Source organism: Bordetella muralis, assembly GCF_965139205.1.
Classification (GTDB): Bacteria; Pseudomonadota; Gammaproteobacteria; order Burkholderiales; family Burkholderiaceae_B; genus Bordetella_A; species Bordetella_A muralis.
Genome location: NZ_CBCSIU010000027.1, coordinates 1 through 51994, shown reverse-complemented (window position 1 = coordinate 51994; position 51994 = coordinate 1). Strand labels below are relative to the sequence as shown.

Sequence of the window (51994 nt, the reverse complement as noted above, 5' to 3'; positions counted from 1 at the left end):
CGGCCAGACCAGGCGATCGGGCCAGCGCGCCCTTNACACGACGAGCCCCGGCGNCNAAAGAACCCCGATTCCCGCATGCAAGCAACCCCCTAAGCCACCGACCGCAGCCACCGCTCAAACGCCCGCAACGCCTCAGACCTCTCATCCCGCTGCGAATACCCGAAGTAATACCCCTGCCCCACCGTCAACACCTGCGGCACCGGCTGCACAAGCCTCCCCTCCTCCAACGCCGGATAAGCCAGAAAATGCGGCACCAGCCCCACGCCTAAGCCGGCCTCCGCAGCCGCCAGCATCATGGTGAAAAGCTCGTAACGCGGCCCACCCGCCGCTTGAGGCCCATAAGATTGACCATTAGCCGCATACCAGAGCCGCCAGGCATCCGGCCGGGAGCTCAAGTGCAGATGAGTCAACCCAGCCAGGCCGTCCTCTTCGCGACGTGGCAAATGCGGGGCGCAGACCGGGACGAGTTCCTTTTCCGGAAACAGCAGCACGCCTTGAGTCCCCGGCCAGAGACTCGTGGCGTGATACAGCGCCCCGTCGAATGGCTGGTCCTTGAACTGAAATGGCAGCGTGCGCACCGACAGGCTCACGCTAATGTCGGGATACTGCTGTTGAAAACCCGGCAAACGCGGAATCAGCCACGTCGTGGCCAACGTCGGCACCACCGCAATGTGAATGCTGCGCCCCATCCCGGTGCGGCTGACCAGGCCGAACGTGTCCTTTTCGATCTGATCCAGATGATGGCGGATGCGGCCCGCATATTCGGCGCCATGCTCGGTCAGCACAATACGCCGGCGCACGCGCGTGAATAGTTGCACGCCCAGGCGAGCCTCCAGGCTGGCTACCTGACGATAGACAGCGCTATGCGTCAGTGCGAGCTCCTCCGCCGCGCGGGAAAAGCTCCCCAGCCGGGCCGATGCCTCGAAAGCCTGCAAGGCGCTCAGATTAGGAATGCCATTACGCATAAAGAAACATCGCAAGGTTGAACACTACGTGCTGACAAGTCACTATATTGTGCAATTTTATCAATTGCATTGTGCAAGCGAGGAACATTATGCTCAATAGCTTGCTATCCGGCTGATTTTGCCTGCCCGCTTATTTAATTACCGGCTTACCTATGACTATCGCGACGACTCCTTCCCGTGCCCGCCTGGGCGGACATATTCTGGTCGATCAACTGGCCGCCCACGGCGTCAAACACGTATTCTGTGTCCCCGGCGAAAGCTATCTGGCCGTGCTGGACGGCCTGCATGACGCCCAGATCGACGTCACGGTCTGCCGCCAGGAGGGCGGTGCGGCCATGATGGCCGACGCGCACGGCAAACTCACCGGCGAGCCCGGCATCTGCATGGTCACCCGCGGCCCCGGCGCCACCAACGCCATGGCAGGCGTGCACATCGCCAAGCAAGACTCCACGCCGATGATCCTGTTTGTCGGCCAGATCGAGCGCGGCATGCGCGAGCGCGAGGCTTTTCAGGAAATGGATTACCGTGCCGTGTTTGGCACGCAGGCAAAATGGGTCACCGAGATCGATCAGGTCGAACGTATTCCTGAACTGATCTCCCGCGCCTTTCATATCGCCACCTCGGGCCGCCCGGGCCCGGTCGTGATTGCGCTGCCCGAGGACATGCTGACCGAAACCGCCACGGTGGACGATGCGCCGCATTACGAGGTGATCGAGAGCGCCCCGACGGCAGGCCAACTGAGCGATCTGGAACAACTGCTGTCTCAGGCACGCTCTCCCGTGGCCATCCTGGGCGGCACCCGCTGGAGCGCCGAGGCTGTCGAGCAGTTCACCGCCTTTGCCGAGCGCCTGGCGCTGCCCACGGCGGTATCGTTCCGCCGCCAGATGCTGTTCCCGGCGGATCACCCCTGCTTTATCGGTGACGTGGGCCTGGGAATCAACCCGGCGCTGCTCAAACGCGTGGCCGATGCCGATCTGATTTTGCTGGTCGGCGGCCGGATGTCGGAAAACCCCAGCCAGGCCTATACCCTGCTCAACATCCCGGTGCCGGCCCAGAAACTGGTACATGTGCATCCGGACAGCGCCGAACTCGGCCGCGTGTACCGTCCGACCCTGTCCATCAACACCTCGCCCGCCGCCTTTGCCCAGGCCCTGGCTAGCGTCAAAGGCCCTGCGCAACCCGCCTGGTCCGCCGACACAGAGACCGCCCGCCAGTCGTATCTGGCCTGGAGCGACCCCACCTCGGTGCACACACCGGGTCAGCTGCAGTTGGGCGAAGTCATGGCCTATCTGGAAAAAACGCTGCCTGCCGACGCCATCATGACCAACGGCGCCGGCAACTATGCCACGTGGCTGCATCGTTTCCACCGCTTTACGCGCTACGGTACGCAGTTGGCCCCGACGTCCGGATCCATGGGCTATGGCCTGCCGGCGGCCGTCGGCGCCAAACGCGTCCAACCCGAAAAGACCGTCGTGTGTTTTGCAGGCGATGGGTGCTTCATGATGCATGGCCAGGAATTCGCGACGGCCGTGCAATACGGCCTGCCCATCCTCGTCTTGCTGATCGATAACGGGATGTACGGCACGATCCGCATGCACCAGGAAAAACACTATCCCGGCCGCATTTCCGCCACCCAGTTGCAGAACCCCGACTTTGCCGCGTACGCGCAGGCCTTTGGCGGCTATGGCGAGCGTGTCGAAACGACAGAACAATTCGCGCCGGCGTTTGAACGCGCCCTGGCCAGCGGCAAGCCCGCCATCCTGCATTGCCTGATCGACCCGCAGACCATCACGCCGTCGACCACGCTGGACAAGATCCGCGATGCCGCGCTGAAGGCGCAGCAATAAACCCTGCGTCAACCCGTCAACCGGGTTGACNCGCCGGCACTTCAAGATCATTTAGACTTAAAGCATTAATATCGATCCGGACTCTCGCAACGCCCTATCGCTGCGCAAACCGAATCAACGTATTAACCCGATATACGCATTCCCCGTATTTCGCTCTATACCGGAGACCCGCATGTCCTCGAATCCTTCCTTTCACTGGCAAGACCCGCTGTTGCTCGACCAGCAACTGACTGATGAAGAGCGCATGGTGCGCGACGCTGCCGCGGCTTATGCGCAAGACAAGCTGGCGCCGCGCGTACTCGACGCATTTCGCAACGAACAGACTGATCCGAAGATCTTTGCCGAGATGGGCGAACTGGGCCTGCTGGGCGCGACGATCCCCGTTGAATACGGCGGCGCCGGCCTGAACTACGTCAGCTATGGCCTGATCGCCCGCGAAGTCGAGCGTGTGGATTCGGGCTACCGTTCGATGATGAGCGTGCAATCGTCGCTGGTGATGGTGCCGATCAATGAATTCGGCAGCGAAGCGCAAAAGAAAAAGTATTTGCCCAAGCTGGCCAGCGGTGAATGGATCGGCTGCTTTGGCCTGACGGAACCCAACCACGGTTCCGACCCCAATGGCATGGAAACCCGCGCCGTGCTGACTGGCGACCGCTACAAGCTGAGCGGCGGCAAGATGTGGATCACCAACTCGCCTATCGCTGATGTGTTCGTGGTGTGGGCCAAATGCGTGGGCGGCGAGTTCGATGGCAAGATCCGCGGCTTTATCCTGGAAAAAGGCATGAAAGGCCTGTCCGCTCCCGCTATTCACGGCAAGGTCGGCCTGCGTGCGTCGATCACCGGTGAAATCGTGATGGACGAAGTCGACGTCCCGGCCGACCAGATGATGCCTGGCGTGTCCGGCCTGCGTGGTCCCTTTACCTGCCTGAACTCGGCTCGCTTTGGCATTGCCTGGGGTGCGCTGGGTGCAGCCGAAGCCTGCTGGCACACTGCCCGCCAATACACGCTGGACCGCAAACAGTTTGGCCGCCCCCTGGCTGCCAATCAGTTGATCCAGAAAAAACTGGCCGACATGCAAACGGAGATCACGCTGGGTCTGCAAGGCTGCCTGCGCCTGGGCCGCATGAAAGACGAAGGCACCGCCGCTGTCGAAATCACCTCGATCATGAAGCGCAACTCGTGCGGCAAGGCGCTGGATATCGCGCGTCTGGCTCGCGATATGTTGGGCGGCAACGGGATCTCTGACGAGTTCGGTGTGGCGCGTCATTTGGTCAACCTCGAGGTGGTTAATACCTACGAAGGTACGCACGACGTGCATGCGTTGATTCTGGGTCGTGCTCAGACCGGGATTCAGGCGTTCAGTTGACCTTTTTCTCTGCGCTGTTTAGTTCCTTCTAGAATTCGCCTCAGCATCTTTGGATGTTGAGGCGTTTTCTTTGGAAGTGACATTGTTGGTTCTTTTGGCGCATGTGGCCATCGGGGAACAACGTCTTATTTTTTTCGGCGACGTCAGCATTAGGATGCTCGACCGATCATTACCGCTACGCTCCTGGCTCCGAATTAGCTGCAGGTTGTTTAAGCAGTGCAGCGTCTCAGCATCCCTCGATGCTTTGGGATTCGATTCTTCTCATATTCAAGATTTGGAGAAACGATGCGTGAACTTTTTTTACACGAGATCGCGAGTGTCAGCGGTGCTTCCGGTGTCCATTTGGCAGCCATCGCCGTGGGCGCTGCGGCGAATACCCTGGGCCGTATCACTGGCGAATTGATGACAGGTACACCGATGTCCTTGGCGAAATCCATAGACACATACGGGTGGGCCATGCCCCTCGCCTCAGCAGCCGCCACGACTACCTTCCGTCCAGACAAACCCGCACAGGCTCATCTGACGTACGCCGCCGCTGCTGGCTTCTTCGTCGGCCTGGGCAACCATCTCGACGACGACCTTGCCGCGCCCACAAGGCGGCGTGGTGCCTCACGCCGTAATGAGTGACCACGGCCCCGTCATGCATCAAGATGGAGGCGAGCGGCCCCCTTCCACGCGGCTCACAACAACAGTGCCTCGCACGACGGCGCACAAGCACCAACATGTGACCCAACACCCATCGCACTAGAGCCCGACGCCTATAACAAGTGCGAGTCCCGGCCGCGCGCCCGAGGGGTGTGCCGGGCCGTAGAGCGCGGATTCAGTCCGCGCAGCGGACCGAGGCCCCTGGTCATGGGCCGAGTCCGTGCGATAGGCCCGGCACACCCCTCGGGCGCGCGGCCGGGACGCCTAAATAGAGACGCTCAAGGCCAGCAGAAACAGAACCCGCCGGACGTCATCAAACCTCACCCAAGCCAACACCATCCAGCACCAGCGAGAAAACCACTCTGCGGCAACCGCTAACCAACCTGCCCCAAATCAAACAAGCTAGTCGCATCCAACTCCAGCACCGCCTCATCGTGCTGATTCAGAATCGTCCAGTTCCACGTAATAATCCCCAGATCATCCCGAGAAGTAGACCGCCTCACAGCTTGTACACGCGCATCCAACCTCAACGTATCTCCCGGCCGCACCGGCACTCGCCAACGGACCTCTCCCAGCCCGGGCGAACCAAACGATTCGGAATCATGCAATGCCGCCTCAACCGCCATACGCATCGCGAGCGCACACGTATGCCAGCCGCTGGCGATCAAACCACCCCAGCGCCCTTGAGCGGCTCTTTCCACATCGGTGTGAAACCATTGAGGATCGTACTGGCGGGCAAATGTCAGGATCTCGGCCTCGGTGACTGTCACCGGACCACCATGGATCACCATGCCTTCCTTGAATTCTGCGAATTTCATTTTTTTGGCGTCTTCAGCAAAAACCGGCGCACCTGAGTACGCCGGTAGTTTGGGTACAAGACAGGCAAAGTGCCTACGCCAAATGACGCGATGCAGAGCACCCTATGATGTGCCCCAAGCCCCTGCCAGCTAGTACGTCTCGAAATGCAGCCGCCCCTCGCGGCGCAACACATCATGCAGGATAGTCCAATCCTGGCCGGATTGCACGACCACATCACGCAAAGCGTCCAAAACGCCGGTTTCCATTCCTTTTAGTCCACAAACGTAAATACAGGTATTCGTATCCTGCAACAACGTCAACACATCGGCGGCCCGCTCGCGGATCAAGTCTTGGACGTAGCGCCGCGGTTGTTCCGCATCGCGCGACAGGGCCAGGTTGATGTCAATGAAATCGCGCGGGAGTTTCATTAATGGACCAAAATATGGCAGTTCGCGTTGCGTACGTGCGCCGAAGAACAACATCAGGCGGCCATTCGTGCCGCGTGCAATCCGGCGACGGTAACGCTCGGTCATGGCGCGCATAGGTGCCGATCCCGTGCCCGTGCAGATCATCATCAGATTGGCCTGCGCGTGATTGGGCATCAAAAAGGTATTCCCAAACGGCCCGATGACTTGCACCGTATCGTTCTTGGCCAGGTCGCACAGATAATTCGAACAGATGCCGCGCGCCGGCTGCCCTTGATGGTCCTCGGTAACGCGCTTTACGGTCAACGATAAATTGTTGTAGCCCGCGCGCTCGCCGTCGCGTGGACTCGCCAACGAATATTGACGCGCGTGATGCGGACGGCCCTGCGCATCAGTGCCGGGCGGCAATATCCCAATGGACTGACCTTCCAATACAGGAAACGGCACATTGCCGAAGTCCAGCACGATGTGATGAATATCGCTGTCGGTATCATCGTCGGTCACACGATAATTGCCGACGACCGTCGCGACAGCAGGCGTCTTGTGGCCATAGAGATTGACATAGGGATGCGCCGCAGACCACGGAGGAATCGTGGCGCCCGAGGGTGAAAAGGCGGCGGGCGCGCTGGCGGCATCGGTATCCTCGCCATCGCTGGATGCCTGGAACGCTGCCTCCTCGCCTTGGGATGCAGCATCCGTGGACACCGTGTCGGGCAACGCTTTTTCGCCAGGCAACTCATCCCAGCCGAATTGCTCCTCGACACTATAGGCCTCGGTTTTCAGCACCAGCCGCCAGTTATCGATCGATCCCGTTGGGCAAGGTGGCACACAAGCCATGCAGCCATTACAGATGGCGGGATCCACCACATAGTTGGTGCCGTCGTGAGTGATGGCGTCAATAGGGCAAGTTTCTTCGCAGGTGTTGCAGCGTATGCAGATCTCGGGATCGATCAAGTGCTGCTTCAACACCTCGGGCGGCAAAGGTGCATTCATCTTTTGCTCCGAGATATCCCGGCGTGAATGCCGGGCGCCGGGGTTCAGTTAAAACGGACGTACTCGAAGTTCACGGCCTGTCGATTCACGCCCATCACAGGCGGCGCAATCCAGTTGGCGAACTTGCCGGTCTCGACGACGCGCCCCATCAACGAGGCCACGAACGCACGGTCCTCTGGCGTGGGCAGCCATTTGTGTTGATTGGCCTGCCATTGGGCCTCGGACAGGACCTCGCCATCGGGCGCGACGCGGATGCCAGCCAGCGTACCGATCTGGCGGTTGAATGCCTTGTGCGGCACGGACAGACGGAACGGCAGTCCGCTTTTTTCGATGACCTTATTCCAGCGCCCTACACCCGCCATCGAGTCCTTGATGAAATCATCACGCAAGACCTCATTCAGAGCGTTCAACATCGGCACTTCGATTTCGCGCAGTTTTCCTCCGTCGACCGTCAACACACGATAGGTATCGTTCTTCAGTTGATGATCGTCGGTGCGCTTGCCTTCTTCGTAGCGCCCTTTCAGACCTGCGCTGTAAAAGATGGCTGCGTTCGAGGACTGATCCGCGCCGAACAAATCGATGGTGACGCTGTAGTGGAAATTGAGATAGCGCTGAATGGTAGGCAGATCGATCACACCGGCGGCGCGTATCGTGGCGGGATCATCGGTTTTCAACTCGCGCATGACTTCGCAGGTGCGCTGAATGATGCGCGAGACGCCCGACTCGCCGACAAACATGTGATGGGCTTCTTCGGTCAGCATGAATTTGGTCGTGCGGGCCAAGGGATCAAAGCCGGATTCCGCCAACGCGCACAACTGGAATTTCCCATCGCGGTCGGTGAAATAGGTGAACATATAAAAGGCCAGCCAATCAGGCGTCTTTTCGTTGAACGCACCGAGAATGCGCGGATTGTCCGCATCGCCGGAACTGCGTTGCAACAAGGCATCGGCTTCTTCGCGGCCATCGCGGCCGAAATAGCGATGCAGCAGATACACCATTGCCCACAGGTGGCGGCCCTCTTCGACGTTGATCTGAAATAGATTACGCAGGTCGTATTGCGACGGTGCGGTCATACCCAGATGGCGTTGCTGTTCGATCGATGCCGGCTCGGTATCGCCCTGGGTCACGATGATGCGGCGCAGGTTGGCGCGATGTTCACCCGGCACGTCTTGCCAGACATCGCGACCGAGGTTTTCACCGAAATGAATCTTGCGCTGACCGTCTTGCGGCGCGAGGAAAATCCCCCAGCGATAGTCAGGCATCTTTACATGATCGAAGTGCGCCCAGCCATCGGGCTCGACGCTGACTGCTGTGCGCAGGTACACGTCAAAACCATGCGAACCGTCCGGGCCCATGTCCTGCCACCATTGCAGGTAGTTGGGCTGCCAGTGTTCGAGTGCGCGTTGCAGCGCACGGTCGCCGGACAGGTTGACGTTGTTGGGGATTTTTTCACCGTAATTGATGCCTGACATGTCTGCTCTCCAGATCGGCGGCATCACTGCTGCCGAATAGTTCTATGTATGTTGCGGTTGAATCAGGATGGTCCGAGCCTGCATTCCTTGCTGCTATACGCGATTCCAATCGAACGACGCCTGCTCGCCTTTGCCGTAGAGTTTCAGCGCGCCCTTTTCGCCCGCGGCATTGGGGCGATTGAAAATCCAGTTCTGCCAGGCAGTGAGGCGACCGAATATGCGGGTCTCCATCGTTTCATGGCCGCCAAAGCGCAGGTTCGCCTCCAGCCCCGTCAATGCATCGGGAGACAAGGCGCGGCGTTCCTCGAGCGCCAGCCGGACCTCGTCATCCCAATCAATGCTATCGGGCGCAAACGTCACCAGCCCTAGTTCCAAGGCACGTGTGGCGGGCAGCAACTGCCCTCCTACTGCACGCACAGCCTCGAGCGGCAGGGTTTCCTCGTAAAAGCGTCGCTGCAAGCGGCTTTGGCCGTTGACCAGCGGATACGCGCCGAAATTTCGTTCGCCCACAACGATCTGGGCAGGCACATCGGCATCTTCGTCATCCAGCATATAGATGCGGTCGGCAGCCAAGGCCAATTCAAACAAGGTGCCGGCAAAGCACGAGCCCGGTTCAACCAACGCAAAAAGCGACCGCGACGTCACATCCAGGCGTGCCAGAGTACGTCGCAGCATGCCCGAGGTTTCGCGCACGAACCAGTGATCCGCATGCTGTTGCAAGGCGGCGTCGGCAGCGAGCACCGAGGCAATATCGCCCTCGGTTTTCAGCACCCATGTACCCAGGTCGGGTTCGTTGGTGCGCAGATTGAGAATCGCATCATCCAGTTCGCGAGCCATCTGCAGCGGCCACCAGGAGGCGCCCGCGGCCAGGATGGCATCGATTTCCTGCTCGACAGATGCCTGCGGGCCGCGGATGGTCCAGGTGGCCAGGCGTTTTTCACGGTCGTAGGCGACGTCCACGTATTGATAGGACATCCGGTTTGCCGTTTCGGTACGCGACAGCGGTGTCAAGGCGATGCCTTGCGCTTGCGCAGGACGGTCGCTCGCCGCGGCCAACTCAGCGGCACGTGCTTGTACCGCATCCTGGAATTGCGCAGGTTTGATGACCTGATCGACCAGGCGCCAGTCTTTTGCACGTTGACCGCGTACGCCTTCGACCAAGGTGCAAAAAATGTCGGCATGATCGTGCCGCACCTTGCGCTTATCCGTCACGCGGGTCAGCCCGCCTGTGCCGGGCAGCACACCGAGCAAAGGCACCTCGGGCAATGCCACGGCCGAGGAACGGTCATCCACCAGGAAAATCTCGTCGCACGCCAAGGCCAATTCATACCCGCCCCCGGCGCATGCGCCATTGAGCGCCGCGATGAATTTCAAGCCGCTATGGCGGCTGGAGTCTTCGATACCGTTGCGTGTCTCGTTGGTGAATTTGCAGAAATTCACTTTCCAGGCATGAGACGACAAGCCCAGCATGAAGATGTTGGCACCGGAACAGAAAATCCGGTCTTTCATGCTGGTGACCACGACGGTGCGCACCTCGGGGTGCTCGAAGCGAATGCGCTGCAAGGCGTCGTGTAATTCGATATCGACCCCGAGGTCATAGGAATTGAGCTTGAGTTTGTAGCCTGGCCGCAGCCCGCCGTCCTCGGCCACATCCATGGCCAGGGTGGCCACCGCCCCCTCGAAGCTGAGTTTCCAGTGACGGTATTGGGTGGGATCTGTCTGAAAATCCACGCGGGATTCGGGGCTGCTCATGGTTCTGTCTCCTGAGGGGCCTGATAGGAATAATACTGCATCAGATGCATTAAAATGCAGATTAGTGCACAAAAAAAATCGCGTCAAGCGAAAGATGCACAAAAATGCAGTTTTCATGCCCACTGGAGGGCCCATCCATAGACCAACTTGTGTGCGCAAACCACCCTCTCCCCCGAAACATCTGCCTTCTCGCCTCGGGGTTAACAGCCAGTAAAAGCGGCATGGTGAGGCGTGCTCACCAAAGTGAGCATCGCGCCTTAAAGCGGTAACCCGCAAGCCTTGCGCACCTGCGCGCGCAGGCCCCCAAAGCTTTCTTGCAGACTCAGGCCACTCGTCATCCAGGTCATGTCTGCCTTGGCATAAAAGGCCTCGCGCCCCGCCAGGATGCGTTTCAAATCCGCCATGGCCTCGCTGTTGCCCGACATAGGGCGGAAATCGCCCTGCGCCATGACGCGTGACATGTGCTCGTCCGGCGTCGCACGCAGCCAGACGGTGTAGCAATGCGTCAGCAATAGATTCAGGGTCGCCGGCTCGGACACCAGCCCCCCGGGCGTGGCGAGCACCATTTCCGGATAAAGCTGCACGGCTTCCTCCAGCGCCCGGCGCTCATAGCGGCGATACGCATTCGGGCCATAGAGGTTGTGAATCTCGAGAATGCCGCAACCGGCAACACGCTCGATTTCGCGATTGAGCTCCACAAACGGATAACCCAGGTCGTCGGCCAGCATCGGCCCCAGCGTGGACTTGCCCGCGCCGCGCAAGCCGATCAAAGCCACACGCTGAAAACGATTGGGGCGTTGCGCGCCCTCGCCCACACCGAACAGTTGCGCGAGCGCCTCGCGAGCCCGCTGCAAATCGGACTCGGTACGGCCACTGAGCAATTCGCGGATCAACAACCAATCCGGCGACTCGGTGGTGACGTCGCCCACCAATTCGGCCAAGGCGCAATTAAACGCCTTGGCGATTTGCAGCAGCACCAGGATCGACGCGTTGCCGACGCCGTGCTCCAGGTTCGCCAGATGGCGCTCGGATACGCCTGTGACTTGCGACAGGCTTTTGCGCGTCATGCCACGGATGGCGCGCAGGCGCCGCACTCTCTCGCCCAACGCGATCAAAAACGGTTCTCGGCGCAACTCCGAGGATTCCTTGTCTAGCGGGTGAACCATATTGATTGAGCTCCGAGGAAACCCTGATATCTGCAATTTTATGCACTATAGTGCTTGACTTGACTAGTGTGAAGCACTATTTTTCCATTAACCCGGCTCGCAACCGGCACGCATGCCCGCCAAAAAAAGCAATTCATTGCATACGCTGCGGCCGAAGCGCCACAGTGTAAAGGACGAGACAAAGCATGAGTACGCCAGCATCCTTCCACGATTTGATGCGCCGCATTACCTCCCCCATTGCAGGCCTGCCGCTGGACGGCGCCCTGCAGGCCCGCTTGAATCAGGAGATGGGCCCGGACAGCGAGCTGTATCAAGCCGTCTTTGCCGCCTGTAGGCAGGGCGTGGCCGACGGCTGGATGTGCAGCCGCGAGGGTGGCGGCATCCGCTATGGCCGCGTGATCAAGCCCGATGCCGGACTGGACGGGTTCTCGGTGGATGTGGTGGACATGAACCGCCTGGCGGGCCCGCACCACACCCATCCGCAAGGCGAGATCGATCTGATCATGCCGCTCGATAACAGCGCGAAATTCGACGGACATGGTGCCGGCTGGCTGGTCTATGGCCCGGGCAGCGCCCATCGACCCACGGTCAGCGATGGGCAGGCGCTCGTGCTGTACCTGTTGCCCAATGGCGAGATTGAATTCACGGCGGCTTGATCGCCCTGCGGCGCGCTGCGCTGATGCATGCCGTGCAGGCAAGGCCAGCTACGCGACAACGTCAGAACTGCCCATAAAAATACGGAGACGCCCCATGAACCCCTGCCCCACCGAGTTGAACTTTGCCAGCCACCTGGCCGCATTGAACGCCCCGCGCGCTGCCAAATTGGCCTATATCGACGACACGCGGCGTATCACCTATGGCGAATTGGCCGAGCGTGTCGCTCGATGTGCGGGCGCATTGCAAGAACTGGGATTGCGCCGCGAAGAGCGCGTGCTGCTGTTGATGCATGACAGCGTGGACTGGCCTGTCGCATTTCTGGGGGCATTGCATGCAGGCGTCGTGCCAGTCGCGGTCAACACGCTGCTGACGCCCGAGGATTACGCCTACATTGCGGGGCACTGCCGTGCGCGGGCGGCATTGGTGTCCGGCGAGCTGCTGGGTACCTTGCAAACCGCGTTAGGCAAAGGTCCGCACGAGATCGAACACATCATCGTATCCCGCCCCGCGGGCGCGTTGCCGGCGCGCAGCATCGAGTTCGAGCAATGGCTGGCTGATGCGCCGCTGGCGCCTGCCGTACGCACCCTGTCGGATGAGATTGCCTTCTGGCTGTACTCGTCGGGATCGACCGGCAAGCCAAAAGGCGTGGTTCATACCCATGGCAATCTCTGGCACACGGTAGAGCTCTATGCCAAACCGGTGTTGGGCATACGTGAAGACGATATCGTATTTTCAGCGGCTAAATTGTTTTTCGCCTATGGGTTGGGCAACGGGCTGAGCTTTCCGTTGGCAGTCGGCGCCACAGTGGTCGTCATGAGTGAACGCCCCACGCCCCAGGCAGTATTCAAGCGGCTGACCGAACATCGTCCCACGGTGTTTTACGGTGTGCCCACGCTCTACGCCAGTATGCTCGCCTGCCCCGACCTGCCGGCGCGCGAACAAGTCGCCATACGCGTCTGTACCTCTGCCGGCGAGGCCCTGCCGCGCGATATCGGCGAACGTTTCACTCGTCATTTTGGTTGCGAGATCCTGGACGGGATCGGCTCGACCGAAATGCTGCATATTTTCTTGTCCAATCAGCCGGGCAGTTTGCGCTATGGCACCACAGGCAAACCGGTACCGGGATACGAGGTGCAATTACGCGACGAGGACGGCCGGATCGTTGCAGCCAATACGATCGGTGATCTGTATATCAAAGGGCCCAGCACGGCATTGATGTACTGGAACAACCGCGATAAAACGCGCCAGTGCTTTCAGGGAGAATGGCTGAAAAGCGGCGACAAGTACCTGTGCGATGCGGACGGCTATTACACCTATGCGGGCCGCAGCGACGACATGATAAAGGTCAGCGGCCAGTATGTTTCGCCGGTAGAAGTCGAGAACGTGTTGATTCAACACGAAGCCGTGCTGGAGGCCGCAGTGATCGGCGTTCCCGATCATGACGGCCTGATCAAAACCAAAGCCTATGTGGTGCTGCGCCCGGGCTTTCAACCCAATGCCGATACCGGCGAGGCGCTGCAGCAGTATGTGAAGCAGCATCTGGCGCCGTTCAAATATCCGAGGCAAATCAACTTCACCGAGGACTTGCCGAAAACGGCGACAGGAAAAATACAGCGCTTCCGGTTGCGGCAATTGGAAAGCAGCGAGATTTCCCGGGGCATTTCATGAATACGGCCGCCACCATCAAGGCCCTCGACACACAAGATACGGAGACTGCCTGGGCGAATCTGAATGTGCAGGGACGCACGATGCGCCTGGAATATCGCTGGCTGTCATCCGATAGGCAGGATGCCCCGCTATTGATATTCCTGCACGAAGGGCTGGGCTCGGTCACCATGTGGAAGGACTGGCCGCAACGCGTGTGCGATGCAGCGGCCTGCCGTGGCCTGGTGTTTTCACGTTATGGCTACGGGCAGTCCACACCGCGTCCCGCAACAGAAAAATGGCCTGTGACTTTCATGCACGAACAGGCGGGCGAAATCTTGCCCGCGTTCTTGAAGGCATTGCATATCGATGCCGAACGCGATCGTCCCATCCTGTTTGGTCACAGCGATGGCGGTTCGATTGCATTGCTCTACGCCGCCATGCATCCCCGGTCGATTGCCGGCCTCGTTGTCGCCGCCCCTCATGTGTTCGTCGAAGACGTCACTATCACCCATATCGAACAAGCGCGACAGGCCTATTTACACACAGACCTGCCCGCCAAACTGGCGCGCTATCACGCCGATGCAGACTCGGCATTCTGGGGATGGAACGATATCTGGCTGAATCCCGCATTTCGCGCCTGGAATATCCAGGAGTATTTGCCGCGGATCGAATGCCCCGTATTAGCGATACAGGGCGCGGACGATGAGTACGGCACGATGGCGCAGATTCACAGCATTCGTGAGGCAGCCGCACAGACCCGGTTGTTGAAAATTCCTGACTGCCGTCATTCCCCGCACATAGACCAACCCGATGTAGTCATCAGGGCTGTCGCTGATTTCATCGGCGGCCTGAACAAGCACGGCTGAGCTCGCGAGCCTGCCAACAATAACCAGGAGACAAACCATGATGCATCGCGCCCTGAATCGTGCCCTGATTGCCAGTGCACTCGCGTTGACCGCCAGCCAGGTGCTGGCCGCGGACAAAATCAAAGTGGGATTCATGCTGCCCTATAGCGGCACCTATGCCGCGCTGGGCACCGCCATTGAAAATGGATTCAAGCTCTATGTCGCCGAACAGGGCGGCAAACTCGGTGGGCGAGAGTTGGAATATTTCAAGGTCGATGACGAGTCCAATCCAGCCAAGGCCTCTGAAAATGCCAATCGCCTGATCAAGCGAGACCAGGTCGATGTGGTGATCGGCACAGTGCATTCAGGTGTCGCCATGGCGCTGGCCAAAGCGGCCAAGAGCAGCGATACCACCCTGATCGTGACGAACGCCGGCGCTGACGCGATCACCGGCGCGATGTGCGGCCCTGGCATTTTCCGCACCTCGTTTTCGAACTGGCAGCCAGGGTATGCCATGGGCCCGGTGGCGGCTGCCAAGGGCTACAAGAAGGCGGTGACGATTACATGGAAATACGCCTCCGGCGAAGAACAAATGGCGGGATTTCGCGAGAGCTTTGAAAAAGCCGGCGGCACGATCGTCAAGAACCTGACGCTGCCTTTTCCCAATGTGGAATTCCAATCGCTCTTGACGGAAATCGCATCGATCAAGCCCGACATGGTGTTTGCCTTTTTTGCCGGCGGCGGCGCGGTAAAGTTCGTGCAGGACTACCACGCGTCCGGCCTGCAGAAGTCCATCCCGCTCTATGGGACGGGCTTTCTCACCGATGGCACGCTGCCCGCCCAGGGTGATGCCGCACAAGGCCTGCTCACCACGCTGCATTATGCCGATGGCCTGAACACGCCGCGCGACAACGCTTTCCGTGCGGCCTATGCCAAGGCCTATAACAACCTGCAACCCGATGTCTATGCAGTGCAAGGCTACGATGCCGCGCAACTGATGCAAAGCGGCCTGACCGCCGTACAGGGCAACATCACGGACAAGGCCAAGTTCCGCGATGCCATACGCAGCGCCACGATAGACAGCCCGCGCGGCAAATTCACGCTATCTGCAGCCGGCAATCCGGTGCAGGATTTCTATCTGCGCGAAGTCTCCGGCAAAGAAAACAAAGTCATTGATGTCGCAGTCAAGCAATTGGCCGATCCCGCTCAGGGCTGCAAGCTTTGACGACCGGACGCGAATGCCATCATGGATACCAGCACCTTTCTCATCCAGTGCCTCAATGCCCTGCAGCACGGTCTGCTGCTGTTTCTGGTCGCCAGCGGCCTGACCTTGATCTTCGGCATCATGGGTATCATCAATCTGGCGCATGGCAGTTTTTACATGATCGGCGCCTACATGGCGTTCGCGTTGAATCCGCTGGTCGAGCGCTGGCTGGGCGGTGGCTTTGTCACCACGCTCGTGCTGTGCATCGTATTGGCCACCGTGCTCGGTTACGTGTTGGAGGCGGCTTTTTTCAGCTATTTATATCGGCGCGACCACCTGCAGCAAGTCTTGATGACCTATGGGCTGATCCTGGTGTTCGAGGAAATCCGCAGCCTGCTGGTAGGCAATGATGTACATGGCGTGTCCGTACCCCCCTGGCTCGCCGGCAGCGTGCCGTTGGACGACATTCTCACGTATCCCGTCTATCGCTTGTTCATCTCGGCGATCGGCATCGGCGTGGCGATATTGCTTTACTGGGTTCTGACGCGCACTCGCCTGGGCATGATGGTGCGGGCAGGCGCGAGCAACCGGGAAATGATCGGCTCGTTGGGCATCGACATCAACCGTCTGTACCGCATCGTATTTGCAGCAGGCGTCGCACTGGCCGCCCTGGCGGGCACGATTGCCGCACCGGTGTCGTCGGTCTATCCCGGCATGGGTAATAGCGTGTTGATCATGTGCTTTGTCGTGGTGGTGATCGGTGGCATAGGCTCGATACGCGGGGCGTTTCTGGCGGCCATGCTGGTGGGAACGGTAGAGACTTTCGGCCAAGTGTTATTTCCGTCCGCCGCCGGAATCCTGGTGTACGTGCTGATGGCCGTCATTCTCCTGTGCAAGCCCGAAGGGCTGTTCAAGCAGGGTTGAGCATGGGGCAACTGATGAACACTGCACGCAAACTGATCCCTGTTGCCGTATTGCTCGTACTCGCGGTCTTTCCGCTGTCGGGCAATGAGTACTACATCGGACTGGCGATCAAGATCATGATCTACGCGATCTTTGCACTCAGCCTGCAGGTGCTGGTGGGCGGTGCGGGACTGATCAGTCTGGGACACGCGGCATTCTTTGGCATTGGCGCTTATGCCGCCGCATTGCTGTCGCCGGAATCAGAGGCCGGCGGACTGTTGTGGCTGCTGGCGGCAGCGCTGGGCAGCGCGGCGATCTATGCATTGATCACGGGGACTCTCGCGTTGCGCACGCGTGGGGTCTATTTCATCATGGTGACCTTGGCCTTTTCGCAAATGGCCTATTACGTGTTTCATGACACGGACATCGGAGGTGGCAGCGACGGGATTTATCTGTATTTCCGTCCGCAGATGTCATGGGCAGACTGGATGCCTTTTGATCTCGAAAACCCTGGTGTCTATTACCTGTTTGTCCTGATCTGCCTGGCATTGACGTGGGGCTTTCTGGCCATGCTCGGACGTTCGCCTTTCGGCGCTGCGCTCACCGGTATTCGCTTGAATGAACAACGCATGCGCGCCGCCGGTTATTCCACCTTTCCGTACAAGTTGACGGCTTATGTCATCGGCGCCACGTTGGCGGGACTGGCGGGGTTTCTCTACGCATTGAAGGACGGGTTCGTTACGCCTGAGCTCCTGACCTGGGAGCAATCCGGATTGGTGTTGCTGATGGTCATTCTGGGAGGGATGCATCGACTCGGCGGCGCGGTGCTGGGCACCGTGACGCTGATCCTCTTGCAGGAGCTCTTTCAATCGCAAGCCCTGTTTGGCGATTATGCAAAGCACTGGCATCTGCCCCTGGGACTGGCCATCATCGCGCTGGTGGCGCTGTTGCCCAATGGCTTGGCCGGGCTGCCTGCGCAATGGCGCGAACACCGTGCGGCGCGTCTCGCCGGCGCGTCAGGCGGCCCCCATTCCATTGGGTCTACGGGGCCCTCCCTGGCCAATACCAACGCAGGCTCCCGCGCTGAAGCCTCAACCTCTCGCTCGGCGAACTCCTCGTTTGCTGCCGGCTCACCAACAAGCACGTCGAACAACGCGGCTGCAGCGCAGTCCCTATCCATTTCTGGAGGCCCTCATGCCTGAGACCATGTTGGCCGCGCGCGGCATCACGCGGCGTTTTGGTGGATTGGTCGCCGTCAATGAGGTGTCGTTGGATTTGCATCGCGGCACCGTACACGCTGTGATCGGAACCAATGGCGCAGGCAAATCCACGCTCATCAATATTCTGTCCGGCGAGTTGCCTGCCAGCGCGGGCCAGGTCTTGATGAACGGCGAGGACATCACCGCCTGGGCACAGCCTCAGCGGGCACGCCAAGGGCTGGGACGCAGCTATCAACGCTCAACGATTTTCCCCACGCTCAGTGTGTTCGAGAACTGCAGGCTCGCGGCGCAGGCCGGCAATCCGCGGTTCTGGCACTGGTGGCGGCGAGCCGATGGCTGCACCCGCAGCCGGGAGCTCGCCCGCCATGCACTGGAGCGCACAGGTCTGGCCGGCCGCAGCAGCACCCCTGCTGGCCTGCTGCCGCACGGCCACAAGCGTCAATTGGAAATCGCCATGTGTCTGGCTGGCGAACCGCAAGTGCTGTTGCTGGACGAGCCACTGGCAGGCATGGGCCCCGAAGAAACCGAACGCATCCTCGCCTTGCTGCAAAGCCTGAAGACCGAGCACGCGATTTTGCTGGTGGAACACGACATGGATGCGGTATTCGGTAACGCCGACCGCATTACGGTGATGGTCAATGGCTGCGTCATCGCCTGCGGCAGCCCCACAGAGATTCGGGCCAATCCGCTAGTGCAGGACGCCTATCTGGGAGACGGCTCATGCACGCACTGATCGACGCCAGCGGCCTGCATAGTTACTACGGCGCAAGCCACGTACTGCGTGGTATTGATCTGCACATCAGTGCGGGCGAATCGGTCGGTCTGGTGGGCCGTAATGGCATGGGCAAGACTACCCTCATTCGCACCCTGATGGGACACGTACGCAGCCGGCAGGGACAATTCGCGGTGGCCGGCCGCGACTGCACCCGCGCACAACCGCACGCGATTGCGCGACTAGGTCTGGCTTATGTGCCGGAGGGCCGCGGTGTGTTCGCGAATCTCAGCGTGCGCGAAAATCTGCTCGTCGCGGCGCGACCCGGCACGCGGGGGCAAACGGACTGGACCTATGACCGCGTACTTGCCACATTCCCGCGCCTGGCCGAGCGCCTGCATCATGGCGGACAGCAATTGTCCGGCGGCGAACAACAGATGCTGGCCATCGGCCGCGCCTTGACGACCAACCCCGATCTGTTGATCCTGGACGAAGCGACAGAGGGACTCGCGCCGTTGATCGTGGCCGAAATCTGGAGGATCGTTGCCGCGATTCGCGCCACTGGCATGTCGACCTTGATCGTCGATCGTAACTACCGGGCCGTACTGGCGCACACCGATCGATGCCTGGTCATGGAAAAAGGCCGTATCGTGTACCAGGGCGCCAGCCCAGCCCTGGCATCAGAGCCCGAACAGTTGGCGCGCTACCTGGGCGTGTGAGCCACTCAGGGGAAACCCCGGTCGTGCGCGCGCCGCTTTCCAGGCACTCTGTGCGGGGTCCACGACCCATAACACTTAGACCAACCTCACTGGCGGAGACAAGCTTATGGCATTTCATTTTTCCCGCAGCGGCGGTAAACGGCCGGTGCGCCGCGCCCTCCTGACGACGCTGCTGTCGGTGATCGTCGCCGGCACTGCCTGGCATAGCCACCCTGTCCAGGCGGCAGATGCCTGGCCCGACAAGCAGATCAAAATCATCGTGCCGTATACCCCGGGCGGCGCTACCGATACCGTCACGCGCATTGTGATGGAAAAGCTCTCGTCGCGACTGGGCCAAGCCATCATCATCGAGAACCGGCCGGGCGCCAACAGTACGTTGGGATCTGCCCTCGCCGCCAAAGCCGAGCCAGATGGCTATACCTTTTTGAGCATTCTGCCGGCTTACGTCATCAACACCCATCTGTACCAGCTCACGTTTTCCCCCAAGCAGCTCGAACCCGTCGTCCACATGGCCGACCTGCCGCTATTCCTGTTTGTCAGCAAGGATTTGCCGGTCAACACACTGGCCGAATTGATCGAATACGGACGCGCCCATCCCGATGCGTTGACCTATGCGTCCAGTGGAACAGGGTCCAGCGCCCATCTGACAGGAGCGGATTTTGCCCTGCAATCCAAGATCAAAATGACGCATGTCGCCTACAAGGGCAGTGCGCCGATCTTGACCGATCTGCTGGCCGGCCGGGTATCCATGGTGTTCGATCCGATCCTGGTCCCCATGCAGTACGTGAAGCAGGACAAGCTCAAGGTGCTGGCATTCACTGGAAAAAAACGCTGGCCCACCGAGCCCGATGTGCCCACCATGGAAGAGGCAGGCATCCCTGGCTTCGTGACAGGGTCATGGGCGGGATTATTGGCTCCGACCGGCACGCCCCAGCCCATTATTGCCCGCATGGCCAAGGAGATCAGCGAGATTGTCCACGAGCCTGATGTCACACAGAAATTCCTGGATGCCGGCTTTTTACCGACTGGCAGCACGCCAAAGGCTTTTGCGGAACTGATGCGAACCGACTCGGAGCGCTACGCGAAAATCATTAAAGAAGCCCACATCACCGTCAACTGAGTTGGGTATTGAGCAAGGTGACGACTGCTGTGCAGCGTTGCCGGCAAGCGCAGCAGCAGCAGTTGCTGCAGTTGCCGTTGCTATCGGCGAAAGGATGACGGCGACGGTCGGATATCAGGGTGGCGAGGGGCTGCAAGCATCAGCGAACGATCACCCCCACGCCCTGCCTGCAACATCACATTTCAGATAGATCTGTCGTATCAAGCGAAAATGCCGCTGCTGCACGGCCAATGCGATCATTGACGGCGCGCCATGAGTCATCCTGTGGCGGTGTCTGGACCAAAATGCGAACATAACGGCCGCTATCGAGCTCGCGCAACATGGAGTACAGAGATTGCGCGTAACTGGCCGGATCATTAGCCACGGTACGCCAGACGATGCGGTCGTCCAACGCCTCAGGGGCCGCGTCAAACGCGACGACGGCCACCTGGCCGGCAGGCAGGCTCTGGCCACTCGCCGCCTCGGCCAGACGTTGCGGCGTGACCAGTTCCAGCGGAGTATGCGGGGCGTAATGTGCCTTTAACGTGCCGGACGCGCGTGGCGCAGCGGCATCGGGCATGCCGACTGGTTCACCGAGAACAGCCTCGATCTGCGCGGGCGTAATATGCCCGGGACGCAGCAAAACCGGACCTACGCCCTGTTCCAATCGGGAAAGATCCAGAATCGTGGACTCGATCCCCACCTCGGATGGTCCGCCGTCCAGCACCATCATGCCCTGCGCCATTTCGGATGGAAATTCGCTACGGACATGATCCGCATGCGTGGGCGACACCTGGCCGAATTTATTGGCCGATGGCGCCGCCACACCGCCTTGTCCATTGGGCTTGCCTGCGGCAAAGGCGCTCAGCAAGGCCTGTGCGACCGGATGCGAGGGACAACGCAGCCCGATGCTGTCTTGCCCGCCGCTGACGACCTCGCCGCGATCCCGGACTCGCGGCAGGATCAGCGTCAATGGGCCGGGCCAGAATGCCTCGATCAATCGCTGGGCCTGCGGCGGAATCTCGCGAGCCCAATAATGCAGATCCGCGCCAGGCGCGACATGCACGATAACGGGATGATTGGAGGGACGTCCTTTCGCGGCATAAATGCGCGCGACGGCCTGCGCGTTTTCAGCATCGGCGCCCAGGCCGTAAACCGTTTCTGTGGGAAACGCGACCAGTTCGCCTGCCAACAGCCGATCCGCGGCACGGGAAATCGATATGGCGTCGACAGGACTGCCGGTGCCCGCATCGCGCCTGCCACTTGCACCGGCAGACGTTTCGGACGAAACAGACGATGGCGTTGACATGATGTTATTCGGGCGCAGCCATGCCCAGCGCCGCGGCAACGCGCGCCGCATCGGCACGCGCTTGATCCAAGGTGGCGGCGACTACCGTCACGTGACCCATTTTGCGGCCCCGGCGGGCTTCGTGTTTGCCGTACAGGTGCAGCTTGGCGGACGGCACTGCCAGCGCAGCCGACCAATCGGGCTCACGAGGCGTCGTCGCGCCAGGCTCGAACCAGATATCGCCCAGGATGTTCAACATGACAGCGGGCGCCAGCAATGCAGTGCTGCCCAGGGGCAAACCCGCCATGACACGCGCTTGCTGCTCGAATTGGCTGCTGACACAGGCGTCGATGGTGTAGTGGCCGCTGTTATGCGGGCGCGGCGCGATTTCGTTGACGACCAGACTGCCGTCGGTCAATACGAAAAACTCGACGCACAATACGCCGTGGTAACCCAACCCCTGCGCAATGGCGCGTGCAGCCTCGGTGGCCTTGGCTTGCCGTTGAGCGTGTGCAGGATCGCTATCCGTAGCCGCCACCGTCGATACAGCCAAAATCCCATCGCGATGTAGATTACGTGCGACCGGGAACACGACGTCCGAGCCATCAAAACCGCGCGCCAGGACGACGGAAATTTCGTAGTCCAGCGGCATCAATGCTTCAAGTACGCACGGCACACCGTCGAACTCGGCAAAGGCGGCTTGCGCCTCGGCACGCGTGGTTACCCGTGCCTGGCCTTTACCGTCATAACCCAAGCGGGCGACTTTCAGGATGCCCGGAAACAGTGTATCGGGAGCATCGATCAAATCCTGTTGTGCGTGAATCGCAGCGTGCGGCGCGACAGGAATGCCCTGCGACGCGATGAAGGTTTTTTCCGCGATGCGATCCTGGACAACGGCCACGGCATCACCGGCGGGGCTGACGCGGCATTGCGCTGCAGCCAGTGCACGCAGGCTGTCTGCCGGCACGTTTTCGAACTCGGTCGTCACCGCACGGCAGCTACGGGCGAGCTCAGCCAAACCCGCCGCATCGTCATAGGCCGCCTGGATATGACGATCCGCCACGACGGCAGCAGGACCATCAGCGTCCGGGTCCAGCACGACGACGCGATAACCCAGGCTTTGCGCGGCGTGGCAGAACATCCGGCCCAATTGGCCGCCGCCCAGCATACCCAGCCAACCGCCGGGGGCAATCGTGAAAGAATCAGTAGAGGAAGTCATACGCATGAGCGGCCCGCCACGCGGGCTCGTGGCAAGGTCAGGGCTGCGGGGGAACGATCATGTTGCGTGCCGCTTCGGTCTGGCGGGCACGGAATGCCGTCAGTTGGCGGTGCAAGGCGTCGTCGGTCGTGGCCAAGGTGGCGATCACGTGCAAGGCGGCGTTCGCGGCACCGGCCTCGCCAATGGCGAAGGTCGCGACCGGTACGCCCTTGGGCATTTGCACGATGGACAAGAGGGAGTCCTCACCGCGCAAGTAGCGCGATGGGACAGGGACACCGAATACGGGAACCTCGGTCAGCGCGGCCATCATGCCCGGCAGATGGGCCGCGCCCCCTGCCCCGGCAATAATGCCGCGTAGGCCGCGGGACCGCGCCGCAGCGCCGTATTCCGCCATGTCCTGCGGCATGCGATGCGCGGAGATGACGCGCGCCTCGTAGGGCACGCCAAAGGCCTCCAGCATGTCTACGGCGTTTTTCATGATGTCCCAGTCACTGGAAGAACCCATGATCACGCCCACCACAGGGGTAGCCGGCGCAGAGGCGGAAGAAGTCGTCGTCATAGCTAAATCGCAAGGCAAGAAGGCGCCGCGCCGGGGCGCGACGGGCGGAAAACCTGGTATTTTACCCGGCCTTGCCCGCAGACTGCCCAGGACAGCCTGGAGCCCTAGGTGGCAACGTCAAATCGACGCCAACACGCATGCCGTCAGCATCGGTTTGAACTGACAACGCTGGAGTCGCCAGTTTCCGCTTCTCACTTGCTTCGCAAGATCGAACAGCGCTTGGTCTGACATTTGTCCGAATACTGACACAAGCTCAACTCCGATAATCAGTCGAAGTAGGATTCAGCCTCCCAAACGCCGAGAAATCGATATGCAGGCAAAAGGAAAAGGAGCGCAAACATGGCCAAAAAACTTGATGACGTCATAGCGTCCCTGCCTACCCAGCGCCGCGCCAAGATTGAGCAACGCGCGCAGGAGCTTGCCTCACCCAAAGACCTACGCCAGGCCGTTGAGAACGGGCCCTGCTTTTGCGATACCGCTGGCCATGCGGCGCCGTGACGCCGCATGAAACCGGGATTACGCCATCAAGCGATCCAGCGCCTCGCGGTATTTCGCGGCGGTTTTTTCCAGGACTTCTTGGGGCAGGCGCGGGGCCGGCGGGGTTTTGTCCCAGGTTTGGGTTTCCAGCCAGTCGCGCACAAATTGCTTGTCGAACGACGGGGGGCTGATGCCTTCGCGATAGCCGTCGGCGGGCCAGAAACGCGACGAATCAGGCGTCAGGACCTCGTCCATCAGGTACAGCTGGCCGTCATCGTCCAGGCCGAATTCGAATTTGGTGTCGGCAATGATGATGCCCTTGGTCGCCGCAAAAGCAGATGCCTCGGCGTACAGACGCAGCGTCACGTCACGAATACGCTCGGCCATTTCCTGGCCGACTTCGTTCACCACGTGGGCAAAATCGACGTTTTCGTCGTGCGTACCGAACTCGGCCTTGGCCGCCGGCGTGAAAATCGGCTCGGGCAGCTTGCTGGCCTGATTCAGGCCGGCCGGCAGCTTGATGCCGCATACGGCGCCAGTGGCCTGGTAGTCTTTCCAGCCCGATCCGATCAAATAGCCACGCGCTACCGCCTCGACCAGGATGGGTTTCAGACGCTTGACCACGACGGCGCGGCCACGCACCTGGTCCAGCTCGTCGGGCGCGACCACGTCCTCGGGTTTCACGCCCGTGGAATGGTTCGGCAGAATGTGCGCGAGCTTGCTCAGCCAAAATTCCGTCAGCTCGGTCAGGACCTGGCCTTTGCCGGGGATGGGGTCGTCGAGAATGACATCGAACGCGGAAATGCGGTCAGACGCGACGATCAACAATTTGTCGTCACCCACGGCGTACATGTCGCGGACCTTGCCGCGACCCAGTAGCGGCAGAGATTTGATGCTGGATTGGTGCAGAGCGGAAGTCACGGATCGGCCTATCGCAAAAGAAGCATAGATTACTGCAAATGCAGACGCCGCCCCGGNGGGCGGCNTCTACAACGGACAATAAGAAGCAGGCCTTATTGTACGACTTGCGTCAGCTTGCCCGAGGCGTACTGCTGGGCGATGTCGGTCAAGGGGATGGCCTTGATCTTGCTGGCGTTACCGGCGGTACCGAATTCGGTGTAGCGCTGGACGCAGATCGCCTTGGCAGCGGCACGGGCCGGCTTCAGGTATTCGCGCGGGTCGAATTTGCTGGGGTTTTCAGCAAAGAAACGACGGATCGCACCGGTCATGGCCAGACGGATGTCGGTGTCGATGTTGATCTTGCGCACGCCGTACTTGATGGCTTCCTGGATTTCCTCGACGGGCACGCCGTAGGTTTCCTTCATGTCGCCACCGAATTCGCGGATTTCGGCCAACAGGTCTTGCGGCACGCTGGAGCTGCCGTGCATCACCAGGTGGGTGTTCGGCAGGCGAGCGTGGATTTCCTTGATGCGGGAGATCGACAGGATGTCGCCGGTGGGCTTGCGGGTGAACTTGTATGCGCCGTGGCTGGTGCCGATGGCGATGGCCAGGGCGTCGAGCTGGGTCTTGCGCACGAAATCGGCGGCTTGCTCGGGATCGGTCAGCAACTGATCGCGGGTCATGGTGCCCTCGGCGCCGTGACCGTCTTCCTTGTCGCCCATCATGGTTTCGAGCGAGCCCAGGCAGCCCAGCTCGCCTTCGACGGTCACGCCCAGCTTGTGCGCGGCGTCGACGACGGTTTTGGTGACGTTGACGTTGTAGTCGTAGTCAGCGATGGTCTTGCCGTCTTCTTTCAAGGAGCCGTCCATCATGACGCTGGAGAATCCCAGGTCGATCGCGCCTTGGCAGATCTTGGGGGATTGGCCGTGATCCTGGTGCATGACCACAGGGATTTGGGGGTACGACTCGACCGCAGCCTGGATCAGGTATTTCAGGAAGCCCTCGCCCGCGTATTTCCGCGCGCCAGCCGAGGCCTGCATGATCACCGGGCTGTCGGTTTCGGCAGCGGCTTCCATGATGGCCTGGACTTGTTCCAGGTTATTGACGTTAAAAGCGGGAATGCCGTAACCGTGCTCAGCAGCGTGGTCGAGCAGCTGGCGCATGGAGACTAGGGCCATGAGGTGGTCCTCCTGAGTGATGAATGATAGGTTGGAGCCTTGCTGAATACCGGGATTTTAGCTGGGATTATGGCAAGCACTGTGTGACGCGTGTCACGGGAGGTGTCAGACCGCCCCAAACCTTTCAATTTGTTGCCGATTAGGCATCGTTTCCTCAGGCTGCGACCGCTTCACGCTCGTACCGGGGCGAGGTGACACGATAATGCGACGAGAATACCAGCCGCCCCGCAGACCAGGCATGTGTCACCATCGGTAAATCGCCCAGCAGCGTCACCGCCACCATATCCGCGCGCAGGCCCTCGACCAAGCGGCCGCGGTCGCTCAGTTTGCAGGCATCTGCCGGATTGGCAGTCACCAGGGCAATCGCCTGCGGCAAGGTCAGGTCAGTCTGTGCCGCGACCGCAAAGGCGGCGGCGATCAAGGTCGACGGCTGGTAATCGGAGCACAAACACCCTGCTACGCCCGCGCGCACCGCATCTATGGCCCGCATGGACCCGCTCTGGCTTTGGCCACGCAAGATATTGGGCGCCCCCAGAATCGTGGGCAGGCCGCAAGACACCGCCGCCGTGGCCGTGTCCAGGTTGATCGGGAACTCGCTCATCGACACGCCCAGATTGCGCATGGTCGCAATACGTTGCACCGAATCGTCATCATGGCTGGCCGTGGGGATACCGAGACGATGCGCCTGCGCCAGCAGGGTCTCGACACGATGCGCAGCGCCGTCTCGCGCCTGGAGCTTGGCGCGCGCCACTTCTTCGGCTTCGTCGCGGCTCATCGCGTGGTTGCCCATCATGTATTGCAGATAGGCCTCCAGGGTTTTGAACTGCCCCTGCCCTGGCGAATGGTCCATCACGGAAAGCAGGTCGACCGCGCCCTCCTCCAGCAGCGCCTGCAACACGGGCATGGCGGCGGCATCGGTGATTTCGTAACGGCAGTGCACCCGGTTGTCGACCAGGCTGTGCGTACGGAATGCCTGCACCGTGCGCGCCAGCCTGGACGCCGTCTCGTTATTGCGCACGCCCCATTCGCTATTGGAGAATGACAAGGCGTGGTATGGGGTCGTGATGCCTGCCGCCGCATTGCGGCGNTCCACCTGCGCCACCGCAAAATCCAGAGGGAACAGCACGCGCGAGCGAGGCTCGGCCTCTTTCTCGATGGCATCGCAATGTACATCGATCAACCCGGGCAGCAGGGTCTGGCCCTGCAAATCGACCACCTCGGCATCGCGCACGCCCTGAGGCTCGATGGCGGCGATGATGCCGTCTTTGATCAAAATGGCGCTGTCCGTCAGTACAGCGTCCGGCAATACGATGCGGGCATGGGTGAGATACTGGGCTGACATGGATTACTCCGAGGCGCCGACAGGCACGGCCGGCTGAATGGGCAAAATGCGCGTCGCGACTTCGTCGCGTACCGCTTCGTCGTGAAAGATGCCAATGAGACACCGGCCTGCGGCAACGGCTTCGCGGATCAGCGCCACAACGACGGCACGATTGTCCGCATCCAGTGAAGCGGTCGGCTCATCGAGCAGCAATACCGGGTGGCCGCCGATAAAACCACGTGCGATGTTCACGCGCTGCTGCTCTCCGCCGGAAAAGGTCGCGGGAGGCAAGCCCCACAAACGCTGCGGCACGTTCAAACGGTGCAACAATGCTGCCGCCTGCTCGCGAGCCGTCTCGACATCCTCACCACGCTCGCGCAGAGGCTCAGCCACGACGTCCAATGTGGGCACCCGTGGAATCACCCGCAAAAACTGGCTGACATAACCAATGATGTCGCGCCGCAGTTTCAGGATCTGCTGCTCGGGTGCACGAGTCAGTTCGACCCAGCGTTCGCCGTCGCGCATACGGATGCTGCCCTCGGTGGCCAGGTAATTGCCGTAGAGACAACGCAGCAACGTGCTTTTTCCCGTGCCAGATGGGCCGGATAACACCAGGCAGTCTCCAGGACCGGCATCGAAATCGACGTTTTGCAGGACCGGCAGACGCACGCCTCCCTGGTTATGCAGGGTGAACATTTTGCCCAGCCCGCGAACCTGGACGAGAGCCGTATCCGGCGAATCCGATTGTGTCCGCCAGCCCTCCTGTTCAGCGGTCTCCGAATTGCCTGCCAACGTTGCGGCTGAGGCATTCGACTCCGATTGCGCTACCGCTGATGCGGACGACAGTACATGTGATGTGTTCATAGTGAATCAGCTCTGCAAAATCGAGGACACCAGCAACTGCGTATACGGATGCTGCGGGTCATCCAGAATCTGGTCGGTCAGCCCGCTTTCGACGACACGGCCGCCCCGCATGACCAGCGTGCGATGCGCGAGCAAACGCGCCACTGCCAGATCGTGCGTCACGACAATCGCGGCAAGCTTCAGGTCAGCGACGAGTTGACGTAGCAAATCCAGCAATCGCGCCTGCACCGAAACGTCCAGCGACGCCGTCGGCTCGTCCATAAAGACCATGCGCGGATACGTAACCAGGTTGCGGGCAATCTGCAGGCGTTGCTGCATCCCGCCCGAAAATGCGGCGGGCGCATCATCCAATCGGCCGGCATCGATTTCCATCTTTTCCAGCCAGGCACCTGCCGTGCTGCGCAAGTCGCCGTAGTGGCGTTCGCCCACTGCCATCAGGCGCTCGGCAATATTGGCGCCTGCACTGACCTGCATGCGCAGGCCATCACGGGCGTTTTGACGAACAAACCCCCAGTCCGTGCGCGCGAGCAGTCGCAAATGCGCGGCAGACAGAGACGCCAGATCGACGAAGCCACGATTGCGCATGTCGTACCAGACACTGCCGGATTCGGGTTGCATCTGCCACGACACGGCTTGCAGCAAGGTGCTCTTGCCCGAGCCCGACTCGCCCACTACGCACAGCACCTCACCGGGGTGCAGGTCAAAACTGATATCGCGGCAACCATGCACGCCGTCCCAGGTGCATGTCATGTCACGTACGGAAAGCAAAGGTTGGGGATTCATACCGAGGCCTCCGCGTCTACAGTCAAGGCCGGTCCCTTGTGGCCGTTGGCCTGACGATCGGCACAATACTCAGTGTCTGAGCAAACGAAGCGCCGCGTGCCCTGATCATCCAGAATGATTTCATCCAGGTAGCTATGCGTGGAACCGCAGAGATCACAACACTGATCCCATTGCTCGACACGAAAGGGATGATCCTCAAAATCCAGGCTTTTCACGCGGGTATAAGGCGGCACCGCATAAACGCGTTTTTCACGGCCCGCGCCAAACAACATCAACGCCGGATTGTTATCGAGTTTGGGATTATCGAATTTCGGAATCGGCGAAGGACGCATCATGTAGCGGCCGTTGACGATTACGGGATAATCGTATGTCGTCGCGATATGCCCATGCTGCGCAATGTCTTCGTACAGCTTCACATGCATACCGCCATACTCCGCCAACGCATGCATGGTGCGTGTTTCGGTTTCGCTGGGCTCCAGCCAGCGCAGAGGCTCGGGGATCGGCACTTGATACACCATGATCTGACCTTCGCTCAACGGCGTCTCGGGAATACGGTGGCGCGTCTGCACGATAGTGGCCTCGCGCGTGGACTCGGTTGTACGCACGCCTGTCACGCGGCCGAAGAATCGGCGGATGTTGATCGCGTTGGTCGTGTCGTCAGAGCCCTGGTCAATGACTTTCAACACATCGTCCGTGCCGATGATGGCCGCAGTCACCTGAATACCGCCCGTGCCCCAGCCATACGGCAACGGCATCTCGCGGCTGCCAAATGGCACTTGGTAACCCGGAATGGCAACTGCTTTGAGCAAAGCCCGGCGCAGCATGCGCTTGGTGGATTCGTCCAGATACGCGAAGTTGTAATGGTCGTCGCGGGCGACCGTGGTGTTGACTGCGTTCATGATGAAACCGCCTCATCGGCCAGAACATGGGACATCTCGGCAGCCTGCGCCGTGGCCTGCTCGTCGCGCATGTGACGCAGCAACTCGAGATTGGCTTGAAAATCTACGTAATGCGGCAGTTTCAAGTGTTGAACGAAACCCGACGCCTCGACGTTATCGCTGTGATACAGCACAAATTCGTGATCGTTGGCAGGCGCAGTAGCGGCCTCGCCGAGTTCTTCGGCCTTGAGTGCGCGATCGACCAAGGCCATCGACATCGCTTTGCGTTCGCCATAGCCAAAGGTCAACCCATACCCACGGGTGAATTTGGGCGCCTCCTGGGCATTGCCGCTGAACTGGCTGACCATCTGGCATTCGGTCAATTCGATTTCGCCTATCGTGACGGCGAATCCCAGTTCTTCGATGAACATGTCGACTTCCAGCGACCCGTAGCGGATCTCGGCGGCAAAGGGATGCGTATTGCCGTAACCGCGTTGCGTGGAATACCCCATCGACAACAGGAACCCCTCATCCGCGCGAGCCAGATTCTGCAAACGCGCATCGCGGCCAGCGGGGAAACTCAAGGGCTGCCGCGTCAAATCGAACGGCGCCGGATCACCGGACGGAACAGGCTCTTGATCAATCAGATCGTCGTGCTGCAGCAGATCCGTCACACGCGGCATGGAGGCCGCGACAGGCTGTGCCGCGGGAAGCAAGGGCTCATCACGCGCATCGTCACCGTCTGCTTCCAAGGAAAAATCCAGCAACCGTTGGGTGTAGTCATAAGTGGGCCCGAGAATCTGCCCGCCTGGCACATCCTTGAACGTGGAGGATATCCGCCGCGATAAACGCATGCGTGCGGTATCTGCCGGCTGCGTATAACCAAAGCGCGGCAACGTAGTGCGATAGGCTCTGAGCAGAAATACGGCCTCGAGCACATCGCCGGCGGCCTGCTTGATCGCCAACGCGGCCAAGTGTGGATCGTAAAGCGCACCTTCGGCCATCACCCGCGACACGGCCAGAGGCATCTGCTCGCGGATCTGCGCCAGACTCAGTTCGGGAATACTCGTATCGCCTCGCCGATAGGCATCGAGCATGCGATAGGAATTCAGGATGGCGCGTTCGCCTCCTTTGACAGCGACGTACATGTCAGCCCTCCGCTATTACAGTACGAGGCAGGCCACACAACTGGCTGCCCCGAATCAAAAATGCATCCACGCCCAACGGGAACAACTGGTGATTGGCCCGCCATTGCATCCAGAAATCTGTCGGCAAACCGGTCACCGCCAATGTCCGCTGACCCGCAATACCGGGACCGCTCAACACGACCGAGGCCGCGCCCGGATCATGGCTCAGCGACTCGACCTCGAACAGCAACGTCGTAGACGCATCGGGATAAGCAGGGTCACCGGGATCGCATTGCGCCAGGCTGGGGGCCATGTGACCCGCAGGCACCACGGCGAAACGCGCCTGCATCGGCTCGTTCACCAGCGGACATCCACAATGAAACCGCAAATAGTGGCGTACAGCTTCATCTGTCTCGGCCGGCAGCCATACAGGAGTGTCCACATCGGCCAGCGCCAGCAACATGGCCGTCATCCCCAGCGATAGCCCAGGCGGCACGCCGCATTCGACGGCAATATCGTGAATGCTGCCGGGATGAGCCAGAGCCTGCAGGGCCGCACGGAATGTCTGCTGCGACTGCATCACCGTATCGGCGAAGCCGGCCGCAGGCGGCGCGCTCGGTACAGGAGTCGGTATCGTCAACATGTCAGTCTTCCCCCCGCACCATCGTGAAGAACTCCACTTGCGTTTGCGCGGCGACACGCGCGCGATGCTGCGCGCGCTCATGATGCGCCTGGGCCAACGGCGCAATCACCTGCGACTGGATGCGATCATGCCAATCGTCTCGCTGCAGCAAGGCATCCAGAATCGCTGCCTGCTCGGCATGCTGGCGTTCGCGTCCCTGGACATACGCCACGCCCATGATGCCGCCCTCGAGCGTGACGGCACAGCGCGTGATGCTCATTTCACCCAGATTGAATTGCGCGCCAGTGCCGCCACTGCGCGCACGGACCATCGCCATGCCGCGCTCCGGTGCCCGTAGTGCTCGGTGCGCAGGCAACGGCCCCAGTGTTTTGACGGCCTGGTCCAACGCGGCGGGCTCAGCCAGCGCCAGGACCCGCATCCAGGCAGCGCGGCTGCCAGCCGCGTCGGGCGGCGAAGAAGTCGTAGAAGATTGAGTCAATGCAGACATAGGTAGGGTTTCCAGTGAGAGCAGACGGGTCGAGATAACGAATAGAAAAGGCGAAATGGCGTGCGCTTGTTATCTATACGTCTAGACGACTGGATGAAATATAATCTGGAACAGCGCTCAGTAAAACACCGGCGCGTGAATTTTTTATGACACGCGGCCCCGATGCGACGCTGGCATTACATCGGCTCGCGGCTGATGCACAATCATGGCCGTGCAACATGAAGCTGCCATTACGGGAACGGATTTTTAATATGGTCGAACGAGGCTCTGGCGTCGCTGTCTGGCGACAAATCGGCGAACTGCTGGCGGAAGACATCCGCAAAAAACTCTATGCTCCGGGTGAGCGCCTGCCGACCGAGCCAGAGCTGGCCGCCAAATTTTCGGTCAACCGCCATACCATCCGACGCGCCATGAGCGAATTGGAGCAAGGCGGATTAGTGCGCATTGAACAAGGCCGCGGGACCTTTGTGCAAGAGCATGCGATCGACTATGCCATCGGCCGCCGTACGCGTTTTTCCGAGAACCTGTTGAATCAAGGCGTGCTCGGCCATATCGAGGTCATAGGCTGCCAGAGCCTGCGCGCCGCGGACATCGCCCGGCACCTGGAACTGGCGCGCACCGCCCCGCTGCTGCGCGTGCAATCGCTGGGTAAAGCCGAAAATCGTTGTATTGACGTCTCGGACCACTACATCGACGAAAACCGTTTCCCCGATTTTGCCGATCGGCTGCGCACGCTGCGATCCATCTCGCGCGCGTACGCCCATTACGGGGTGACCGATTACACACGCAAATGGTCGCGCATTACCGCGATACTGCCGTCTGCCGAGGTCGCGCGGCTGCTGAGCCAGCCCAAAACCCGCCCGATCCTGCAAGTCGAATCGTTGAATGTGGACAGCGACGGCACGCCATTGCAGTACAGCCTCACACGTTTTGGCGGCGACTCGGTGCAACTGGTCATCGCCAACGACACGGCTTGAACCTCGTCCGCCAAATACCACGATCATCGCCCACAAAAATTCATCTAGACATCCAGTTGTCATAGTCGCTCGATAAGGTATGAGCATGAACTCGATACCCACCTCTTGCGCAGCGCTGACGGGCATTTCCGGACAGCGTTTACTGACACCCGCCGGCTTGGCCCGTGGCCGACTCACTTTTCACGACGGCCGTATCGCTGACACGAGCGGCTCGCCCGCCACGGGCGCGTCGTGGCTGGATGCCGGCAATTTATTGGTTTTGCCCGGCATCATCGATCTGCACGGCGATGCTTTTGAGCGCGCCATCATGCCCCGGCCCGGCGTGACTTTTCCTTATGATGCTGCGCTCCACGACGTAGACCGGCAATTGCTGGCCAACGGTATCACGACCGAGTTTCATGGTGTCACCCTGTCGTGGGAAGGCGGTTTGCGCGGCGAAACTTATGCCGAGCGGATGTTTGAATCGTTGGAACGCATGCAGGCCGCGATGGGGGCTCGGCACCACGTGCACTTGCGTTTTGAGACGCATCATATTGGTGGCGTCGAGATCGCGCAGCAATGGATACGTGCCGGCCTCGTCCAGTTTCTGGCGCTCAATGATCACCTGCCCGGCATGGCGCGCCGTCTGGGAGATGATCGCAAGCTTCTGCAATATGCCGACCGCGCGGAGTGCGACCTGGATACGTTTCAGGCGCGTATTCGCCAGGCACTGTCGTGCGCCAATGAGGTGGCCGACGCGATGCGCGATCTGACGCAGTGCGCGCGCTCGGCGGGCTTGAGTGTGGCCTCTCATGATGACCCCGACCCGACCACTCGTCGCTATTACCATCAACTGGGTTGCCGCGTCGCTGAGTTCCCGCTCACAACCGATGTCGCACGCCTGGCGCGTGACCTGGGTGATGCCACGGTATTCGGCGCGCCCAACGTCGTGCGTGGCCGCAGCCATACCAACGCGCCCAATGCCACCGAGATGATCCGCGCTGGCCTGTGCGACATTCTCACGTCTGACTACTACTACCCCGCGCCCTTGACCGCAGCGCTGCGTCTGGTTGAACAGAACATTCTTCCGCTGGAAAAAGCCTGGGACCTCGTCTCCGCCAACCCAGCCCGCGCGGCGGGACTGACTGATCGAGGATCGCTGGCGGCGGGACAAGCGGCCGACGCCATCATCGTGGATGACAGCGTACCGGGCCTGCCCCGCGTCTGCGCGGCGATTGTCGGCGGCGTGTTGCGTTATGCGGCACGTCGCTTTGACTCGACCGAGGCTGAGCGCCTCGCGGCGTAAATAAGATCAGCCATGCAAAGGCAATACTTGTAAATCAGGTTCATTCGATGCACGTAGACAACCGGCGCTTCACCATTCGAACACGAACATAGTCATGAGCCCTGCTTATCGTTATGCCTTATATCTGGCCCCAGTGGGCGCGTGGCGCGATTTAGGTCGTCGTTGGCTCGGTCGTTGCGAAGACACCGGCGCACTCCTGCCTCGCGTGCAGAGCGCCGATCCGCGCGTGGATGAATGGACCCGCGCGCCACGCCGCTATGGGCTGCACGCTACGCTAAAGGCTCCGTTTCGATTGCGCGATGGGCAAAACGCTGCCGCGTTGGACCAGGCGGTGCGCGCATTCGCTGCAAAACAAACGCCTTTCGGCATCCCGTTGCGACGCGAATCCCTGCGCGGTTTTCTGGCCTGGTGCATCGACGATAAACATGCCCTATCCCGAATGAACGCGCTGGCCAGTGCCGCCGTTGCCGACCTCGATGCGTTTCGTGCACCGCCCGAGCCTGCCGATCTGGCACGCCGCCAACCGCAACGCCTCAGCCCCGCACAACGCGAGATGCTCGATCGCTGGGGCTATCCCTATGCATTCGATACGTTTACCTTTCACATCACGTTGACGGGGCAATTGGACGACACGGCAATGCGTGAAGCGCAAGCCCAGCTCGATGTTCTGGAAAATGCTGCCTTGCGATGCCCTATGCCCGTCAATGCTGTCAGCCTCTACGTAGAGCCCGAACGGGGCGCAGACTTTGTGGTGGCGCGCCACTACGGTTTTGATGGCACAACGCGTGACGGGGCTGGCGCACCGCTCCTCGAGACGCAGGTTGATGCTCAGTACGCGTGAGTGCGACGACTCTGCCACAGCGCATCCGCACCTGCTCACCCACAGGCACGAAATGCGTACTCCGCCCCTAGCCAACACGAACAAGCATGGACCCTATCTTCATCGCACCAGCGGCCGCACCCTCAGTCACCAAGGAGGCACAGCGCGGACAACGGCTGCTTTACCTCATGGGCGCTTCCGGCAGCGGAAAAGACACGTTGCTGCGCCATCTGCGCACCACACTGCAACCTGACGAGCCTGTACTGGTCGCGCACCGTTATATCACTCGGCCCAGCAGTGCGGACGAATCCTCGGTCGCATTGAGCAACGCCGAGTTCCAACGCCGCATCGATCTGGGTTGTTTCGCACTGCACTGGCATAGCCATGGTTTGCATTACGGGATCGGCATCGAGATCGATACGTGGTTGGCGGGTAACGCCGTCGTCATCATCAACGGTTCGCGCGCGCATCTGGCCTTGGCTCACGCGCGCTATCCCCATCTGACAGCCATCGAGGTCACGACCCATCCCGACGTCTTGGCCGCGCGTCTGCGCCAACGTGGCCGCGAAACGCTGGCGCAGATCCAGGCGCGCCTGGAAAAAGCGGTGCAGCCCTACCCCATCCCGGCCACCTGCTCCGTCAGCTCGCTGCCCAACAATACCGCGCCGGAAGACGCCGCCAGGCAATTACTGAAAATCGCGCGCAGTCTGCTGCCGGCCTGAGACTGCATCAGTACGCCGATGCGAGACGCACTGGCGAAAAAAACCCGCATGTCGAATGACATGCGGGCCACGACAGCCAACCCTATCGGATCAATATCGCATCCGCAGACCGACGGTACCGCTATAGCTGTAGCTTTCGCCGAAATTTTCCAAGCTGGTCTTGGCCATCACTTCTCCATACACAGCATACTTGTCGTCGGCCCAACTATACGTGGCGCCTGCCCCGAGCCCCGCAGCGGCTCGATCATCGGAACTGGCGATCCGGCCACCTGCCACCCGGACGGCCGTACCGTCGAGCATTTCGTAGTACAGGTTGGCAATGCCGTAGACGCTGCGTCGATGGACGACCTTGCCCATCGCGTCTCGCACCACATCCTGATGATCTGCCGCCACGCCTACACGTCCCAGCAAGCTGTCGCCGCTCTCCAGCGAAACCCGCGCACCGTAGGGATCGGTAAAGCTGTCGAAGTCTACCGACGAATACTGCAATTGCGCTTGCGGCGTCACGCCCCATCCGTTGCCGAACCCAATACGTTTGCCGGTCTCCACGCCCAACGCGTAGCCAAAGCCGTCGTTATCCTTGGCCAGGCCGCGGCCCAAGGTGCGGGATGACAAGGTGCTGCTGAACCAGCTCAGTTTCGCCTGACCGTCCACGTAAACGCCGTTGTCATCGTACCACGTGAGCGACGTGCCTAAACTGTAGGCATCGGCGTTGATCCGGCCCTTGCCGTAGAACGAATCGACACTGGACGACGCATTGCCATACTGCGCATTGACGCCACCGACCAGACGTCCACCCTGGCTCTCGGCCAAGGAGTGATCCACGCCCACCTGAATTTTGTACTGGTCGGTGTGGGTAGTGATACCGGTAGCGGAGTGTTTGGGCTCGAAGCGGCTGTTCACGCCCTCCACGCGTGCCCACGCACCGTCTACGGGACCAGACCGCGTGTACTGGCCTGCAGCCTCGGACGGCGTCGTACTGTCACCCGAATGCCCATACTGATTGCCCACGCGCTCCTGCAGAGTCGGCAAGCCATTCAGGCCGAGTAGCACGGACGGATATGCCTCGTAGACGGGCACACCGGGCTGATACAGCGGGCCCGATGAGGGGGGTTGCGGATTGTTGCCGCCCCCGGAGGGCAGCAGTGACGAGCGCAGGTACCAGTCGCCATCATCAGGCGTGCTTATCCCGTCTTTCTGCAAGGTGTAGGCATACGCGCCGGCAACGACGGCTTGCTGCCCCTGTATGACGTAGTCTCCCGTCAGCGAGAAATCGCCAGCGGAGTTTCCGCCTACATCGATCAGCTTGATACCCTCGACCGTCTGCGCACCGACGCCGCCGTCATTGATTACACGCACGTTGGTGGTGCCCGAGGTGTCGCCGGTGATCACCAATCTATCCGTTGGCGAGTTGTCACCACCCAACGCCGCTTCCATCTCCAGCGTGCCGCCAGCGCCCACGTAGTTCCCTGCAATCGTCAAGGTGCCGATCGAATTGCCTGGGGCCACCGTGCCGTTGTTGGTCGTGTCGCACACCGTGCCGGTCCCTTGCAGCCGTCCGTCCGCGCCGACGTTCATGCCGCCACAAAGGCTGCCGTTGACCGCCAGCGTGCCGCGCTCGATGATGGTCGTGCCCGTGAATCCAGAGCTGTTTGCCGTCAGTGTGGTCTGGCCTGAACCGATGTGCCGGATTTGCCCCGAACCAGCGATCAAGCCGTCAAACCGCTGCGTATCTGAACGATTGAAAGCCAGCGCCGCGCGATCGGCAATGTCGACATTCCCCAGAATGCTGCCAGTGGTGCCGCCATCGCCCAGCTGCAACGTGCCATGCGTGATGCTCGTCCCTCCACTGTAGGTATTCCCGCCCGTCAGAATGGTCGTGCCGCTTCCGCGCTGGATGACCGACCCGGCGCCAGTAATCGCGCCATTGAACGTCGCGTTATTGGACCGGTTAAAGGCAAGCGCCCCATCCTCGGCAGTCGTCACTTTGCCGGTGAGGCTGCCGCGCTCACCACCGTCGCCGAGTTGCAAGACGCCCTTGGAAATGTAGGTGCCGCCGCTATAGGTGTTCTCGCCTGTGAGCGTCGTCGTGCCGCTGCCCTGCTGTGTCACCGATCCCGCACCGCTGATCGTGCCGCCCAGCACAAACGCGTCATCGGAACGATTGAAAACCAGTCTGGCATCGTGGGCGGTCGCTACGTTGCCCGTAATGCTGCCGGCCGCGCCGCCATCGCCCAGCTGCAGCGTGCCTCCTCGTATCGTGGTGTTGCCGGCATAAGTATTGGTGCCAGTCAGCACCAATGTGCCGCGATCGGTTTTCGTCAAGCCGCCCGTTCCGGTCAGCGCCGACGCGATCGTGGCCGTCACGTCTGCGCCCTGAATACCGCCTGCCCCGGTACGTATGATCGTCTCCTGGTGCGCCAGCCCGATCGGACCGCCCTGGATTTGATACCCGTCGTTGGCGAACTGCATGCCGGAAACCGAAACGCCGTCGTTGTTCACCGTCACCGTGCCGGCTTGGCCTTGGAACACTGCGAAATTGCCGTTGATCCACTGACCGTTCTCGCTGCCGTCCCCGTTGGTCCACGCCGAGTTGCCGGTGCTCCACGTACCATTGCCACCATCTACGACGTTGTTGTCTTGATTCGCCGGATCTGCGCCATCCCAAAAATGCAGCGTAACCCCTGTCGTGTTGATCAGATTCACTTCATTGGCCTGAGCCGTTTGCACAGTGAGGCCGGCGGGATCTATCCCAGCCGGAACGGTGCCGATGTCCAGGCCGTGGTAGACCATGGTTCCGTAATTGAACAATCGATAGATACCGGGGCCGAAGCCGCCCAGATCGGAAATATTCAGTTGGCCGTTCAGTTCCAGATGGCCTTTTACATCGAATAGCCCCGCGCTCTCGGGCGCGCCGAGCTCGACGTTAATCATCGCACGACCGCCAAACAACAGGCTGTCCTCGAATGTCAGTACCTGGCCTTGCCGCCCCAACAGAATGCCGTCTCCGGAGAAGACCGCCGCGCGTATGACCCCCGTGCCGCCTAGCGTGGCGCCCGCGTCGACCGTGATCACGCCGTGTGTGCCATTGGCCATCAGCGTGCCCGCTAGAACGCCTATGGGCTGGCCGTAGCCGCTATTCCCGTTCAGCGTGAGGACGCCAGCGCCGGCCTTGGTCAGCAGACCGCTGCCGGACAGCGTGCCGTTAAGCGTCAGAGCATGAGCGGTATTGAACGTACCGCCACCCGGTGCGAGCATCACGTCGCGCGCCATCGTAAAACTGGCTGTATTGACGAAGGTCCCGTTGTTCAATGTCAGCGTGCCGGCAGGCGCACCCAGATTATCGTCTGCGCCAACGGCCAGCGTGCCCGCATTGACGGTCGTACCGCCGCTATAGGTGTTTGCGCCCGACAGAGTCGTGATACCGGTGCCCTGCAAGACCACCGAGCCCGCGCCGCTGATTTCACCATCAAAAGCGACGTTATCGGAACGGTTGAACATCAGTACGCCATTATTGACGACATTGCCCGCGATGCTGCCCGTCGCCCCACCTGTGCCGAGTTGCAGCGTGCCGCTCGAAATCGTCGTGCCGCCGCTATAGGTGTTTGCGCCTCCAAGTGTAAGCGTGCCTGCCCCGCTTTTGGTCAGTGCGCCGGCGCCTTTAATCGCCTGCGTCACCGTGCTGATGGTGCCCTCCTCGGTCGCAATCGTACCGTTGCGTGCGGTAATGCTGACAGCGCGATTCGGCGATAGCGTGATCCCGCTGTTGAACTGGAGCGTGCCGCCGTCCAGGGTAAGCGCTCCTCGGTCGTCGCCCAGCGCGCTGTCGGTGTTTTCTGCGTCTATGCTGATCGCGATCGCGCCATTGGAAATGGTCGTACCGCCGAGATAGCTATTGCCGCCCGTCAGGGTTGTAGTGCCGCTTCCCAGCTGCGCCACCGAGCCGCTGCCGCTGATGACACCGTCGAACGTGACATTATCGGAACGGTTGAAAGCCAACACGCCGTTATTGGTCACGTCGCCTGCAATGGCGTCCGTTGCACCGCCATTGCCCAGTTGCAGCGTGCCGCTCGAGATGGTCGTTCCACCGACATAGGTATTGTTGCCCGTCAGCACCAAGGTGCCTAAGTCAGTTTTGGTCAAGGTGCCGGATCCTGACAACGCGGAATCTATGATAGCTGTGAAGGTGGCCCCTTGAGCGCTGCCATCCCCGACGCGGATAGTGGCCGGCGCACCGTCAATGTTGATCGCCCCGCCCTGGATACGATAGCCGTCAGTTGCAAACTGCATACCCGACACCCCGATACCGCTATTGCTGTCGACCGTGACGGTGCCGGGTTCGCCTTGGAATATCGCGAATTGGCCGTTTACCCAAGATCCGTTAACGACGCCATCCGCCGCGGTCCAGTTCAGATTCGAACTATTCCACGTCCCGTCACCGCCATCGACCGCGCCGTTGTTCTTGTTAGAGTCCGCTGCGCCATCCCAGAAGTTGAGCGTCACCCCGGTGTCGTTGATCAAATTGACTTGGTTAGCCACGGCTGTCTGCACTTGAATCTTTGCGGCATCCGCGCCGGTAGGAACTGTGCTGACGGTCAATACGTTGTCGGTCAACGCACCGTCGTAGTTCATCAGCCGATAAACGCCCGCGCCGAAACCACCGAGATCAGAAACGTTCAACTGGCCGTCGAGCACGAGGTCCCCCTTTACCTCGAACAGACCGGCAGCCTCGGGCGCACCCAGGGCGACATTAATAAAGGCGCCATCATCAAGCGTAAGATCGCTGCCGAACGTCAACACTTGTCCCTGGTGTCCGAGCAGCGTGCCATTCGAGTTAATGGTGACCGCACCCAGCACCGTCCCCACACCGCCCAGCGAGCCGCCAGAGGCGACGGTGGCCGTTCCACCCAGCGTGCTGTTGACCATCAGCGTTCCCGCCTGTACTTGTGTGTCGCCGCTGTAGTCGTTATTGCCGGCCAAGGTGAGAACGCCAGCGCCGGCTTTGGTCAATGGACCGCTGCCGGAAAGCGAGCCGGTATGGACGAGCGCCGCAGCGGTGTTGAACGTACCGCCTCCGGCCGACAGGGTGACGTCGCGCGCTGTCGTAAAGCCGGCTGTATTCAATAACGTCCCGCGGTCGAATGTCAGCCCGCCCGACGCCGCGCCGAGATTGTAATCGGCCGTGACGCTCAGTGTGCCGACATTGATCGCCGTTCCGCCGGTATAGGTATTGGCGCCGGTCAGGGTAGCGGTACCGCTGCCCTGCTGGACCAACATACCGTCGCCGCTGATCACGCCATCAAACTGGAATGCATCATCGGATCGATTGAGAGCAAGCACACTGCCGGCGCTGATGTCCACGTAGCCTTTGATATGCCCCGTCGCGTTGCCGTTGCCCACCTGCAGTACGCCGCCGGTAATTGTGGTGCCCTTATATTGGTTATCGCCGGCAAGGATAAGCGCACCCGCACCGCTTTTCGTGAGCGTGCCCGCGCCCGTGATCGCCTGCCCCACAGTGCTGGTCGTGCCCGCCGCTGTCGAAATCGTACCGTTGCGCGTGGTGATGCTGATCGCGCGAGTCGGCGACAGATCGATACTGCTGTTTAGCGCGAGCGCGCCGCCGTCCAACGTGAGCGCTCCCCCGGCGTCGCCCAGCGCGCTGTCTGCGCTGATGGCAATCGCACCGTTCGAGATGATCGTACCGCCGCGATAGCTATTGTTGCCGGTCAGCGTCGTGGTACCACCGCCCAGTTGCGTCACCGAGCCGCTGCCGCTGATGGCGCCGTCAAACGTGACGGCACTGGATCGGTTGAAGACCAGCTTGCTGTTATTGGTCACGTCGCCGGCAATGCCACCCGCCGCCTCGGTGCCGTCGCCCAGCTGAAGCGTGCCGTCGGAGATGAGCGTTCCGCCAGTATAGGAATTCGTATTCGTCAGAATTGTCGTGCCGGTACCCTGTTGAGTCACAGAGCCTTCACCGCTGATCACACGATAATAAGTAACCGTATCGGATCGGTTGAAAGCGAGCTCCCCGCCTGCTTGGACGTGGACGCCGCCCTGGATGTCACCCGTATTTCCGCCGTCGCCGAGTTGCAGCGTGCCGCCAGCGATCGTTGTGCCCCCCATATAGGTGCTATTGCCGGTAAGCGTCAGCGTGCCTGCGCCGCTTTTAGTCAACGCGCCACCACCGCCGATGCCTTGACCGATCGTGCTGGTTACGCCGGCCACTGTTTCAATCGTGCCGGTGTTCGCGGTAACGTTGATCGCACGGCTTGGCGACAAGTCGACACTGCTGGTTAATTGCAGGGTGCCACCGTCTAGCGTGAGAGCGCCGTTGTTAGCGCCCAGCGCGCTATCTTTATTGACGGCAAGCGTGCCGCCTGAGACCGTCGTGCCGCCGGTATGGGTGTTGTCCCCCGTCAGCGTGAGCGTGCCGGCCCCGGTTTTGGTCACCGATCCGGCGCCGCTCACCGTGCCTGAATAGGTGGCGTCGTCTGGCTGCGCAAAGACCATTTTGCCGCCAGTAGCGCCATCGTCGGCGACCATAGCAATGTCACCCAACAGGCCTTGTGCGCTTGTTTCGAAGGTGGCGTCTGCGATGATTTGCACCGAGCCGATGGCTTTGCTGTCCCCCGTCAGCACCAGCGTGCCAGGACCCACCTGGATCGATATCAGAGAGCCATCATCATTCTCGGCGATGTTTCCGGACATCGTCCACGTGCCTGGTCCCTTGGCGAAGAGCGTTTGAAAATTCTTGACGTTGCTCGTCAAGGTGTCTTGGGAGTTGATATCCGAGCCTAGAAACAACTGATTGTTGCCCTGGCCTCCGTCTATATCGCCGGTGATTTTCGAGCCCGGATCGAGATCGAGATTGTCGTTGCCCCCTGCGAAGATCACGCTGCCATTGATGACCCCAGTGAAATTGTTATTGAACTCCACGTCGATATCGTGCGCGCTGCCGATAACGCTTCCGAGAGAGCCATCGCTGTTGATAACGCCCGTCGTTATGGTGCCGTTATTGTTGATTACGTTCTTTGTCGAGCCTGACCCAGTATCAAACCAGATCGCCGGCATCTGATCGCTGGAGAGCGTGCCGCTATTGGTGATGGTATTACCACCGCCGATCACGTTGACCGCTTTTGTCTGCTGCCCCGTCACCGAAACACTCGCCCCGGTCGCGATGCTCAAGTTGCCGCCGGCCCCGACCTGGACCGTCGTCGTCGTGGTGCCGGTGCAATTTACATCATTTCCATTCACGTCACAGTTGGCATTCGCCTGCCGGCTGAACATGCCACTGGCCAAAGCCACACCGATCAATACAGCAAGCGGCCGCATACGCAGGCCAGCGGGGAACTTAGCACCCATTATGTCGTCTCCAGTTGCACAGTACGGCACGGGAGATCCGTTCTCCGTTCCGTGAGCATAGGTAACAATGGGGTGAGCTGTAGTTCCGTCCTATTTACAAAAACATATCCCGCTGGGATGCGCACAGGGCGGACGCCAGCGGGATACGGGTATTTTGACCAATTCCTTTATTGACAAGGATCGGCTTTAACGCGTAGGGGGCGTGCCCCCCACTCGAACTAAATCAACGCCTTGCGGATACGCGCCGACAGCAGATCGATCACCACGACAAAGGCCACGATGATGATCATCACCGCGCAGGTTTCGGCATATTGAAAACTGCGGATGATTTCCCACAATACCGTGCCGATGCCGCCTGCACCAACGATACCGACCACCGAAGCCGAACGCACATTCGACTCAAAGCGGTATAACGCAAATGAAATCCACAGCGGCAAGACCTGGGGGATGACGCCGTAGACAACTTCTTCGACCGCATTGGCGCCCGTCGCGCGCACGCCTTCCACAGGACGCGGATCAATAGCCTCCACGGCTTCTGCAAACAGCTTTGCCAACACGCCCGTCGTATGCACCCACAACGCCAGCACCCCGGCGAAAGGCCCCAGTCCCACCGCCACGATGAACAGCATGGCGAACACCATTTCGTTGATCGCGCGGCAAGCATCCATCAAGCGTCGCATAGGCTGATAAACCCAGGCCGGCACAATATTCGCCGAACACAGCAGACCGAGCGGCACCGCGACCACGATGGCGAGAAAAGTCCCCCACAAGGCGATTTGCACCGTGACCAGCATCTCGCTCAAATACATGCGCCAATCGCGGAAATTCGGCGGAAAGAAATCCGCGGCATAGGCCGCCATATTGCTGGATTGCGTCACCAGGTCCATCGGACGCATGTCCGCGCCGCGCCATGACAGCATCAATAGCGCCAACACCACCGCCCACACCAACAAACTGGGCAAAGAAGACCGCGCGGCAGCGCGATGACGGGCAGAGGACAAGACAGCGCTCATAAGAAGAATATCCGGTAAAAAATCCGTACACGAGAAAATCGAGTCAATCGACTCTTATAGGCAGGTTCGCCTCAACATCTATTCGCGAAGTCCGCGAAGCAGGCACATCGTCCACCTGCGCAATGCCATCAGACCGCATCGCCATACTTCTTCGCGCGCACCGTGCCTGCACGTGCAGGCCGGTGCACGTGATACCCATTACTGTTGTTTAGCAACCAGCTTGTCCAGTTCAGCCAATTGACGATCCAACTCGGCTACCTTGGCTTTCTTGTCGGCCTCGCTCAGCGTGGTGTCGCGCTCGATGCCGAGCTTGGTTTTAGCCAACTCCATCTGACGGATCGGCACCAGTTGCGCATTGCTGGATGAGCGGAAACCCTTGTAGGTCAGGTTGGCCAGAATCTTCTGCTGGCGCTCGGCGTCGGGGCCCGTGCCGTAGTTCACAAAGAACGCCTGAATCCGCTGTTTGATGTCCGCGGGGACGTCGCTGCGCACGACCATGGGATCGGCGGGAATCAACGGCGACTTCCACAGGATACGCACCGACTCGGTCGCGTCTTTGCCGGTATTGCGGCGATAACGCTCCAGCATCTCGGTGTTGTTGATGGCCACATCGACTTGCTTGTTGATCACAGACAGCAGGTTGGCTTCGTGGTTGGCAGCGCGCACCGATTTGAAGAACGTCTTGGGCTCGATGTGATTGGCGCCCCACAAGAAATAACCCGGCACCAGCGTACCCGAGGTCGAGTTGGGATCACCTGCGCCGTAGCTCAGCTGTTTGCCGTTTTTCAGCACGTCGTCCAGCGTCTGCAGGTTGCTGTCTTTGTTGACCAGCAGCAAAGACCAGTAACCCGGGTTGCCGTCTTTGTCGACGACGGAGGCGAATACCTCGCCCTGCGCGCGGTCTACCGCCTCCATGGCCGACTTGTTGCCGAACCAGCCCAGCTGCACTTTGTTAAAGCGCATGCCTTCGATGATGCCTGCGTAATCCGAAGCGAAAAACGGTTTGACGGGCACGCCGATCGCCTTGCTCAGATCATCGATCAACGGCTGCCAGGCGGCTTTCAGATTGGTGGACGATTCGGTGGAAATAAAACCGAAGTTCAGCGGCTTGACGTCTTGTGCCCACGCGCCGGACGACAATGCCGCCGTCGCGGCGAGAGCAAGAAAAGTTCTGCGTAGCATGAGTAAAAACTCCGTGAGGGAATAGGATGCAACTCAGGCCGCGGCCGCCAAGGGCCGTGGCGTAATCAAAGCGGGCTGCGCAACTGGACGCTCGTTTTCTTGGGGCAGCAATTCCGCAGCGTCGGCGCCATACAACTGATGCAACATGGTTTCCGTCAGTGCCGCAGCGGGGCCGTCGTACACAACGCGGCCGTGGCGCAGCGCCACCACCCGCGGGCAATAACGCAACGCCACATCGACCTGATGCAACGACACCACCACCGCCACTTTGCGGGTGCGATTGATATGCGCGAGCGTGTCCATCACACGGCGCGAAGACTCCGGATCGAGCGAAGCAATCGGCTCATCGGCCAGGATGATGCGGGCGTTTTGCACCAAAGTGCGGGCGATCGCGGCGCGCTGCTGCTGTCCGCCAGACAGGGTCGATGCACGCTGAAAGGCATAGTCGTCTATACCAACTTGGGCCAATGCATCGAGCCCGGCCTGCACTTCATCGCGGCGAAAATAACGCAACAGACTGCGCCACGTCGGCACGCGCGGCAACATACCGGTCAACACATTGGTAATCACCGGCAAGCGGCCCACCAGATTGAACTGCTGGAAAACAAACCCGATCCCAGCACGCACGCTGCGCACCCGCGTATTGATCCGGCCATCGCGCTGTACGGCCTGCCCATTGACGATGACATGGTTGTGGCCACGATCAGCCGCCACAAAACCCGCCATATGGCGCAGCAATGTCGATTTGCCCGAGCCGGAGGCCCCCAGTAATGCCACCATTTCGCCAGGCGCGACGGTCAGATTGACGTCGTCCAACGCCTTGACGCCCTCGCGGAAAGACTTGCTGAGGCCGCGCACCTCGATCGCATAGGTCATAGGAAATCCCCTTATCGAACCATTGGCGGCATTCTGTGCAGCGGCGGTGACAGGGTGATGACTGAAGAAAGACTGCCGACGCCCCGAAAACAGTGACGTAGAGGGCTTTTGCAACCAAACCGTCATGTAGCAATGACCGCGCCTCTGGCGTCCTGACCCAAGCCCAGGTATATATTAGGGTTCCTACTCATCCCGGAGCGTTCCATGTTGAAAGGTTCCTGCTTGTGCAGCCGTGTCGCCTACGAAATCACCGGCCCGCTGACTCAAGCCGTGAATTGCCACTGCGTCATGTGCCGCAAGGCTCATGGCTCGGCCTTTCGCACCCGCGCCACCGTGCAAGCCAAAGACTTTGCCTGGACGCGCGGGGAGAACCATGTCACCTGGTATAGCTCATCGCCCGGCAGCTATCGAGGATTTTGCAGCGCTTGCGGCACGCCGCTGCTGTCGCGCTTTGACCAGACTCCGGAAATCTATGGCTTGCCGCTGGGCGCGCTGGATGACGATCCCGGCATCAAGGCCACGAGCCATGTGTACGTCGCCAGCAAGGCGCCGTGGCACGACATCAAGGACGATTTGCCCCAATACCCGGAAGCCGGCCCTGCCTAGCCGGAAACGAAATACGGGAAAACCCTGGTCAAATAGCCAGGATTGGCGTATTATGTCTAGTTGTTCTGTGTATAAAGTCCCTGCCAAGGCATAATCCCCGACGAGGCATCGGTATTATCAAGCACAGCCCGCACTACCCCGCTTCTTCCGGTGACGCGCATGTTGCACGGCATCGCGACCAAGCCGCGCCTCGCGCGCATGTTGCCCCAGTGGCATGAGTACCCATCCCGGGTTCCGCCAGGAAATCCGGCCTGTACCCGAACCCGCCGGGACATGTTTATGTTCCATCGCGGCCCAAGCCTGCTTGGGCCCCCGCGTTTGCCGCCTGCGGGCGGCGCGTATGTCGTGACCCGACCTGCGTGCGCATCGACCTAGGAGAGTCATACATGGCAAAAGAAGAACTGATCGAACTAGACGGCATTGTTGACGAAGTGCTGCCTGACAGCCGCTATCGCGTCACCCTGGACAACGGCATCGAAGTCGGCGCTTACGCCTCCGGCCGTATTCGCAAACACCGTATCCGTATCCTGGCAGGCGACCGAGTCACCCTGGAAATGTCGCCCTACGACCTGACCAAGGGCCGCATCAATTTCCGTCATAAAGACGAGCGCGCGCCCAGCACGCCCCGTCCTCCGCAACGCAATTATCACCGTTAAGCATCACCGATCACCATTGCGTCCAGGTTGACGACTTGTTCGTTCCCTCGACGTGATCTTGATCGCTGGTGGACTCAGTGATGCTCGTCCCTAGCGCGCATCACACTTGCCATCACCCCTGTGATGGCGCCTCACTCATGCGGCGGCGCGTCCCTGTGCCCACCGCTCAGGCCAGTTCCCCAGTCACCTGAGGGAACACGCGCTGATAGGCCTCGGCATAGCGGATCTTCCGGTCCGAGTTCCGCGAGGCCTGCGCACCACGCTGCAATGCCACGCGCGTGTAGTATTCCCACAGGTGCTCCTGCGCCGCCATCAATTCAAAACTATCGGGCGGACGACGACGCGCCGATGAAGATTGCCGGATCTACCCGTGCATCGTTCAGACTGACGTTCCAGTGCAAATGGGGCCCTGTGGCGCGCCCCGTAGAGCCGACTTTACCAACCACGGCGCCGCGTGCGACCTCGTCGCCGACTTTGACGTCGATCGCCGACAAGTGGCAGAACATGCTGATAAAGCCCTGCCCGTGATCGACAAAAACCGTGTTGCCGTTAAAGAAAAAATTCCCGACCAGAACGACACGCCCGGCTGCCGGTGCTTTCACCGGCGTTCCGGTAGGCACGGCGAAATCCAGGCCGGAGTGGGGATTGCGCTCTTCGCCATTGAAAAACCGCCGCAATCCAAAGGGGCTGGACAAACGGCCCCCGGCCACCGGACGATCCAGAATCACATTGCTGGGCGTCACGCCATCGCGATAGATGCGATAGGCGGAAACTTGCTCCTCAAGCTCGCGTTCAATGCGTTTCAGATCATCGGGATTGGGAGATACCTGCCGTTTGTTTTTCAGCGTGATATGCTGCGCGGCGTATTCCTTGGTCCCGACATTGAACTGAGCCGCAGGGCGGCCCTGCACTTGCAACGTTTGTGTCCCGGTTTTGGTGCCCAGAGGAATCCCGACCACGGCGATCCATTGTTGATCGCTGTCGCGAATGACCATGACACGATGGCCATTGAAGCTGGCCTGAGGGGCTTGATCTGCAGTCCCCAAGGGCACCACAGCCACGCCGCCTGGCACAGGCACATTGAGCGTGCGGCTGATGTAGCCCTGCGCCTGAGCCACCGACGCGCTGCAAACCGCAGCCAACAACGCCACCTGGCTAGCCAGACGAGCAAACCGTTGCAGGATAGTGCGGCGGCCAGGCAACTGACGAGTCGCCCCTGCCTGCGTTGTGCGGCTCTTCCTATGCCGAACCACCCCTTGCATCATCGTGCGGTAATTCACCATGTTTACAGGCACAGGTTCGCAGCCTCGGCCAACGCGGTGCTCGCGCGTTGAATGCGCGTCGAGAGACTCGCGTCGGTCTTGCCTTTCCATGTCGTCGCCGTCAGCACAGCCTCAACGCCCATGGAGCCCTGCACGACCAGCTCGTAGCCATTACGCACCGGCTGCCGCTCGGCGTTCGTGCCCTGCCCCTTCCAGGCGGACTCCACGCATTGCACATACTCCTCTGCCGGACGCGCTGTCGATCCATAAAACACGGGGTCGCGTGCAGTGATGTCTTTGACCGAAGCACAACCCGCGAGGGCACCGACACAAGCCAGGAGCACAGGGACTTTCACATTCATGACACAGTATTCCAAGAAAAAACAGGACCCGGGCAACTATAGCGCAACACATGCCGCACGGTCTGCACGCAGTCGACACATGACGCGTCGGGTATGCCCGCAAGGTCATGGCGTATCGCACCGACCGGCAATCGTCGAGCCGCAAGGCAGGCGGCCCGGCCGGGGCTCACAGCGCCACCGATCGCGAACCGCCTCGCTTTGCGAGCGGACTCAGGCAACGGGCTTGCGCAATGCCGACTTGGGTCGAAAGACTTTCACCACGGATTCATGCGCTTCCGAATACGGCCCGCCAATCAGATCGATGCAATAGGGTACGGCGGCAAAAACGCCCTGCACCACCACGCCACCCGACGCATCGCGAAGGCCTTCGAGGGTTTCGCGAATGGCTTTGGGCTGGCCGGGCAGGTTGATGATGAGTGCGGCATGGTCCGCCGTTTCCCGGATCACAGCGACCTGCCGCGACAAAATCGCAGTGGGAACGAATTTCAGGCTGACCTGGCGCATTTGCTCACCAAAACCCGGCATTTCCTTGGTGGCCACCGCCAGCGTGGCCTCTGGCGTGACATCGCGGCGGGCCGGACCGGTGCCGCCCGTCGTCAAGACCAGATCGCAGCCCACCACATCCACCAACTCAATCAACGCGGCGGAAATGGCTGCGGCATCGTCAGGAACCAGGCGTTCGGACGCCTGCCAGGACGAAGACAGCGCCGTCCCGAGCCAATCCCGCAAGGCAGGCAGGCCCTCGTCCTGATAAACACCGGACGAGGCGCGATCGGAAATCGAGACCAAGCCCACCAGGAGGTCGTCGGAATGGCGGCGGGCGAGAGGCTGGGCAGAGGTGGACATGGCAGCAGGCAGGGAAAAAAGGAAGAAAGAGCGATGCTATCGCATTATGGAGACCGCCCCCCTGTTACAACAAATCTGGTCCCCTTCGCCCATTCAGAGGTGCAGTCAGTTGCTGGTCACAAATCTGCAATAATTGCGCCTACGCTCACCGCCCCAACTACCCCCCTCCCATGTTTCATCTCTTCTCTGGTCTGGATTTCTGGATTGGCGTCAGCCTGGTGCTGGCCCTGACGTTCGTACTGGCCTTCGAATTCATCAATGGCTTTCACGACACCGCCAATGCCGTCGCCACCGTCATCTACACCAAGGCCATGCCGCCGCATCTGGCTGTGATGCTGTCGGGGATTTTCAATTTTCTAGGCGTATTACTGGGTGGCGTCGGCGTTGCCTATGCCATCGTCCACTTGCTGCCGGTCGAACTGCTGATCAATGTCGACACCGGCCGCGGGCTCGCCATGGTGTTTGCCATGCTGGCAGCTGCCATCGCCTGGAATCTGGGCACGTGGTATTTCGGCATCCCGGCGTCCAGCTCGCATACCTTGATCGGCTCGATCCTGGGGGTAGGCCTGGCCAATGCCCTGATGACCGATCTGCCGATCGCCGCAGGCGTCAATTGGGGCAAGGCCATCGACATCGGCCTGTCGCTCGTCGCCTCGCCCATCGCGGGTTTTCTGGTCGCGGGTTGCCTGCTGCTGCTATTCAAGCGCTGGTGGCCTGCCTCCAAAATGCACAAAACGCCGGAGCAGCGCCGCGAACTCGACTCAAAAAAGCACCCTCCCTTCTGGAATCGTCTGATTTTGGTGCTGTCGGCCATGGGGGTGAGTTTTGTCCACGGATCGAATGACGGCCAAAAAGGGATAGGCCTGATCATGCTGGTGCTGATCGGCATCGTGCCCGCGCAGTTTGTGCTGAACGAAAACAGCACGTCCTATCAGATCGACCGTACGCGCGATGCCGCAACCCACCTCAGCGCGTTTTATCTACGGCATCAACCCACCCTGGATGACTTCCTGGCCATCTCCAAGAACAAGAACGAAAGCACGGATCTGCCCGAACAGTTTCACTGCCATCCGCAGTTGACGCTGGCCACGATTGACGCTTTGCAAAACGATCTGCAGGGTGTCACACACTACGACGAACTCTCACCCGAAAAACGCATCACGGTGCGCCGCTATCTGCTGTGCCTGGACGACACGGCCAAGAAAGTCGCGGCCCTCGATGGTCTGGAAAGCCGCGATCGCGCAGACCTGCATCGACTGCGCGCGGACCTCACGGCCACTACGGAATACGCACCGCTCTGGGTCATCGTGGCAGTCGCCCTGGCCCTGGGGATCGGCACAATGGTGGGCTGGCGTCGCGTCGTGCTGACCGTCGGCGAAAAGATCGGCAAACAAGGCATGACCTACGCACAAGGCATGTCGGCACAGCTCACGGCCGTGGCGGCCATCGGTATGGCTAACGTATTCAGTTTGCCCGTTTCCACAACACATGTGCTGTCGTCCGGGGTAGCGGGGACGATGATTGCCAACAGAAGCGGCCTGCAGGGCAGTACCGTGCGCAATATCCTGCTGGCCTGGGTGCTGACCTTGCCGGCTTCGATGCTGTTGGCGGCGGCGTTATTCTGGATCGGCGTGCAGATTTCGGGGTAACCGAGAAACACGCAGGATAAATTATTCAGGGTTTCGTTCACGACTCACAGTAGCAGGAGCGCCTATCCTTGGATGCTGCTGTCTTGAGCGTGGAACATTACGCGAGCCGGGCATCGCTGGACAAAGGCCATGCCGGCCCGTAGAGCCCGCCGAACCTGCCTTGTCAGGCGGGGGGCAGTCGGCTGGGCATGTTTGAGCGNAGCGAGTTTGNGCC

General features: G+C 60.5%; 44 protein-coding genes and 3 pseudogenes. 20 read left to right on the top strand and 27 right to left on the bottom strand.

From position 1 onward, the window contains the following. Window positions 1–89: 89 nt before the first annotated feature. Window positions 90–965, bottom strand: a complete 876-nt coding sequence (locus ACNA0I_RS24070; RefSeq protein ID WP_415808550.1) for a LysR substrate-binding domain-containing protein — start codon at window positions 963–965, stop codon at window positions 90–92. Window positions 966–1117: 152 nt separating this feature from the next. Between ACNA0I_RS24070 and ACNA0I_RS24065 the strand changes: the two genes are divergently transcribed. From ACNA0I_RS24065 to ACNA0I_RS24055, 3 genes are all read left to right on the top strand, one after another. After that, window positions 1118–2812, top strand: a complete 1695-nt coding sequence (locus tag ACNA0I_RS24065; protein ID WP_415808549.1) for a thiamine pyrophosphate-binding protein — start codon at window positions 1118–1120, stop codon at window positions 2810–2812. 172 nt (window positions 2813–2984) lie between these two features. Next, window positions 2985–4178, top strand: a complete 1194-nt coding sequence (locus tag ACNA0I_RS24060) for an acyl-CoA dehydrogenase (protein ID WP_415808548.1) — start codon at window positions 2985–2987, stop codon at window positions 4176–4178. Between the two features lie 285 nt (window positions 4179–4463). Then, window positions 4464–4805: a hypothetical protein gene (locus ACNA0I_RS24055; protein WP_415808547.1), complete on the top strand. Its 342-nt coding sequence runs from the start codon at window positions 4464–4466 to the stop codon at window positions 4803–4805. Between the two features lie 392 nt (window positions 4806–5197). Here the strand turns inward: ACNA0I_RS24055 and ACNA0I_RS24050 are convergent, their stop codons facing one another. From ACNA0I_RS24050 to ACNA0I_RS24030, 5 genes are all read right to left on the bottom strand, one after another. Then, a complete protein-coding gene (locus ACNA0I_RS24050) occupies window positions 5198–5641 on the bottom strand; it encodes a MaoC family dehydratase (protein WP_415808546.1) in 444 nt (147 codons plus the stop codon). A gap of 129 nt (window positions 5642–5770) precedes the next feature. Then, complete coding sequence (gene boxA / locus ACNA0I_RS24045; protein ID WP_415808545.1) at window positions 5771–7039, bottom strand: benzoyl-CoA 2,3-epoxidase subunit BoxA; 1269 nt, start codon at window positions 7037–7039, stop codon at window positions 5771–5773. 44 nt (window positions 7040–7083) lie between these two features. Further along, window positions 7084–8511, bottom strand: coding sequence for a benzoyl-CoA 2,3-epoxidase subunit BoxB (boxB, locus tag ACNA0I_RS24040; protein WP_415808544.1), 1428 nt, complete (start codon window positions 8509–8511; stop codon window positions 7084–7086). A gap of 93 nt (window positions 8512–8604) precedes the next feature. After that, window positions 8605–10263, bottom strand: a complete 1659-nt coding sequence (gene boxC, locus ACNA0I_RS24035) for a 2,3-epoxybenzoyl-CoA dihydrolase (RefSeq protein ID WP_415808543.1) — start codon at window positions 10261–10263, stop codon at window positions 8605–8607. Between the two features lie 257 nt (window positions 10264–10520). Next, entirely contained in the window at window positions 10521–11429 is a 909-nt protein-coding gene (locus ACNA0I_RS24030; RefSeq protein ID WP_415808542.1) for a helix-turn-helix transcriptional regulator, read from the bottom strand. A gap of 185 nt (window positions 11430–11614) precedes the next feature. Here ACNA0I_RS24030 and ACNA0I_RS24025 point away from each other — a divergent pair, with 185 nt between their 5' ends. The 9 genes from ACNA0I_RS24025 (at window position 11615) to ACNA0I_RS23985 (ending at window position 20456) form a co-directional block, all read left to right on the top strand. After that, on the top strand, window positions 11615–12085 hold the full coding sequence (locus ACNA0I_RS24025) for a DUF4863 family protein (protein WP_415808541.1): 471 nt from the start codon (window positions 11615–11617) through the stop codon (window positions 12083–12085). 94 nt (window positions 12086–12179) lie between these two features. Next, complete coding sequence (locus ACNA0I_RS24020; RefSeq protein WP_415808540.1) at window positions 12180–13754, top strand: benzoate-CoA ligase family protein; 1575 nt, start codon at window positions 12180–12182, stop codon at window positions 13752–13754. After that, complete coding sequence (locus ACNA0I_RS24015; RefSeq protein ID WP_415808539.1) at window positions 13751–14599, top strand: alpha/beta fold hydrolase; 849 nt, start codon at window positions 13751–13753, stop codon at window positions 14597–14599. The genes ACNA0I_RS24020 and ACNA0I_RS24015 overlap by 4 nt, the downstream gene beginning before the upstream one ends. Before the next feature lie 40 nt (window positions 14600–14639). Next, a complete protein-coding gene (locus ACNA0I_RS24010; protein WP_415808554.1) occupies window positions 14640–15803 on the top strand; it encodes an ABC transporter substrate-binding protein in 1164 nt (387 codons plus the stop codon). A gap of 21 nt (window positions 15804–15824) precedes the next feature. Further along, a complete protein-coding gene (locus ACNA0I_RS24005) occupies window positions 15825–16706 on the top strand; it encodes a branched-chain amino acid ABC transporter permease (protein WP_415808538.1) in 882 nt (293 codons plus the stop codon). Window positions 16707–16720: 14 nt separating this feature from the next. Continuing rightward, entirely contained in the window at window positions 16721–17887 is a 1167-nt protein-coding gene (locus ACNA0I_RS24000; RefSeq protein ID WP_415808537.1) for a branched-chain amino acid ABC transporter permease, read from the top strand. Then, window positions 17880–18638 carry an ABC transporter ATP-binding protein gene (locus ACNA0I_RS23995; protein ID WP_415808536.1) on the top strand — a complete coding sequence of 253 codons (759 nt, stop codon included), beginning with the start codon at window positions 17880–17882 and terminating at the stop codon, window positions 18636–18638. The genes ACNA0I_RS24000 and ACNA0I_RS23995 overlap by 8 nt, the downstream gene beginning before the upstream one ends. Beyond that, complete coding sequence (locus ACNA0I_RS23990; RefSeq protein ID WP_415808535.1) at window positions 18626–19336, top strand: ABC transporter ATP-binding protein; 711 nt, start codon at window positions 18626–18628, stop codon at window positions 19334–19336. Before ACNA0I_RS23995 ends, ACNA0I_RS23990 begins: the two co-directional genes overlap by 13 nt. A 106-nt stretch (window positions 19337–19442) precedes the next feature. Next, window positions 19443–20456 carry a Bug family tripartite tricarboxylate transporter substrate binding protein gene (locus tag ACNA0I_RS23985; protein WP_415808534.1) on the top strand — a complete coding sequence of 338 codons (1014 nt, stop codon included), beginning with the start codon at window positions 19443–19445 and terminating at the stop codon, window positions 20454–20456. A 175-nt stretch (window positions 20457–20631) separates the two neighbouring features. Here ACNA0I_RS23985 and ACNA0I_RS23980 read toward each other — a convergent pair whose 3' ends face one another. From ACNA0I_RS23980 to purE, 3 genes are read right to left on the bottom strand one after another with little or no spacing between them, the layout of a single operon-like run. Next, complete coding sequence (locus ACNA0I_RS23980) at window positions 20632–21744, bottom strand: L-threonylcarbamoyladenylate synthase (RefSeq protein ID WP_415808533.1); 1113 nt, start codon at window positions 21742–21744, stop codon at window positions 20632–20634. 4 nt (window positions 21745–21748) lie between these two features. Next, window positions 21749–22942, bottom strand: coding sequence for a 5-(carboxyamino)imidazole ribonucleotide synthase (locus ACNA0I_RS23975; protein WP_415808553.1), 1194 nt, complete (start codon window positions 22940–22942; stop codon window positions 21749–21751). Between the two features lie 37 nt (window positions 22943–22979). After that, window positions 22980–23501 carry a 5-(carboxyamino)imidazole ribonucleotide mutase gene (gene purE / locus ACNA0I_RS23970; protein ID WP_415808532.1) on the bottom strand — a complete coding sequence of 174 codons (522 nt, stop codon included), beginning with the start codon at window positions 23499–23501 and terminating at the stop codon, window positions 22980–22982. Window positions 23502–23840: 339 nt separating this feature from the next. Here purE and ACNA0I_RS23965 point away from each other — a divergent pair, with 339 nt between their 5' ends. Beyond that, on the top strand, window positions 23841–23999 hold the full coding sequence (locus ACNA0I_RS23965; protein ID WP_415808531.1) for a hypothetical protein: 159 nt from the start codon (window positions 23841–23843) through the stop codon (window positions 23997–23999). Between the two features lie 18 nt (window positions 24000–24017). On the opposite strand, the gene ACNA0I_RS23960 is transcribed toward ACNA0I_RS23965, so the two are convergent. From ACNA0I_RS23960 to phnG, 10 genes and pseudogenes are all read right to left on the bottom strand, one after another. Continuing rightward, window positions 24018–24899, bottom strand: coding sequence for a phosphoribosylaminoimidazolesuccinocarboxamide synthase (locus ACNA0I_RS23960; protein ID WP_415808552.1), 882 nt, complete (start codon window positions 24897–24899; stop codon window positions 24018–24020). A gap of 92 nt (window positions 24900–24991) precedes the next feature. Next, on the bottom strand, window positions 24992–26056 hold the full coding sequence (gene fba / locus ACNA0I_RS23955) for a class II fructose-bisphosphate aldolase (RefSeq protein WP_415808530.1): 1065 nt from the start codon (window positions 26054–26056) through the stop codon (window positions 24992–24994). A 154-nt stretch (window positions 26057–26210) separates the two neighbouring features. Then, window positions 26211–27143, bottom strand: a pseudogene (locus tag ACNA0I_RS23950) (alpha-D-ribose 1-methylphosphonate 5-triphosphate diphosphatase); the annotation flags it as partial. Between the two features lies 1 nt (window position 27144). Next, window positions 27145–27398, bottom strand: a pseudogene (locus tag ACNA0I_RS23945) (alpha-D-ribose 1-methylphosphonate 5-triphosphate diphosphatase); the annotation flags it as partial. A 3-nt stretch (window positions 27399–27401) separates the two neighbouring features. Then, entirely contained in the window at window positions 27402–28241 is an 840-nt protein-coding gene (phnL, locus tag ACNA0I_RS23940) for a phosphonate C-P lyase system protein PhnL (protein WP_415808529.1), read from the bottom strand. A 6-nt stretch (window positions 28242–28247) separates the two neighbouring features. Next, window positions 28248–29024 carry a phosphonate C-P lyase system protein PhnK gene (gene phnK / locus ACNA0I_RS23935; RefSeq protein WP_415808528.1) on the bottom strand — a complete coding sequence of 259 codons (777 nt, stop codon included), beginning with the start codon at window positions 29022–29024 and terminating at the stop codon, window positions 28248–28250. Next, window positions 29021–29923 carry an alpha-D-ribose 1-methylphosphonate 5-phosphate C-P-lyase PhnJ gene (locus tag ACNA0I_RS23930; protein ID WP_415808527.1) on the bottom strand — a complete coding sequence of 301 codons (903 nt, stop codon included), beginning with the start codon at window positions 29921–29923 and terminating at the stop codon, window positions 29021–29023. The genes phnK and ACNA0I_RS23930 overlap by 4 nt, the downstream gene beginning before the upstream one ends. Beyond that, complete coding sequence (locus ACNA0I_RS23925) at window positions 29920–31050, bottom strand: carbon-phosphorus lyase complex subunit (RefSeq protein ID WP_415808526.1); 1131 nt, start codon at window positions 31048–31050, stop codon at window positions 29920–29922. The genes ACNA0I_RS23930 and ACNA0I_RS23925 overlap by 4 nt, the downstream gene beginning before the upstream one ends. A 1-nt stretch (window position 31051) precedes the next feature. Then, window positions 31052–31672, bottom strand: a complete 621-nt coding sequence (phnH, locus tag ACNA0I_RS23920; protein ID WP_415808525.1) for a phosphonate C-P lyase system protein PhnH — start codon at window positions 31670–31672, stop codon at window positions 31052–31054. Window position 31673: 1 nt separating this feature from the next. Then, window positions 31674–32159 carry a phosphonate C-P lyase system protein PhnG gene (phnG, locus tag ACNA0I_RS23915; protein WP_415808524.1) on the bottom strand — a complete coding sequence of 162 codons (486 nt, stop codon included), beginning with the start codon at window positions 32157–32159 and terminating at the stop codon, window positions 31674–31676. A 251-nt stretch (window positions 32160–32410) separates the two neighbouring features. On the opposite strand from phnG, the gene phnF reads away from it, so the two are divergent. From phnF to phnN, 4 genes are all read left to right on the top strand, one after another. Continuing rightward, window positions 32411–33136: a phosphonate metabolism transcriptional regulator PhnF gene (phnF, locus tag ACNA0I_RS23910; RefSeq protein ID WP_415808551.1), complete on the top strand. Its 726-nt coding sequence runs from the start codon at window positions 32411–32413 to the stop codon at window positions 33134–33136. Window positions 33137–33221: 85 nt separating this feature from the next. Then, entirely contained in the window at window positions 33222–34421 is a 1200-nt protein-coding gene (locus ACNA0I_RS23905) for an alpha-D-ribose 1-methylphosphonate 5-triphosphate diphosphatase (protein WP_415808523.1), read from the top strand. A gap of 94 nt (window positions 34422–34515) precedes the next feature. Then, a complete protein-coding gene (locus ACNA0I_RS23900; protein WP_415808522.1) occupies window positions 34516–35262 on the top strand; it encodes a DUF1045 domain-containing protein in 747 nt (248 codons plus the stop codon). Window positions 35263–35348: 86 nt separating this feature from the next. Next, window positions 35349–35963, top strand: coding sequence for a phosphonate metabolism protein/1,5-bisphosphokinase (PRPP-forming) PhnN (phnN, locus tag ACNA0I_RS23895; protein ID WP_415808521.1), 615 nt, complete (start codon window positions 35349–35351; stop codon window positions 35961–35963). Window positions 35964–36053: 90 nt separating this feature from the next. Here the strand turns inward: phnN and ACNA0I_RS23890 are convergent, their stop codons facing one another. From ACNA0I_RS23890 to phnC, 4 genes are all read right to left on the bottom strand, one after another. Beyond that, window positions 36054–43328: an autotransporter-associated beta strand repeat-containing protein gene (locus ACNA0I_RS23890; RefSeq protein ID WP_415808520.1), complete on the bottom strand. Its 7275-nt coding sequence runs from the start codon at window positions 43326–43328 to the stop codon at window positions 36054–36056. Window positions 43329–43546: 218 nt separating this feature from the next. Continuing rightward, a complete protein-coding gene (phnE, locus tag ACNA0I_RS23885; RefSeq protein ID WP_415808519.1) occupies window positions 43547–44341 on the bottom strand; it encodes a phosphonate ABC transporter, permease protein PhnE in 795 nt (264 codons plus the stop codon). Window positions 44342–44539: 198 nt separating this feature from the next. Then, window positions 44540–45523: a phosphonate ABC transporter substrate-binding protein gene (gene phnD / locus ACNA0I_RS23880; RefSeq protein WP_415808518.1), complete on the bottom strand. Its 984-nt coding sequence runs from the start codon at window positions 45521–45523 to the stop codon at window positions 44540–44542. A gap of 33 nt (window positions 45524–45556) precedes the next feature. Beyond that, the gene (gene phnC, locus ACNA0I_RS23875; RefSeq protein ID WP_415808517.1) at window positions 45557–46399 is read right to left on the bottom strand and encodes a phosphonate ABC transporter ATP-binding protein; all 843 of its coding nucleotides are present in this window, start codon (window positions 46397–46399) and stop codon (window positions 45557–45559) included. A gap of 204 nt (window positions 46400–46603) precedes the next feature. Here phnC and ACNA0I_RS23870 point away from each other — a divergent pair, with 204 nt between their 5' ends. Both ACNA0I_RS23870 and infA read left to right on the top strand, forming a co-directional pair. Next, on the top strand, window positions 46604–47005 hold the full coding sequence (locus ACNA0I_RS23870; protein ID WP_415808516.1) for a GFA family protein: 402 nt from the start codon (window positions 46604–46606) through the stop codon (window positions 47003–47005). A gap of 386 nt (window positions 47006–47391) precedes the next feature. Beyond that, the gene (gene infA, locus ACNA0I_RS23865; RefSeq protein WP_415808515.1) at window positions 47392–47661 is read left to right on the top strand and encodes a translation initiation factor IF-1; all 270 of its coding nucleotides are present in this window, start codon (window positions 47392–47394) and stop codon (window positions 47659–47661) included. A 166-nt stretch (window positions 47662–47827) separates the two neighbouring features. Here the strand turns inward: infA and ACNA0I_RS23860 are convergent. From ACNA0I_RS23860 to mog, 4 genes and pseudogenes are all read right to left on the bottom strand, one after another. Then, window positions 47828–47986: pseudogene (locus tag ACNA0I_RS23860) on the bottom strand (PIG-L domain-containing protein); the annotation flags it as partial. Then, window positions 47985–48956, bottom strand: coding sequence for a peptidoglycan DD-metalloendopeptidase family protein (locus tag ACNA0I_RS23855; RefSeq protein WP_415808514.1), 972 nt, complete (start codon window positions 48954–48956; stop codon window positions 47985–47987). The pseudogene ACNA0I_RS23860 and the gene ACNA0I_RS23855, both read right to left, overlap by 2 nt. Further along, window positions 48947–49285, bottom strand: a complete 339-nt coding sequence (locus ACNA0I_RS23850; RefSeq protein WP_415808513.1) for a hypothetical protein — start codon at window positions 49283–49285, stop codon at window positions 48947–48949. Before ACNA0I_RS23850 ends, ACNA0I_RS23855 begins: the two co-directional genes overlap by 10 nt. A 210-nt stretch (window positions 49286–49495) precedes the next feature. Beyond that, entirely contained in the window at window positions 49496–50131 is a 636-nt protein-coding gene (mog, locus tag ACNA0I_RS23845) for a molybdopterin adenylyltransferase (protein WP_415808512.1), read from the bottom strand. 170 nt (window positions 50132–50301) lie between these two features. On the opposite strand from mog, the gene ACNA0I_RS23840 reads away from it, so the two are divergent. Next, window positions 50302–51780, top strand: coding sequence for an inorganic phosphate transporter (locus ACNA0I_RS23840; protein WP_415808511.1), 1479 nt, complete (start codon window positions 50302–50304; stop codon window positions 51778–51780). Window positions 51781–51994 lie beyond the last annotated feature (214 nt).

Excerpts from the sequence above, each read along its gene's own strand:
- ACNA0I_RS23995 (WP_415808536.1), top strand. The coding sequence starts at position 17,880 with ATGCCTGAGACCATGTTGGCCGCGCGCGGCATCACGCGGCGTTTTGGT.
- ACNA0I_RS24020 (WP_415808540.1), top strand. The coding sequence starts at position 12,180 with ATGAACCCCTGCCCCACCGAGTTGAACTTTGCCAGCCACCTGGCCGCA.
- phnK (WP_415808528.1), bottom strand. The coding sequence starts at position 29,024 with ATGAATCCCCAACCTTTGCTTTCCGTACGTGACATGACATGCACCTGG.
- phnG (WP_415808524.1), bottom strand. The coding sequence starts at position 32,159 with ATGTCTGCATTGACTCAATCTTCTACGACTTCTTCGCCGCCCGACGCG.
- ACNA0I_RS24005 (WP_415808538.1), top strand. The coding sequence starts at position 15,825 with ATGGATACCAGCACCTTTCTCATCCAGTGCCTCAATGCCCTGCAGCAC.
- ACNA0I_RS23840 (WP_415808511.1), top strand. The coding sequence starts at position 50,302 with ATGTTTCATCTCTTCTCTGGTCTGGATTTCTGGATTGGCGTCAGCCTG.
- ACNA0I_RS23990 (WP_415808535.1), top strand. The coding sequence starts at position 18,626 with ATGCACGCACTGATCGACGCCAGCGGCCTGCATAGTTACTACGGCGCA.
- ACNA0I_RS24050 (WP_415808546.1), bottom strand. The coding sequence starts at position 5,641 with ATGAAATTCGCAGAATTCAAGGAAGGCATGGTGATCCATGGTGGTCCG.
- phnN (WP_415808521.1), top strand. The coding sequence starts at position 35,349 with ATGGACCCTATCTTCATCGCACCAGCGGCCGCACCCTCAGTCACCAAG.
- phnD (WP_415808518.1), bottom strand. The coding sequence starts at position 45,523 with ATGCTACGCAGAACTTTTCTTGCTCTCGCCGCGACGGCGGCATTGTCG.
- ACNA0I_RS24015 (WP_415808539.1), top strand. The coding sequence starts at position 13,751 with ATGAATACGGCCGCCACCATCAAGGCCCTCGACACACAAGATACGGAG.
- ACNA0I_RS24065 (WP_415808549.1), top strand. The coding sequence starts at position 1,118 with ATGACTATCGCGACGACTCCTTCCCGTGCCCGCCTGGGCGGACATATT.
- ACNA0I_RS23980 (WP_415808533.1), bottom strand. The coding sequence starts at position 21,744 with ATGTCAACGCCATCGTCTGTTTCGTCCGAAACGTCTGCCGGTGCAAGT.
- purE (WP_415808532.1), bottom strand. The coding sequence starts at position 23,501 with ATGACGACGACTTCTTCCGCCTCTGCGCCGGCTACCCCTGTGGTGGGC.
- ACNA0I_RS23965 (WP_415808531.1), top strand. The coding sequence starts at position 23,841 with ATGGCCAAAAAACTTGATGACGTCATAGCGTCCCTGCCTACCCAGCGC.
- ACNA0I_RS23900 (WP_415808522.1), top strand. The coding sequence starts at position 34,516 with ATGAGCCCTGCTTATCGTTATGCCTTATATCTGGCCCCAGTGGGCGCG.
- ACNA0I_RS24025 (WP_415808541.1), top strand. The coding sequence starts at position 11,615 with ATGAGTACGCCAGCATCCTTCCACGATTTGATGCGCCGCATTACCTCC.
- phnL (WP_415808529.1), bottom strand. The coding sequence starts at position 28,241 with ATGAACACATCACATGTACTGTCGTCCGCATCAGCGGTAGCGCAATCG.
- ACNA0I_RS23890 (WP_415808520.1), bottom strand. The coding sequence starts at position 43,328 with ATGGGTGCTAAGTTCCCCGCTGGCCTGCGTATGCGGCCGCTTGCTGTA.
- ACNA0I_RS24000 (WP_415808537.1), top strand. The coding sequence starts at position 16,721 with ATGAACACTGCACGCAAACTGATCCCTGTTGCCGTATTGCTCGTACTC.
- ACNA0I_RS23985 (WP_415808534.1), top strand. The coding sequence starts at position 19,443 with ATGGCATTTCATTTTTCCCGCAGCGGCGGTAAACGGCCGGTGCGCCGC.
- boxA (WP_415808545.1), bottom strand. The coding sequence starts at position 7,039 with ATGAATGCACCTTTGCCGCCCGAGGTGTTGAAGCAGCACTTGATCGAT.
- fba (WP_415808530.1), bottom strand. The coding sequence starts at position 26,056 with ATGGCCCTAGTCTCCATGCGCCAGCTGCTCGACCACGCTGCTGAGCAC.
- ACNA0I_RS23930 (WP_415808527.1), bottom strand. The coding sequence starts at position 29,923 with ATGAACGCAGTCAACACCACGGTCGCCCGCGACGACCATTACAACTTC.
- ACNA0I_RS24070 (WP_415808550.1), bottom strand. The coding sequence starts at position 965 with ATGCGTAATGGCATTCCTAATCTGAGCGCCTTGCAGGCTTTCGAGGCA.
- boxC (WP_415808543.1), bottom strand. The coding sequence starts at position 10,263 with ATGAGCAGCCCCGAATCCCGCGTGGATTTTCAGACAGATCCCACCCAA.
- mog (WP_415808512.1), bottom strand. The coding sequence starts at position 50,131 with ATGTCCACCTCTGCCCAGCCTCTCGCCCGCCGCCATTCCGACGACCTC.
- ACNA0I_RS24055 (WP_415808547.1), top strand. The coding sequence starts at position 4,464 with ATGCGTGAACTTTTTTTACACGAGATCGCGAGTGTCAGCGGTGCTTCC.
- ACNA0I_RS23905 (WP_415808523.1), top strand. The coding sequence starts at position 33,222 with ATGAACTCGATACCCACCTCTTGCGCAGCGCTGACGGGCATTTCCGGA.
- boxB (WP_415808544.1), bottom strand. The coding sequence starts at position 8,511 with ATGTCAGGCATCAATTACGGTGAAAAAATCCCCAACAACGTCAACCTG.
- phnH (WP_415808525.1), bottom strand. The coding sequence starts at position 31,672 with ATGTTGACGATACCGACTCCTGTACCGAGCGCGCCGCCTGCGGCCGGC.
- ACNA0I_RS23925 (WP_415808526.1), bottom strand. The coding sequence starts at position 31,050 with ATGTACGTCGCTGTCAAAGGAGGCGAACGCGCCATCCTGAATTCCTAT.
- ACNA0I_RS23870 (WP_415808516.1), top strand. The coding sequence starts at position 46,604 with ATGTTGAAAGGTTCCTGCTTGTGCAGCCGTGTCGCCTACGAAATCACC.
- phnC (WP_415808517.1), bottom strand. The coding sequence starts at position 46,399 with ATGACCTATGCGATCGAGGTGCGCGGCCTCAGCAAGTCTTTCCGCGAG.
- ACNA0I_RS24060 (WP_415808548.1), top strand. The coding sequence starts at position 2,985 with ATGTCCTCGAATCCTTCCTTTCACTGGCAAGACCCGCTGTTGCTCGAC.
- phnE (WP_415808519.1), bottom strand. The coding sequence starts at position 44,341 with ATGAGCGCTGTCTTGTCCTCTGCCCGTCATCGCGCTGCCGCGCGGTCT.
- infA (WP_415808515.1), top strand. The coding sequence starts at position 47,392 with ATGGCAAAAGAAGAACTGATCGAACTAGACGGCATTGTTGACGAAGTG.
- phnF (WP_415808551.1), top strand. The coding sequence starts at position 32,411 with ATGGTCGAACGAGGCTCTGGCGTCGCTGTCTGGCGACAAATCGGCGAA.
- ACNA0I_RS23850 (WP_415808513.1), bottom strand. The coding sequence starts at position 49,285 with ATGAATGTGAAAGTCCCTGTGCTCCTGGCTTGTGTCGGTGCCCTCGCG.
- ACNA0I_RS24030 (WP_415808542.1), bottom strand. The coding sequence starts at position 11,429 with ATGGTTCACCCGCTAGACAAGGAATCCTCGGAGTTGCGCCGAGAACCG.
- ACNA0I_RS23975 (WP_415808553.1), bottom strand. The coding sequence starts at position 22,942 with ATGACTTCCTCTACTGATTCTTTCACGATTGCCCCCGGCGGTTGGCTG.
- ACNA0I_RS24010 (WP_415808554.1), top strand. The coding sequence starts at position 14,640 with ATGCATCGCGCCCTGAATCGTGCCCTGATTGCCAGTGCACTCGCGTTG.